This window comes from Paenibacillus sp. Lou8.1 (genome assembly GCF_024213565.1).
Lineage (GTDB): Bacteria > Bacillota > Bacilli > Paenibacillales > Paenibacillaceae > Paenibacillus > Paenibacillus polymyxa_B.
In genome coordinates this window covers 57,672-115,342 of sequence record NZ_JANAVN010000017.1, presented here as the reverse complement: position 1 = coordinate 115,342, position 57,671 = coordinate 57,672, and the positions used below count along the sequence as shown (strand labels likewise).

The window sequence follows — 57,671 nt, the reverse complement described above, 5'->3', positions numbered from 1 at the left end:
TTATTAATGTTTTTGGATTGTTAGAATTGCAGTGTTTTGGATATATATAACCAATCCACCTATTGCTATACTAGCATAGGGTTATTTGCTTGTACAACGATTGCGAATTATCACTTACTTATCAAACGAAAATTATAAAAACGGAAGTATCGCGGTAGGTTGTCATTTTCGTTAAATGAACTGGGCTGGTGTGGGGAGTTATTATTCCCAAAATAGATGAGAACAAAAACACGGAATACAGAGAACAAGGAGTGGGAAAATAATGAATCATTTTGTTAAAGAAAATCTTCGAAGCGTCAAAGAGCAAATGAGAGCTGCATGCCAAGCATCTGGCCGCAACATCGACGAAGTGAAATTATTATTGGCCACTAAAACGGTGCCGATTGAAAAGCTTGAATTAGCAATGCAAGCAGGAGAAATCTTGTTTGGTGAGAATAAAGCGCAAGAGTTGCGCGGGAAATTTCCGCTTATGGAACAATATAATCAAGTCGAATGGCATTTTATTGGACACCTCCAAACGAATAAAGTTAAGGACGTTGTTAAATATGTAACCATGATTCATTCTGTAGATCGTTTGAAGTTAGGACAGGCATTGCACAATCAACTTCTCAAAGAGAATAAAACCATGGATATATTGATGCAAGTCAATACTTCATATGAAGAAAGCAAATTTGGTGTCTCGCCTGAATCAGCACTAGAGTTAGTTGAGCAATTGTCTCATTTCGAAACATTAAATATAAAGGGTTTGATGACAATTGGGAAGTTAAGTGCTACAAACGATGAGACTCGCCACTGTTTTAAATTATTAAAGTCTATTCAGACACAAATCAAGGAAAAAAATATTCCACGTGTAGAGATGGACATTCTTTCAATGGGAATGTCTGGGGATTTTAAGGTAGCTATTGAAGAAGGTGCCACGATTATTCGCGTAGGGACCAGAGTGTTTGGACAGCGCTATTTACCTGATGAATATTACTGGAACGAGAAAGGGAATTATGATGAATAGATTGATATAGAAAGGAGTACATGGATCAGATAGAAATTCGCAAACAATTCCAATCTTAATCAATAAATAATGAGAATATACTTTTCTATTTGTAGACATCTAGGTTTATGGTCAGTCGCCCATTCGAGTTTCTATATCTTGATACAGATGACGATGTTGACCGCTTTCTAATTGTATTATTTAAAACCAATGAGTATTTTATGGAGTGATAAATTTGGACATAGAACAACATAGCGCCTTATTTCAAAATTATGCGAAATTCCCCATCACTTTAGTGAAAGGAGAGGGAAGCAGATTATGGGATAATGAAGGGAATGAATATTTAGACTTTATGTCTGGATTGGCTGTATGCAACTTGGGGCATGTACCCAATAAGGTAAAGCAACGTGTTCAGGAACAACTAGAGCGTTTATTGCATGTTTCTAATCTGTTTCATACTTCTAATCAAGGAAGAATTGGCACGTTTGCTTGTTGATCATAGCTTTGCTGATCTCGTTTTCTTTTGTAATAGTGGGGCCGAAGCAAATGAAGCGGCTATTAAATGCGTAAGACGTCATCATCAAAAGATTTTGAAAAATGGAAAATACGAAATCATCACATTCGAAAAATCATTTCATGGCCGTACATTGGCGACATTAACAGCGACATTAACAGCAACAGGTCAAGATAAAGTTAAGGATGGTTTTTTTCCATTACCAGAGGGCTTTTTATATGCTAATTATAATGACATTACGTCAGTAGAAGAAAAAATGACGGATCGAACAGCCGCCGTCATGCTGGAACTTGTACAAGGTGAAGGTGGGGGTTATCCAGCCGATCCTAAATTTGTTACTCAACTTGCTGATTTATGCAAAAAAAGAGGAATACTCTTAATTGTTGACGAGGTACAAACAGGAATGGGTCGAACCGGAAAATTATTTGCATACGAACATTACGGTATTGAACCTGATATCGTAACGCTAGCTAAAGGATTGGCTAGTGGCTTTCCTATTGGAGCAATGATTGGGAAAAGTTCACTCGGTAATGCTTTCTCTGCCGGAAGCCCTGCTTCGACATTTGGAGGATCACCATTAGCCACTTCGGCTGGCATTGCTACTTTAGAAGTATTAATGGAAGAAAGACTCTTTGAGCATGCCGAGAAGATGGGGAAATATCTCATAATTAAGCTGTCTGCTTTGCTTGAAAACGATCATAGGGTAAAGGCTATTCGTGGTATGGGATTGTTAATTGGTATTGAATTTAACGAATCAGTTTCAGAGATTATAGAGCAATTGCATCAGTACGGATTGCTTGTAGTGCCAGGTGGACTCAACGTTATTCGTATCATGCCAAATTTGTATGTGACCCAGGAAGAAATAGACCGGGCTTGTCATATCATCTCTTCAGTTCTTTTCGCAAGTATGTAACCATCAAGAGTGATGAATAAGGCTTTGGAAAAGGGGTGCTTAGGCATCCCTTCTGTATATGTAAGGATATTAATTGAATAGAGGGATGAAATGGAACGCAATGTGCTGAATTTTAACGCTGGTCCAGCTGCCTTGCCTAGCGATGTAATGTCTCAACTTCAAACCGAGTTACTAGATTTGCAAGGCAGCGGCTTATCCATTCTGGAAATTTCACATCGAAGTAAGCTATATGAAGATATAAATGAAGAATCCATGCAGTTGTTAAGAGATCTTTTAAATATCCCCTCCGAATATGAAGTATTGTTTTTGCAGGGAGGGGCAAGTACTCAATTTGCTATGGTACCAATAAACTTTCTTATCAAAGGTAGTGTGAGCAATTACATTTATAGTGGCACCTGGTCAGGAAAAGCCATTTCAGAAGCTCGTAAAGTAGGCAAAGTGGTTATAGCGGGAAGTTCGGAATCATGTAATTTCACTAAGATGCCTGATTTGGATAATGTACATTTATCTCCTAATTCTGCTTATATTCACTTGACTTCAAATGAGACTGTAGCTGGCACGCAATATAGTGGATTCCCTGACACGGGGCAAGTTCCACTAATTGCGGATATGTCTAGTGATATTCTTTCTCGGAAAATTGATATTTCTAAATTCTCTCTTATATATGCAGGAGCTCAGAAAAATATAGGTCCCTCTGGAGTTACGGTTGTTATTGTAAAGCGTGATATGCTCTCGCAAATCCCTGAACAAATACCGGATATTATGAATTATCGAGTACATGCAAACAGTGTATCTCTTTATCACACACCTCCCGTATTTGCTGTTTATATCGTAAGGCTTGTTCTTAAATGGATTAAGGATAACGGGGGTGTCGTCTCTATAGAAGAGCAGAATCGCATGAAGGCCGCACTTCTTTATGACACTATAGACCAGAGTGATGGATTTTATAATGGACTGGCCGATATTTATAGCAGATCCATGATGAATGTTACATTCGGAATAGGGAATAAGCAACTGGAAGGGCTATTCCTTGATGAGGCAAATAATAATGGATTTGTTGGCCTTAAAGGACACCGGGATGCCGGACATATGAGAGCATCGATCTACAACGCAGTATCCTATAAGCAATGTGAACACCTGGTGGAGTTCATGCGTTATTTCCAAGGACGATTTGGTTAGAACTTTAATTTAGAAAGGAACATATATTTTCATGAATCAGCATCAAACACCTTTGTTTACCGCACTGATTGAACATGCTCAACAAAATCCTATTCCTTTTCATATACCAGGTCATAAGGCAGGAGAAGGGATGGAACCCGAATTCAGAAATTTTCTGGGAGCAAACGTATTGTCCATTGACCTTATTAATATTGCTCCTTTGGATGATTTACATCAACCTACTGGTGTTATTGATAAGGCACAACGTCTCGCGGCCCAAGCATTTGGTGGGGACTATACCATGTTCTCCGTTCAAGGCACCAGTTGTGCGATTATGACCATGATTATGTCGGTTTGTGGACCAGGCGATAAAATCATTGTTCCTCGCAACCTACACAAGTCCATATTGTCGGCGATTATTTTTTCAGGTGCGAAACCTGTTTTTGTTGTTCCTGAAAGAGATATTAAATTGGGAATTGATCATGGTGTCTCCGTTGGTTCGGTCAGGAAAGCTTTAGAAAAACACAGGGATGCTAAAGCTGTACTTATAATCAATCCAACGTATTTTGGAGTCTGTACTGATTTGAGATCAATTGTAAATCTTGCCCACCAGCATAACATTCCAGTACTTGTAGATGAGGCACATGGAGCATTGTTGAATTTCCATGACAAACTTCCATTATCTGCTATGCAAGCGGGGGCCGATATGGCTGCTACCAGTATGCATAAGCTTGGCGGTTCTCTAACGCAAAGTTCACTTCTTCATATCAGAGAGGGACTTGTTGATCTCAAAAAAGTACAGGCCATGTTCAGTATGTTGACCACAACATCGACATCATATATATTACTTGCTTCATTGGATATTGCCCGAAAGTATGTTGCCACAAATGGCCACGAAATAGTGGGAAAAACAATACAGCTAGCAGACTATGCTAGGGAGCGTATTAATAAATTACAAGGCCTTTCTTCATTTGGAAGAGAGATCGTTGGAACAGATGCTCTTTTCGATTTTGATCCTACAAAATTGAGTATTCATGTAGGCGAACTTGGAATGACCGGTTATGCTGTGGAAAATTGGCTGCGTGATCATTACAAAATAGAGGTTGAACTAAGTGATATGTATAATATTTTGTGTCTGATAACCGTTGGTGATTCATTTGAAACGGTTGATTCTCTGATAGAAGCATTGGAAGAGCTTGCCTCAATTCGAAGTAGTGGCTCTCATATTCCGAATTAAATGTAGATATTCCTGATGTACCATTGCTTTCATTAAGCCCACGTGAAGCTTTCTATAGTGATACCGAACTTGTGCCATTCAGTGAATCTTGTGGACGAATTATTGCAGAATCGATTTATGTGTATCCCCCTGGAATTCCGATCTTATTACCGGGAGAAGTCATTGCAGAAAAGCATATTCATTATATCTTAGGTCATTTGGTAGTAGGTCTACCAGTTAAAGGGCCGACGGATTTATCTCTTTCTTATGTCAAAGTTGTTGATGAAGTTAAAGCTATTTCCTGAGACCATTCGAGCTTATCATGGAGTAGGTCCAGTTATTCAAGTTCATTAGAAGAGAGGTTGAATAAGTATGATATCGATGCAAGGCAGAAATGACCAGAAGTCAAAACAAATATATGAAGAGGCACTTACTCATATTCCAGGTGGAGTTAATAGCCCTGTACGAGCGTTCTCAAATGTTGGACTAACACCTGTCGTGCTGGAAAAAGGATATGGATCTCGTGTAATGGATCTCGATGGGAATGAGTTTATCGATTATATTGGATCGTGGGGGCCGTTGATTTTGGGCCATGCTCACACTACTGTCCTTGAAGCGATACACAGCGCAGCATTGCAAGGAACAAGTTTTGGTTTAACAACAGAGATTGAAGTTAAAATGGCCAAGATCATATGTGAGAATATCCCATCTATCGAAATGGTTCGTATGGTGAATTCAGGTACAGAAGCTACGATGAGTGCTTTACGACTAGCCAAAGGGTTTACCAAAAGAAATTTAATTGTAAAATTCGACGGAGGATATCATGGACATGCAGACGAATTGCTAGTTAATTCTGGTTCAGGCGTCCTTACGTTAGGAATACAGAATAATTCAAAAATTACTCAAAATGCAGAAAATCATACATTTTCTTTGTCATACAATAATTTAGATGATGTTTTTCGCATATTTGAAGAACATGGAGATGACATTGCGGCAATTATTGTCGAGCCCGTTGCAGGAAATATGGGAGTTGTCCCCTCTAGACCGGAATTCTTAAAAGGACTGCGTGAGGTAACACATAAATTTGGAAGCTTGCTTATTTTTGATGAGGTAATGACTGGCTTCCGGGTAGGATTACAGGGAGCTCAAGGTTTGTATGGAATAACACCGGATATTACCTGTCTAGGCAAAGTTATTGGCGGTGGACTTCCGGTTGGCGCTTATGGTGGCAGACGTGAAATCATGGAATATGTTGCACCTGTTGGACCTGTATATCAAGCAGGAACACTTTCCGGAAATCCCCTTGCTATGGCAGCAGGTTATACTACTTTGAAACTTTTAACACAGCCAGGTGTATATGAAGATCTGGAAAGAAAAGCATCTATGCTGGAGCAAGGTTTTTTGCAAAATGCTGAGAAAACCGGGATGCCACTGAAAGTGAACCGAGTAGGATCTATGATGTGCCCATATTTTTCTGACTGTGAAGTGTTAGATTTTGAAACCGTTAATTCATCAAATATTAAATTATTCAAATCCTATTATGCAGTTTTGCTGAATCATGGAATTCTAGTAGCTCCTAGTCCATATGAAGCTCTTTTTATTTCTACTGCACATTCTGATATAGATATTGAATATACAATCAACAGTCATTATAAAGCATTGAAACAAATCTGCGAAGAGATGTGAGAAGGTACAAAATGAATCGTTAATTAAAGTAATACCAATATTTATTGTTTCTTGTGGACTGTTATTATGGACATAAAGAGGAATAGAGAAACCAATATGGGCTGTATTAATTCTGAGCTCCGCTAATTCAAGTAATTAACTAACGATATATCTCTATATTTGTATTTCATTAAGATGATTCAGCGCTCAAAAGCGGAAGGAACAAAGAAGTCATAAAAGTAACTCATTTGTAAATCAAAAGGAGATAAGCAGGTTGGATATCACTTATAAAAATCATAAAGATGTGAGCGTTGAGGATGTGATTCGGGTATTCAGAACAAGTGGAATTGTTCGTCCGATTGATCAACCCGAAAGAATCCAGATGATGATAAGTAATGCAGATATTCTCCTCTCGGCATGGCATGGGAATAAGATGATCGGGATAGCTCGTGGATTAACAGATTGGAGTTTTTGCTGCTATCTGTCAGATTTAGCTGTTGATCAAACCTTTCAAAAATCTGGAGTGGGTCGAAATCTAGTTGCCAAGACTCAAGAAGAAATAGGAGAAAGTGTTGCTTTAATCTTATTAGCTGCACCGAGCGCAATGACATATTATCCTAAAATCGGCTTCGACCTAATTGATAATGGTTTTATGATCAAACGTAGGAAATAACAAATGCTGAATCGTTCTTATTACAATATTGATGATATAAATTGAGAGGAAGATGTTCATGAATAAGCTGGGTCGTCAAGATAAACTGGTAGCCGATGCTATCAATCAAGAGCTTTTTAGGCAGCAAAATAAAATAGAATTGATTGCTTCTGAAAATTTTGTTAGTCAAGCAGTTATGGAGGCGACGGGGACCGTCTTGACCAATAAGTACGCGGAAGGATACCCAGGGGCAAGATATTATGGTGGATGTGAATACGTCGATCTGGTTGAGAAACTTGCTATTCATCGCGCCAAGGAGCTTTTTGGTGCAGAGCATGTCAATGTGCAGCCTCATTCTGGTGCACAGGCGTCTATTTCGCTTCAGTGAAACCAGGTGACACAATTCTAGGCATGAATTTATCTCATGGTGGACATCTTACACATGGAAGTCCAGTAAATTTTTCTGGAGAAATCTATAATTTTGTTTCTTATGGTGTTGATCAAAAAACGGAACGTATCGACTTTGATCAAGTGCGAAAACTCGCACATAAGCATCGGCCACGTATGATTGTAGTAGGAGCAAGTGCCTATCCAAGAGTGATTGAATTTGAGATATTCGCTCAGATCGCCAATGAAGTTGGAGCTCTTGTTTTAGTAGATATGGCACATATCGCTGGAATTGTTGCAGCAGGCTTACATCCTAACCCAGTACCCAATGCCCACTTCGTAACAACAAACTACGCACAAAACCTTGAGAGGACCAAGAGGGGGGATGATTATGTGTAGGGAACCTTGGGCTCAGGTGATTGATAAAGCCATATTTCCTGGAACACAAGGTGGTCCATTTATGCATGTCATTGCAGCAAAAGCAGTTGCACTGGGAGAAGCTATGCAGCAGGATTTTGTAACTTATATAGAAAAGGTTCTTGACAATGCCAAAGTATTGGCAGATTCGTTAATTAACGAGGGGTTATCTGTTGTTACAGGAGGAACGGATAATCATATTGTATTAGTTGATTTGCGTACTATTGGAATGACAGGGCAAGAAGCACAAACCATACTTGATAATTTAGGAATCACTGCGAATAAAAACTCCATTCCTTATGATACTGTCAGCCCGCTAGTAACGAGCGGCATTCGTTTTGGAACTCCTGCTATGACATCTAGGGGACTAGGACGTATAGAAATGAAAGAAATTGCGCGGCTTATTGGGCTTGCTTTAAAAAATCCCAAGGACTCAACGATTAAAGGACAAATTGTAGGGCAAATTCGAGAAATCACTTCTCAATTTCCTTTATACAGTGGCCTTTAAAGTGTTGAAGCTTTGAAGGAAAGAACTGCCGTATCTGTATCGGCAGTTCTTTTTCAATTTGAAATAAATATAAAAAATATGCAACGGTTATGTCGAATTTATGGATTGAGCAGATTATTAGTTTTTGGATGTTTCACTTCCACCCATTAATAGATATATTATAAACATAGCAAGTGATCAAATATCATGAGAAGTGAGGGCAGTATCTTTAAATATTTTTATTGATGGCGCCATAGCCAAGTGGTAAGGCTGAGCTCTGCAAAGGCTTGATCCCTAGTTCGAATCTGGGTGGCGCCTCCATCATAATTTCTAGTTCAAACAAAATAGTTCTTTAGCTATAACTAACAACCTTAAATATATAATGGTTTTATGATTTAGCGTAAAAACAAACGGCTATGTTGATACTTTGAGCCGTTTGTTTTTATTTTTATACAATATTTAAAATGAATTTTCGAACTAAAATCAAGTTGTATCCCTTTACAACTAAAATAAATTCGAGCAATCTTGGTGATTTTTTTGGTTATTTATGGAGTGCTTGAATATATCGATTTTGGATATATCTATACAAACCATACCTTGCTAAACTATCGTTATGTTTCTTAACAAGTGGTTTACAAACTACAAGACCGCATTTATATCTTGCAGTTTTCGGATAGAGAGGGAGGCGAAGGTCATGTTTAAAGTTCTTGTATCAGATCCAATAAGCGATTTTGGATTGCAGCAGTTGAAGCATGCTGAAGACGTGGAGGTCGTCGAAATAACGGGGATGAGCGAAAAGGAGCTTATTTCTATCATTCATTCCTATGATGCACTGCTCGTTCGTTCTCAAACAAAAGTGACCAAGCGCATTATAGAGGCAGGCGTTCGTTTGAAAGTCATAGGTAGAGCTGGAGTTGGGGTGGATAACATTGATCTGGATGCCGCGACAAACCAAGGTATTGTCGTAGTCAATGCACCTGACGGTAATACAATCACGACGTGCGAGCATACTTTTGCGATGATGATGTCACTCGCGCGGCATATTCCGCAAGCCTATACCAAAACCGTTGCTGGACAATGGGACCGCAAATCATTTCTTGGTGTTGAATTGCGAAATAAGACACTTGGCGTGCTTGGACTTGGGCGCATCGGGATTGAAGTAGCTAAACGCGCTGCGGCGTTTGGCATGACAGTTATCGGCTACGATCCCTTTTTAACGGATGAAAGGGCGAGTAAACTGGGGATCGAGCCGGCGACTGTAGACGCAATTATCCGTATTGCCGATTTTATTACTGTGCATACGCCAATGACAAAAGAGACGCATCATATGATTGCATGGACACAGTTCGAAGTCATGAAGCGGGGAGTGCGAATCATCAACTGCGCGCGCGGGGGAATTATTGACGAGGCGGCTCTTGTTAAAGCAATCGATGAAGGGATTGTGGCAGGCGCTGCTTTCGATGTATTTGAACATGAACCTCCGGCACCGGATCACCCATTCTTAAGGCATCCCAAAATCATCGTTACTCCGCACTTGGGTGCGTCTACTTTGGAAGCGCAAGAAAACGTAGCTGTTGATGTCTCTGAACAAGTAATTCATATCCTGCGACAGGAACCCTATAAAAATGCAGTTAATATACCGACCGTTTCATCCGACCTGCTAAACCAATTACAGCCTTGGTTCAGATTGTGCGAACAACTGGGGAAATCGCTTGTTCAGATGACGGACGGAGCGATAAGAGAAGTCACGGTGGAATGTGCAGGCGAACTTGCGAATCTAGACACATCTCCGCTTATCCCTTATGTGCTCATGGGGATACTATCTCATCATCTCGGCGCGGAACAGGTCAATATCGTCAATGCTATTCATTTGGCGAAGCTTCGTGATATTCGCCTTACAGTAGGAAAATCGTTGTTCGTCCAGAACGCATCCTGTGAGATAACCATTCGACTTAAAACGACTATCGAGGAAAGATGGGTGACAGGAACATCACTGTCCGGTGTTGGGGAACGTCTTGTCCGAATTGGTCCGTATCCAGTTGAGCTTCTACCTGAAGGACATGTTTTATTGATTTCACAGCAAGATATGCCAGGAATCATTGGACAGGTGGGAACATTGCTTGGAGATAGCGGTATAAATATTGCCACAATGCAAGTGGGGAGAAATAAAGTTGGCGGTTCAGCAGTCATGATCTTAAAAATCGATAAAAAAGCATCAAAGAACGTGATAGAGTCTTTACTCGCGATACGGGAAATCAAGCGCGTAAGAGAAATCTCCTTTGACGAGCGTGGCGAGGAAGAAGAGGAGCGTACTGGAGTTGATAGAACAACAGCCCCAGTTTGAAACTTTAAACTTTAAATATAATTGGTTTAATGATGATTGACAATCTGAATGCGGCTAATGAGGAGACCCGACACTGCCATAAAATACGCAGTTCTTTAAGGCATATATACAGGTGTGCTGAAGTTTGGTAATTTACTGCCCCTACATTATACGAAATGAGTTTCGTTTTGGCACTTCATTACGACGGGGATATCAAAAGGACGATCAGAGCTCATTATCTTGTATTAACCAAAACCAGCTATAAAGGATGATGATTTTGGATACTTCTAGCATAAGAAAACTTTTTCCTATATTGAGTCAAACAGTTAATGGTTATCCGCTTGTCTACCTGGATAGCGCAGCATCAGCACAAAAACCGACTGAGGTGATAGAAACCTTAAAACGCTATTATGAACAAGATAATGCGAATGTTCATCGTGGTGTTCATACGTTAGGATCACGTGCAACAGAAGCTTATGAAGGAGCGCGAGCTAAAATAGCCCATTTTATCCATTCAGAACGGGTTGAAGAAATTATTTTCACACGTGGGACAACTTCATCCATTAACCTCGTCGCCAGCAGCTACATACGAGCGATATGCAAAGAAGGTGATGAGATAGTTGTCTCTGCTATGGAGCATCATAGCAATCTCCTTCCTTGGCAGCAAGCGGCAAAGGCAACAGGTGCAGAGTTGAAATATATCCCATTACAAGCTGATGGAACATTTTCAATAGAAGATCTAGAGAACGTGATTACGGATCGTACGAAAATGGTGTCTGTTTCACACATTTCTAATGTACTGGGTGTTACCAATCCAGTGAAGCAAATCGCAACAATCGCTCATAAGCACGGGGCAGTTGTCATGGTAGATGGAGCCCAGAGCATCTCGCATATCAAGGTGGATGTCCAAGAGTTGGATTGTGACTTTTATGCCTTCTCGGGACATAAAATGTGTGGGCCAACGGGCATAGGAGTGTTGTATGGTAAAAAGGCTTATCTTGATCAAATGGAGCCGATTGAATTTGGCGGAGAGATGATCGCGGATGTAGGTCTGTACGATTCGTCTTGGAAGGAACTCCCATGGAAATTTGAAGGGGGGACCCCTATTATCGCAAGCGCAATTGGCTTGGGTGCCGCCATTGATTTTCTTGAGCAAATCGGATTGGATGTCATCGAAGCACATGACAAACAACTGACCAGCTATGCGGTACAACGAATGAAGCAAATTGAAAATTTGAAGATCTATGGCCCTGAGGAAGGACGGCTTGGCTTGGTGACGTTTAACCTGGGCAAAATTCATCCGCATGATCTGGCTACGGTTCTAGACACGTATGGCGTAGCGATTCGTGCTGGGCATCATTGCTGCCAACCATTGATGAGACATTTTGGAGCTAGTGCTACAGCTCGTGCCAGCTTCTATTTATATAATACAGAAGCGGAGGTAGAGAAGTTTCTTTTTGCCTTGAACAAAACGAAAGACTACTTTAAGGAAATGGAATAAGACGAGAATTCGTTACTTACTATATATTCCGTTATTGGGTTGTGAATAAGGAATCCATATAAGGAGGATTGACTGGCATTCTGTAAAGATAACGGAAGAGTCCGAGTAATCTGTATTTTTCAAACATTATCATAAGTAACGTATACCTCCCTATATTGGTTACAAAGAGAGTTTCTTCCTTAAGTTGTCGTTTATAAACATTTTTACTAGATTGTAATAGAGGGGAGAGAAATCGCAATGGGTGAAAAAGTATTTGAGTCCGGGCATCTAGCCATGCCGGAGGATGATGGGAAGACAGCGCATCTTTGTGGCTTACAGATCCCCAATTTTACTTTGGCTGCAACTGATGGTCCGCAGTCCTGCGCATTTCGCGATCATTTCGCCGAACTGAAGGAAGTGGGTACTGAGAGGTTGTTTGGTCTTTCTACTCAAGCTACAGACTACCAAAAAGAGGTCGTTGAGCGGCTTCATTTGCCTTTTCCTCTACTATCAGACAGTTCGTTCTCCTTTTCACGAGCTCTTGTACTACCACTATTTGTAGTGGGAGGGATGATCTTAATCAAAAGACTGACTCTAATTATCAATAACGGGAAAATTGAACATGTGTTCTATCGAGTCCTTCAACCTGAACGAAATGCATCGGATGTAATAGCGTGGCTTTCATCGCGATATATCTAGAATCTGTTATTAAGCTTTGCAGTTCATGATTACTGTGCGTGCCTGTGAGAGTTCATGAAACATATTATAGCAATAATGTAGTAAAGCTCGCCCTACTTCGGTAAGAATTTTCAAACCGATTAAAGGAGACATACCGACCTCGTGTTCAAGTAAACGAATTTGCTGACTGTGTAGTTTCTCCAATTTCTCCAGCTATCAGTTCTATAGTATTCTCAACTTTACGTCAAGAATTGCATAAATAATGTTCGGATTTTGGTGCGAAAGAACTATCAAAATTAAGTAACAATTCTTTTTATTGGAGGTAGTTGTCTCTAAATATTTTGAGTTATAGAAAGTATAAAGGGACAACACTACAATATTTATGGATTGGATAAAAGTATCGTTTATGGATATTTAAATGAATCCAATTAATAGGTATCATATTTATTAAAATAATCATTATCTGTGTAACTAAAAAAGTTACCTTATTGATGGCGCTATAGCCAAGTGGTAAGGCCAAGCTCTGCAAAAGCTTGATCCCTAGTTCGAATCTAGGTAGCGCCTCTTAATCAAGTACCTTTATCTCGGAAGACGAAAAGCTATCTTACAAATTCAGTGGTTCACTTCATATATTGAAGTGCTTTTTTAATTCAACAGATAGACAGAAAGAAGACTTAAAAGCACCTTCTATCAATAGCCTCGATAATGATGATCTTTGTACAGAGAATATCGAATATTATAAAAATCTAGGTTGCTTCGTAAATATCCTGGAAACAGAAGGAGTGATATTTTGAATTCAATAATAAATGTATTGAAAATGGCCAAATTAGGGGAGAAACTCAAAACAGAGCTTCGTCATAGTTGGTTGTCGAATGGACGTAGAGAGAGTGTCGCAGAACACACTTGGCTAACTACCTTGATGGCTATGACAATTGAGCCTTACCTGCCTAAGAAGGTGAATGGAGAGAAACTTATAAAAATGTTAATTATTCATGACTTAGTGGAAATCTATGCAACGGACATTCCTGCATTTAAAACGATGAATAGCCCTGAAATGAGGTCAAATAAAAAACAAAATGAAATCCAAGCTATTGAAAAAATACGTGAGATCTTAAGTGATAAAAATGGACAGCAATTTTATGATTTATGGTTTGAATTTGAGGGGAAAGAGACGTACGAAGCAAAGGTTGCAAATGCTTTGGATAAACTGGAAGCTCAATTACAACATAATGCAGCACCTATTGAAACATGGCTGCCCATTGAGTATAAAATGACGTTTATGCTAGGAAGGCATATTGATTTTGATCCTGTTCTATCTCAACTGAAAGAATTTATTGAAGATGAAGGTGAAAGAAAAATGAAAGAAGCTGGTATAAATATAGATGATTCTTCTCTTCAAGTTCAATGCTGACTTCATGGACAATCTCCGTGACACACAGGTTCGAATATGGACGAGTGATTACTGGAGGGAGGGAGTTTAGCTTCAGTTTGAGGACCATATAGGTTATCAAACGGTACTATTAATTAATAAAATATGGATGTAAATATTATCATTAAAAGTATAGTAGGAGTGTTTGATTTTGGAAAAATACAAAGTTTTGACTATAGCAGGTTCGGATAGTAGTGGAGGTGCCGGTATTCAAGCCGATTTAAAAACATTTCAAGAGCTCGATGTATATGGAATGACTGCACTAACGACAATTGTTACGATGGATCCAAATGAACATTGGAAACATAATATACTCCCATTAGGAATCATGACTGTAAAAGAACAATTAAGAACAATTTTAGAAGGAATTGGTGTAGAGGCATTAAAAACCGGAATGCTTGGGTCAGTCCAATTAATTGAACTTGTTTCCGATGTAATAGAACAATATCAATTGGATAATGTTATTGTAGATCCTGTTCTAATTTGTAAAGGTGTAACTGAAGTGATATATCCTGAAACAATAGTTAGTTTACGTGAATCACTCATACCAAAAGCTACAATTGTTACACCCAATCTACTTGAAGCAGCACATTTAAGTATGATGGAACCGATTAAATCTATCGAGGGGATGAAAAAGGCCGCAAAGATTATTTACGATTTAGGCCCAAAATATGTTTTAGTTAAAGGTGGAAGCCGCTTAGAGCATGAGACAGCCTTAGACTTATTATATGATGGGGAAAATTTTGAATTTATACAGTCAGAAAGATTTCAAACCAGTCATATACATGGGGCAGGTTGTACTTACTCTGCAGCAATTACTGCAGAGCTGGCAAAAGGGAAGTCTGTTATAGAAGCGGTAAGGACCGCAAAGTTGTTTATAACTGAAGCAATACGTGGTTCATTCGCGCTTAATCAATTTGTAGGATCAACAAATCATAGTGCATACAAATATTCGTGAGGGTGAGAGTTCATTTAATGAAAAAATTAGGGAGATGAAGATTTACCAAGTTACTGAGGCGGTTAGTTATGAATTACATTATCACAAGCAAGATTGGAATTCGTCTAGCACAGACAATGAAGAGAAATGAACATTGTTTGAGAACGCCATGTCCAAATTGTTCAGTTGAAGTTCCTTGAGGCCTTATCAGGTATGATGGAACCTTCACTCTGTGATAACGGTATCAATATTTCTACGTTGTTTTAAAATGCTTAAAGATAAAATCCCCACCCATTCATTGAAACATAAAATAGATACAGTTTGCCTCGGTGAGAGGGATTCTCGCCAGTGCAGCTTGTTAGAGGTGTAATATGACAAAGATAGATTTTAATAACACTCAGATGCCTTCACCAAGTTGCATCGTTGACGAGAGACTGCTGAAGCGTAATTTGGAAGTACTGGATTCAGTACAAAAACGTACGGGAGCCAGTATCCTACTCGCTCTTAAAGGATTCTCAATGTGGTCCACATTCCCTCTCGTAGGAGAGTATCTTAAAGGGGTAACATCCAGTTCTCTGTTTGAGGCTCGTCTCGGCTTTGAGAAAATGGGAAAGGAAGTTCACGCATACCAACCAGCTTACAGCGATCATGAAATTGATGAGATGCTTAGTTATGTAGATCATATAGTCTTTAACTCCTTTGACCAATTGAAGAAGTTCAAAGACAAAGTGAAGAATGTGAAAGATAAAAACATCGAGATAGGTCTGCGGGTAAACCCTGAATATTCAGAGACAGAGACCGCTCTATATGATCCTTGTTATGCTCATTCCCGTCTTGGCATCACACTGGCTAACTTCAAGCCGGATGAACTGGATGGTGTAGACGGTATTCACTTTCACAGTATGTGTGAACAGAATTCTGATACATTGGAGCGTACAATCGAGGTCGTAGAAGATAAATTCGGCGAGTATATTCATAAGATGAAGTGGCTGAACCTAGGTGGCGGTCATCATATCACAAGACCGGATTATGATATTGAAGCTCTCATTCGTATTATTAACCATTTGAAGGAAACGTACAAGGTTGAAGTCTACCTGGAGCCAGGTGAAGCAATCGCCCTGAACACGGGTTACCTGGTAGCAACTGTTCTTGATATCGTCACCAATGGTATAGAAATCGCCATTTTGGATACTTCTGCGGAATGCCATATGCCGGATGTCCTTGCGATGCCTTATCGTCCGCAAATTATGGGCGCTGGACAGCCTGAAGAGAAGGCATACACTTACCGTTTGGGTGGTATGACTTGTCTGGCTGGTGACGTGATCGGCGATTATTCTTTTGAGAAACCGCTGCAAGTGGGTGATAGATTGGTCTTTTTGGATATGGCCCACTATACAATGGTTAAAAATCATATGTTTAATGGTATGAATCTTCCTTCGATTGTAACATATAATGAAGAGCAAGGTATCAATGTAATACGTCAATTCAAATATGAAGATTACAGCAATCGTTTGTCTTAATCCTTACCTCTTATATAGTAATGGAGAACCTCTGTCGTTGAAAGCAGAGTCAGAGTCCAGACAAACCCCTTTGTTTCGAATAAAACTTAGGAGTTTGTCTTGTTTTTTAGCAAGGACGAGCAAAAATATGCCTAATTTGTGTTTTGAACCACCTGACCCCCATAGCCAGGTGACCATTTTTTGAGATTCATACATGCATAAACGAGCATGGCATGCGATGGACACCTTTCTTAGCCCTCGTAAGGTCGTCCATCGCATGCCATGCTTTTCCTATAGAGCTGCAAATATGCGTTCAATCGTTTCCTTGCATTTGGCATAGATTTTTTTGTTCTGCTCGGTATGGCGAAGGTCTTCAGTGAATGGCAATCTGAAAGCGGCCTTCGTAACCGTTTTCACTCAGAATTTTTTACACCTCAATTCACAAGTTTTCTTTACCTATTCGACAAAAAAATTGTGCAACTATTTTATTTTAATTATGGACTGATCTAATTAGTAGCTTATGGATGTTTGAATCCCCTCCAATAATAGATAAACTATCATTGATTCCTAGTTTTAATCGGGGTGGCGCTTCTAAAATGAAGAAGTCTTAATTTAACTAAATAGGTATATATTTATTTTTTTGAAATCAGTTCGGAAAATTCCAATTTGGTATGGTTTTGGAATTTATGTCATTTGTTTATAAGTGTTATAATTTTTGCTTATAAAGGTTTGAGATATACTTTCACCTTTCAAATATTCTTTGGCGGTATTGTTCTCCTTATTATCGATTCTAGCTTTGAAAACTTTATTCATTATCCTGATAGAGTTAGTTTTTCTTTTTAAGTATGTTATTAGTTTCGTTTTTTTTAATGCTTTTTCGGGAAGGTATAGCAGTCGATTTAATCGGCTCTGATTTGTGACCATTGAAGAATGTGAAGGTTTTCTAGCCCGAAGAAGCATCAAACATAAAAATCACAAAATTAAGGAGGTTACTGGATTGGCTATTTTGTTAATGTTATTTGCAATATTGGCTGGGATGGCTCTTCCTACCCAATTTAGCGTTAATTCGCAATTACGAACTGTAGTGGGCTCGCCTATTATAGCTTCTGCCATTTCTTTCGTGGTTGGAGCCGTAGTTTTAATTATCGTGTCGTTATTTGGAAAGGGAATTTATATTAAAAAAGAATGGTTTGAAGCACCTTGGTGGATGTGGACGGGGGGATTGCTGGGGGCTTCTTATGTGTTGGCAACCACTATTCTTATGCCTAAAATAGGTGCCGCTTCCACAGTTGGCTATATTTTGGCAGGGCAGGTGATTGCCTCTATTTTAATTGATCACTTTGGCTTGATTGGTGCAAATACGCACACTCTTAGCTTTCCTCGATTAGTAGGATCACTTTTAGTGGTTGGAGGAGTCATTCTAATTCAAAAATTTTAATTATAAATTGGATAGGTCTAAAGTTCTTATTTGGAGCGTTTATAACTATCCATGAGCTGTTATACTCGTGCTCAATTCAAATTCTATAAATACCTATATTGTTACGGGTTTGATCTTTAATAAACTGTTGTGATAGGGATGGCTGGGAATAAAACCAAAAACTAATATTTTGCATTTGCCAGTAGTTGTTCAGTGAAATAAAGCATAAAAACTATGAGACAAATTTTCCCTCACTGAGCAAGATAAACAGGTCGAATGGCATTTTATTGGTCACTTACAAATGAACAAAGTAAAAGATGTTGTGAAAAATGTAATACTTATCCATTCTATAGTTCGCCTGAAGTTGGGACAAGCGTTGCATCATCAGCTCACTAAAGAGAAGAAAACCATGGATATTTTGGTTCAAATTAATTTTTCTCACTAGGAAAGTAAATTTGGAGCCCCTCCGGAAACGGCGCTGGAGTTGGTAAAGCAACTGTCCTAATTCGAAACGCTACACATAAAAGACCTAATGACAATTGGAAAGCTAAACGCTATAAACGAAGAAACAAGACATTGTTTTCGATTGTTAAAGAATATCTAAGCACAAATAAAGAGAAAAACTATCCCATGTGGTACGGACACTCTTTCAATGGGGATGTCTGGCGATTACAAAGTAGCTATTGAAAAAGGTGCTACGCTCGAGTAGGAACAAATGTTCGGGACAAAGCTATTTATCAGATGGGTATTATTAGAAAGAAAACATGCATGGGAATGATTAAGAGAGAGGTAGGAGAACACAAATGAACGAGAAATCCCATTCACTTCGTGGCCGAGATTTCATATCGCCCACCATAGCCGCTTTAATTTCAGTTATTGTCAACTACGGGGGTACTTTTATTCTGGTATTCCAGGCAGCGAAAGTTGCCGGTTTAAGCCCCGAAATGACGGCGTCGTGGATTTGGTCCATTTCTATAGGCGTTGGTGTAACCGGGATTTGGCTGAGTTATCGGTATCGAGAGCCCATCATTACAGCTTGGTCGACACCAGGTGTTGCATTTCTTGTTTCGGCGTTGGCGGTCACACCTTATCCTGAGGCTATCGGTGCTTACATGATTTCTGCAGCAGGTTTTATTGTTTTAGGGCTCTCTGGTATGTTTGAACGTTTTGTCCGGATTATTCCTCCAGGTATCGCTTCAGGTTTATTGGCAGGCATTCTATTGCAGTTTGGCATTTCAGCCTTTGAAGGAGCAAAAATAGATCCTCTGCTTGTTGTTACATTGTTTGTCGCCTACATCTTGTTAAGGCGCTTTACGTCCCGGTATGCAATTGTAGGTATTTTGGTCATCGGACTCATTTATTTAGTTAGTTTGGGAAAAGTAGATTTCAGCTCCGTTAGCTTAGCAGTTGCATCACCTGTTTTTGTCTTTCCGGAGTTTTCGCTACATGCAGTATTGGGTGTAGCACTGCCTTTGTTTATTATTACCTTGACTGGGCAATATATGCCCGGCATGCTTGTCTTGCGAAATGACGGATTTAAAACGAGCGCAAATCCCATTTTGACAGTAACGGGATTGGGTTCTCTCATAACAGCACCATTTGGTTCACATGCTTTCAATGTAGCAGCCATTACAGCAGCAATTTGTACAGGGAAAGATGCACATGAGGATTCTTCAAAGCGTTATATTGCAGGCATTGCCTGTGGTGTTTTTTACATTATTGTTGGTATTTTCGGGGTGACATTGGCAGCTTTGTTTTTGATTCTTCCCGCTAGCTTTATTGCAACGCTAGCCGGCTTGGCTCTAATCGGAACAATTGGCGGTAGCCTTGCTAATGCGTTGACCGATCCCAAGGGTCGTGAGACTGCCTTGATTACTTTTTTGGCAACAGCAGCAAATGTAACTTTACTTGGTGTAGGCGGAGCATTTTGGGGACTTATTGCAGGCTTGGTAGCTCATCTACTGATACATGGTAAATTAAAAAAAAGAAGTATCAACTGACTGAAGCGGAACAAGCTAAAATTGCGGAAGCTGCTGAGGCAACGGCTGGTATGGCGCTTAAACGCGCGTACTTTCTGATTTCGAGTCGCTGGTGGTGTAGCTCGAATGGCTGACCCAACAATTGTAGAAGAAGTGATGAGGGTATATCCATTCCGGTAATGGTCCAAATTTGTATCGGACATTACGTCGAGGCCAAAGTACTGGAATCATGGGGGGGGGGGGCGATTATATTGATGAAAGCGAAGTGTTAACCCCCGCAGATGAAGTTTATCATATCAGTATAGATGAGTTTACTGTGCCATTCGTTTGCGGTGCGAAAGACCTCGGCGTAGCTAACCTTAAAATAATAATTATACGGAAGGAACATAAATTATGGCAAGAGAATAGACTATTACAACATTGCGCCTGAAGCATTTAATATAATAATGAGATGGAAGCTTATATCAAGCAGACAGAAATCAGTGCAAAACTTATTGAGTTAATTAAAACCAGAGCATCGCAAATCAACGGCTGCGCATTCTGCTGAAATATGCATGCCGCCGACGCCAAAAAAATAGGTGAATCGGAACAGCGCATTTATTGTGTAGGTACTTGGGAGGAATGTATATTTTATTCTGAAGAAGAAAAAGTGGTATTAGAGCTTACGGAACATGTCACGCTTGTTTCACATAAACGTGTTCCGGATCAAGTTTACGATCGTGTGCGGCAACACTACGGGGAAAAAGGATATACGGACTTAATTTTCATCATTAATCAAATTAATGTTGGAATCGGCTTTCTATTGGCTATGAGGCCGAGTAAATTAGCTGACCCGTGTACAGCTCCTAATGGGAACCATTGATAGAACAAATGAAACGTGCCTCCAAAAAGCAGAATCCGTTCGATCATTAAGAAAAGGGGTGCTACTGCGTGAATGAGCCACGTTCTTTTTCTGGGATGTGGTTTTTAATATTTTTTTAGGAGAATCACATGATGAGAAATATTTTGGAGAAACTGACGGGTCAACAACTTGCCGAAGTAAAGCGACAACTGGATATTCGGGAATTAATGTGCAGTTGAGCGGTAACGTCGGCGCCGCGAAAGGGGGGAATCAAAGAAGTAAGTTACACAATTGGTTATTTCCACTTATGGAGCAGTTCAAACAGGTAGAATGGCATTTTATCGGGCATCTGCAAACGAATAAAATAAAGGATGTTGTCAAATATGTCACGTTCATTCATTCTGTGGACCGTTTGAAGTTGGGACAAGCGTTGCATAACTATCTCGTCAAAGAGAACAAGACCATGAATATACTGGTACAAATCAATACCTCCTACGAGGAAAGCAAATTTGGTGCTCCGCCTGAATTGGCATTGGAATTGGTGGAACAATTGTCTCAGTTCGAAACATTAAACATAAAAGGCTTAATGACGATTGGTAAACTAAATGCCACAAACGATGAAACCCGGCACTAATTTCCAATTATTAAAATCTATTCAAACACAAATAAAGGAGAAAAAGTTTCCGCGTGTAGAAATGGATATCCTTTCAATGGGAATGTCCGGAGATTTCAAAGTGTCTATTGAAGAAGGAGCTACTATTATCCGTGTAGGGACAAGTGTATTCGGTCCGCGTTATTTGCCGGACGAATATTATTGGAACGAGAATATGCGCCAGGAAGATTAGAAGAGAGATCATGGAAATAATTAATCACTATTGATGTGGATGTAACCCCTAGCAGATTGACTCTACTGTTAGTTCAGGGGAATCTCTTCAAAATCTTAAAGCGAGTCGAATACAAAAATTCAGAAAAATTTGGAGACAAAAAATGAAGACAGGTACAAAGCGGGTTAAAAGAGGGATGGCAGAAATGCAAAAAGGTGGTGTCTATGAAGGTTGTTTCCATTCCAGTTATGGCAAAGGCTCGCATAGGCCATTACCTTGAGGCGAAAATTCTTGAATCAATGGGCGTTGACTACAGTAATGATGAATCTATTCACGTAGAGGCATAAATCCGTAGACGTCACTATAAGCCCAGATAGATGATCAATCACCGTCTCTACGAGATTCGAAGAAACTATCTTCTCCAATTATTAAAAGAGAATATGGGTTAAAGGGATTATCCTATTCTTTCTTTTAGCACCAATTGCAGTTAATTGTCCCTAGCTTTTAGGGTGTAGAAATACTAATTTGCTATTCCGTTAACTAAAACCCAATGAGGAGAGGCTGTTTGAGTTGCCGACTCCCTTATCATATTGCTAACCTGATTCAAAATTCGTGTGCATGATAATCTCGACATCGTCATTCTAAAAGGGGATTTCCTAGACATATTTTCGATAATGAATTGAAGAAGCTTTATAACCGTTTTTTTGCGCTGCCATAACCGTTCATTTCGGGCGGTCGCACGTGCTATGTGACTTTAAATAAGGAGGAATTTTGGGTGGAATTTACTGAACTGGTTCATGAGTTGAGAGGCGAAGTAATTGAGAATGTACACTACGGAGCGATTTGTGTAGTGGATGAGAGAGGGAAAGTTGTCCATCGGGCGGGCGATCCTGAACATATGACCTTTCTCCGCTCGGCGGCCAAGCCTTTTCAAGCTATCCCTGTGTTGAAGCGGCGGATTCCGGAAATCTATGAACTGACCGGGGGAGAGACAGCTTTGTTTGCTGGGTCTCATCGTGGGGAGGAGTACCATATCGCTGCGCTCGAGTCAATGTACAAAGAATGGATGAATGAATACGAGTCACCTTGGTCAATATTTGAAAAAGTAAGTTTAGCCAATCATATAGACCGCACTGAAATTCTGAAAACGCTGGGTAATGCAGAAGTAAAAAAGATTAAAAAAATGTTTTGACTGATTCTAGAAGAGAACTAATTAAATTAAGTGGATTTGATTTTAACACATTGAAACAATATTTGGGAGTAGATTTATCCGTTCTCAACAAATCTGTAATATCAACTCTTCTAAAGCCAGTGGAGTATTATCAAGAACCTATTTCTACTTGGTTTCCTCAATCACTAAATTGGTGTCCAGAATGTATTAAAGGAGGATATCATAGTTGGTTACATCAATTCTCGTTGTTTCATAGTTGCCCGATTCATCAAATTAAACTATTGAGTTCGTGTCCAAAGTGCTTGAATCGGATTCCTTTCCTACTTAGCGATTTAGCACTAAACGAGCCATTTACCTGTAAGTGTGGATTTAAACTAGCCGATATCGGTAGCACCCCTTGGTCCCAATGGAAAATGAAGGTAGAGATAGCGGATGTTCCAGTTTCTAAATGGATAGCACAAGGGAAGAGAGATGATTCTAATCGATTGCTTTTTTCACCTCTAGTTAGTTCAATCCAACATTTTACTCTGGAACCTAAAATTCAATCTAAGTGTTTTTTTAATGTGAAAGTTACCTCAACTCAAGATTACTCATATAGAGATGAATTTAAAAATGATTTATATAAGCAAAATTGTAGATGTTTCAAAACTATAGATCATTATGTTAGAAAGAAATTCATCAAAAAACATCTTAAATGTATACTAATGCTTCAAGAACTTAGAAAAAATGAAAATGAAGAGTTTCCTCCCATTTGTCCATATGCCTATGCATATGTATTCTGGAAGCAAACTTTATTAGGGAGAGAGCATTTTTACAATAATCTAGTTATTTCTAGAAGAAGACCCGGTATAACTGTTGCAACTGAACTTATAGAGGACATCATAGATGACTACAAAAATAGGCTCTTTGCTCATACCAATCTGTCTATATATGATAACAGAGAAATGTTTCACTGGGTAATAAATCGTGTGACATCTGAACTATGTCTCAATTATTTTTACGAATGGCTTAAAATAGCGGTGGAAGGAGCCGAACAAATTAGTGTTCCGAATCGAGATAAATTAGATATTATGTTACAGAATAGTATTCCTAGAGCAATTCTTAAACACAACTCTGATGTGAGTCAGAAACAAAAGATCGAAATCATTCTTCCAAATATTGATAGAAGAATTAATTTAAATGAATTTAAATGCACGCTAAGTACTAAAACAATGAAGAAATTGTTATTCAAGATGAATTCTTTTAAGCCATTAAGTGTAGCCATGAGAATTTACGAGAATCCAAGTGATGAAAATAAACGAATTGAATCTTACGTTAAGCAATATGTAATGAAGTTAAGAATATAAAAAAACAAACAGATTTAATTCGCCTTTATTAGGCGATTTTTTATTTTTGCTGTAATAATAATCATGAGATATAATTAAAATTATGCATGGGAAATGAGATAAGATTCTTGTCATTTATGAGATAAAGTTCTTGTCATCCGACAAATCTTGAAAATCGCAATGCTCGTTATGAGTGAATGCGTCGCTAGACATTTAGTCAAAATACGGATTTTGTGAAGATGTTCAAGAGAAACCGCGTAGCGACACGGTTTCATCGGTCCATATTATTCACAGCATTACGCATCTCTTCATCTGTTAAGTGAGTATATATCATTGTTGTTTGAATGGAAGAATGCCCTAATTGATTCTTTAGTCTTGGGACATCGTTATTTTCAAGATGATATCGCGTTGCAAATGAATGCCTGAGCGAATGCACTGTTAGAGAAGGTTTCCCAAAGGCAGTTGCATATTTTTCAATCAGCTTTTCAATTGATCGTTGTGTCAGACGACGGCTTTTTCCTTTACGACCTACAGGAGCTGCAATGAATAAATAGTTTTCTTGTTTATCTGGTAAATATCTTGTTTCTCTGATCTGCAGATAACTTTCTAAATCCATTAAAGCCTGTTTGCTAAAGTAAACGTATTGTTCTTTATCACCTTTACGTACCACTCGAACTAAAGCTTTATTCATATCTAAGTCATCCATATTAATTCCTGCAACCTCAGACAATCTAAGCCCTGAACCTAATATCAGCGAAACGATTGCTGTATCACGCTCACGATTAAACTGATGAAACGTAAAAATACGCTTGTTTTCTTTATGTTTTTCACCAAAATCATAAGCTACAAATTGCCTGAATAATTCGAAATCATCATTTCTTAGAATTTTTCCTTCAATACGGTTTGCAATGGTTTCTTGGCTTTCTTTGATAGCATTCAAATCCATTTTGGCCATTACATTTCGTTGAATATAAGGCTTCAAGTCGCTTGTTTCAGCCTTATTCTGAAGGTAATCAAACAACGATTTTAGAGAGGACAATTTGCGATTTATCGTAAGTTTCTTGTTTCCAAGTTGATAATCCAGGAATGACAAGAAGTTTTCCACTTCACGTATTGTTAATAACTCCAATGTTTCTAAGGTTATTTCTTTCCGATTTGATGAAGTTAGATTCTCTGCAATAAGCCAATCGAAAAAAATAATGTAATCATGACAGTAATTAAGAAGTGTTGTTGGAGATAACTTGCGTTTTTTGCTATCTATAAATTCTGTTACATACCAAGGTAAATCGGACAATTTTTCATCAATACGTTGCATGTAGTGATTTTTCATTAGTTTATCCATTTATGTACAAACCTCCATGGATTCATCATAACCCATCATTATTTATTCGTCAAATTATTATTTTACGTAATTTTAATATTCATCTTACATTATGGCATGGTAATTCTGAATATCCCTATGAATAGGAGAATTTTGTTTTTTTTCAGCACACGTTCAACCCAAAGTCTTTTGGCTTCTGCTTTATCTTGAGCTAGCTTGGTTCCACAGTTAAGAAAACCCGCCTAAGCATGGGTTAAAAAGTTCTAAGGCTTAACATCTGTTTTATCATTCTCTGCGATACTGAGTATTAATCTAACTTTACCCATCTATAGAATATAGATAGCATTTCACCTAGATTTCCTGGGCCCCCTGCAGAAAATAAACTGCTCTCGATATTGCAGTGAATCCAGTCATCATCGCTTCTCTCTATTATAAGCGCATTAAATTTTTTGTTTCTAGTTCTGTTTCTTTTAAATTAATTTTAATATGCCATCCTGGGTTATCAAGCGTTGTTATTTTTATTCGTTCTTGATGCTCCCAATCTTCATCGCAGTGTAAATAATACCATTCTTGTAACCAAGTTAATATATCCAATCATTACACTCCTTATGGCTTACGTAAATTTTTCGTCACAGGCAAAAAGATTGAATTTTTGGATCATCATAATTACAAATTGCTAAAACTTTTATTTTATCAGTACTTCCATCCTCTAGTAAAACCTCACCATATTCACCTATTTCTGAATAACATATCAGTTTAGCACCTCAGTTTCATTAAGCATTTACTCACCTTGTTCTTTCTAAACTTTGATTTGTTGATTTTCACAGATTGATCTGTTCTAATAAAATTCCCTTGAGTATCCCACTCTTCTAAATGATAATTCTGCAATGAATGGATTTATTTCAGTTTAAGTTCCTTTCCCTAATAATTTTCTATATCGTCCATTACATCTATAACTTAACATTTCTATACTGTGTTTGCCTAAGTTGCTTCCAGTACTTTTCCTCGCGCTCTTCCTGAGAAAGCTTTTCACCATGTTATCCTGTCGTTCAAACAAATTTAATTATCGACCAAGCCCCTGTTCTGCCATAAAAAAACAACTCACCAGGAGTTGTTTTTAATATTCATGCTTCTTTGTAAGAACCCACGTACCTAATCTGTTTAAAATCTTTGGGTAATCCATGGATAAATGTATTTCTAATGATCTTTAATATTCATTAGATACTCAACTAAGGTCGCAAAACCAATGATTGAGGAGAAAATCCTTCTTGATGCGCCTTCTTCATGACTTCGCTTTCCGGCCGACGTGTCCGGTTTGAAATTCTTATTTTGCCTGTTATAGATGCGAAGGACATTAGCTCTTGCTTGGTTTGCACCTTATCCGTTTTGTTGCACAGGCCTCTGCCAAGATTTTTAAAGCACACGGATAAAGATTGAAGGCAAAAAAATTCAACTCAGGAGTTATATATATCTCTATTCAGGTTCACAATGTCTTGGTGCGAATATCCCCCAGTAGCTGCCGATAGCTTCTCTATCACTTTATCGCGGTGGAATGGAGCTTTTTCTTTATTTGCTTTTTTTAATGCTTCGGTTAGTTCCTCTTTGGTAAGTTCTGTGCAGTACGCAGGGGTTCCTGGCTGTTGTCGCCACGAATCACTTAAAGATCCGCTATCTACTGGGTCGAAGCCGAGCTCATTTACTACGTTCATGGTTATTTGTTTATGCGACTGGTTATCACCAGCAATCGCTATGGCAAGTCGTCCACTGGTACCTTCGGGAGCTCCTTTATATTCTAACGTATAGGCTAATAAATTGTTGAAAGCTTTAGTGATAGGTCTCCCTAACTGATTTGATACCCAAACACTTTCAACCAACCCATTCTCAATTTCTTCAATTTTATTGTCTCTATACGGATAATAATTTGAAGTGTCAACAACGACTACTTCCTCCCCAACTTTATCTACAATGCTGCGAATGCTTGGCAGTGCGTTGAAAGGGATCGATATGACTAGAACAGCAATGTTTGTTATTACTTCATCTACACTCACTGGTGTACCTGCAAGTTCTTTTCCCTCTAGCCGTTCAATCCCGCGAGCATCTGCAATTTTGACATCATGTCCATTCTCAATTAATTTTTTTGCGATATTCGACGCGATGGGTCCTGCACCTATAATTCCAAATCTCATTTTCATTTCTCCCTATTCTAAAAGTTATTTTACGTCGCTGATCGGGTAGTAAGAAATTATTATTATTTTTTATTTTAGACTTCCGTGTTGGTAGGGAACTCCCATATTCTCACGCAGTGTTTTACCCTCATATTCTCTGTAGAACAAACCGCGGTCCTGCAAAATTGGGACAACCAGTTCCACAAAATCAGCAACTCCATCATAGGCTATATCCAGAACAACCGAGAAGCCGTCACATGCCTCTGCCAAAAACCATTCTTCCAAGAAGTCAGCAACTTGTAAGGGGGTCCCTGCAACTACCGGATGATAGTTAATGACTCCATAGGCAAGTACGTCTCGTATCGATAGCCCTTGTTTAACAGTCTGATATTATCATAGACGGCTCTAATTGCTCTTTATCGAGTGGCTGATACTGGTTTTCAAATAATACCATGGATTAGAGGTAACCGCGGCTTAAGAGCAGGCTTATCTCCCGACGGAATACCGATACATAGCCCCACCCACGGAATCACATATTTAGGTAAATTCGTTTGATTAGCTGCCTTAAAGATGGCCTCCCGTTGTTCCGCCGTCAGGGTTTATTCGCATAAGAACGAACAGAGGTATGATTTTGAAGTAATTCAAGCATATTATTCAAAGGATGGGTCTCCGTTTTTACTTAATACCAGCTGCTAACTCATCAACCACTTCTTGTACATTTTGGATCTTTTTGATTGGTGTAATTCCAGTACCAACAGTGATAATACCACCTTCGCCGTTACCTTCAAGCATACCGATACGGATTACACTTGAACTACCCCCAACCTTAGCAATTTCTTCACGAGATGCGCCCTGGTTATCCATAGCCACCAATTTTTCAGCAAACGGTGTAGGCAACGAACGATAGTAAGCTGGTAAAGTACGGTACAACAACAAATCTGCTGCAGATGAATCCACTATCATTTGCTTTACTGATTGTGCTGCGGGGTTTTCAACAGTAGGAATAAAACGGCTTCCTAAAAAGACACCTTCTGCCCCCAATTCAAAGGCGCTGGCAACACCGCGAGCATCACCGATTCCACCAGCAGCGATAACTGGAATATCAAGCACATCAACGATCATAGGAGTTATTGTAAACGTACCAATGATACTTGTTGGCAATGTTCCACCCTCATCAAATCCAGTAACAACATAAACGTCAACACCCATAGCTTGAGCAGCCTTTGCATCTTCGATCGTTGGAGTCAAAGGACGATAAACAATCTTAATGCCCGCTTCCTTTAATGGGGTAATGATCTTTTCAGTCAATGTTCCTTCAACACCATTAAGAAGAATAACTTGAACACCTTCTTCAATGACAACTTCTAAAATTGGCCAAGTGAACTTCATATCTGCATCAGTAATCAAAGTTGTACCAAATGATTTATCCGTCAGTTCCTTTGTTTTACGTATCTCGCGGCGCATACGTTCTGCGGTTTCCTCTGGAGAGGTTGTAATTGTCGTTTGACCGGCATTCGGACCAAGAATCCCTAAACCACCCGCATTACTCACGGCAGCAACAAATTCAGCATTCGTAATCCAACTCATAGGTCCTTGTAAAATGGGCTTTTCAATACCAAGAATTTCTGTTACACGATTTTTCATAATTATTATCCTCTCTTTAGCACCATTATTGGCATAATACTGTAAAGCTTAATTGGTCTGCTCTCCGGGTTATGTTACAATAATCATTAGCTTGCTAATAATTTTTGTACTAGTTAGCAGCCTTGGCACTATCATAAGTCCATACGTTTCATTTGCAAAGAAGGCAATTTAAATGAACGTAGTACATATTTTTGTACTTTTAGACTGGGAGCGATATCATGAGGGTATGTAATGAAGGATTTGAAAAAGAGTTTATTGATGAAAAAAGAAATATGTACGCAATAGCCTTTACGCAAAATGTACTTTCGGGGCGATGGAAATATTTCATTATCTGGTATCTGGAAGGGGAAAGACGCCGGTTTACCGAGATAAAAAATTTCCTGAGAGGCTTGTCGCAAGGCTCGCTCACCAAGCAACTCAAGGAGCTGGAGGACGACGGAATTATTCAGCGCGATGTGTATCCAGAAGTTCCGCCACGGGTCGAATATTCGCTGACAGAGAAAGGAAACAAACTGCTGCCTGTCCTAAAGAAGATGGAGGAATTCGGTAAAGAATATGGGGAGAAGCCTGAATTAGATGAAGGATAAAGGCTACCCCCTAATCAGCCAGCACATAAAATCTCGCCATCTGGACCAAATGTATGTTCAGGATTGCTCCTTCAGCCAGCCATTCTAGTCCACCTCAAAAGGAATGGCCTTGCCACTACTTCTAATTGCATAACATATCGGGTAACAGTAAGTTAAGCCAACCTTTGGGGATAGGCCCAAAATATCGAACCTGGTCAAATCGGCAATAGTACCATGTTCTTGTCCATTTCGGCAAAGGGACCAAATTCTTGTCCTTTGCTTAGGACAAGAACTTGTACCGTTAAAAGACAAGAACTTGTACCTATTGGCGTTTTTTGTTCGCCCTCTTTACTTTATTTTAGCATAATAAAAAAAACCTTTGAAAGCGACAGACATGGTCTAGTGTGTCCTGCATTCTTTCTTTGTCCCCAACTCTTCTAATGAAGTTATTTAAAACCCCTAACAATTAATGTTAGGGGCTAACTTCAAGTGAAACCAGTATATCGCGCCCGTTGTGGCCAAAGAATACGTTCATTTTACTTTTAAAAAGTGTATAACTCAATTTATTACCAAGGTAAAAGCAAAGCTTATCAAGAACATCTGAAAAAATCCTATTTCAAAATTATTCTTTGCATATTGAAAGTCTAACAAGGCAATTAATTAAAATCTTGCATTAAGTCATCAATCACTGCTTTTACAGTTCTAATCTCTTTAATTGGAGTAATACCTGTGCCGACAGTAATATAGCCATCCACTTTGTTACCCTCTAGCATTCCGATACGCAGACCACTTGCTCCGCCCATTGCTTTTGCTCTTACTGATCACCCCTTGTTCCACCAATTGCGAACCGTGCTTGTTCTGCGGGCAACTGTTCCGCAATTTCTTCCTGCGGTGCATCTGGTTGAATTTTGACATGAACGAGAAAACGCATGTTTCACTCCTCCTAATATGTTAATATACTGTAAAATCCAAATCTCATTTATTATAGTTTCACACGATCAATACCAATACTTTCACTACAAGCATCGAGTAGGGTATTTTTATTGAAATAAATGTGGGTACAGGGAAGGAACTCCTCCGGCAAGACCCTGCTGTACCTCCCGACTTGTAGCATCAGTCAACAATCTCGTAGAGGTCGGCTTCAATCCCATCGATTGCGGTTCTAGAGATGTCCTTTGGAGATGATTTAGGCGCATGGATGCCAGCTGTCATGTCCGTGTCCATAAACGCTACATGCAATCCGGCACCCCTAACGTTCTTAGCAGCTAATTCTAAGCGTAATGCTTTTGTTACTCCCCATTGAGCAGATTTTGCAGCTGAATATGCCCCTCCTTCATCTATATTGATCCAAGATAATACGAATAGGATATTCAGAATCGAACCCCCTCCATTCTTCTCAATCACTGGTGCGAACGTGCGAATCATTGAAAGTGTACCAGAAACATGAGCGTCGAATTACAAATGAATATCATCCAGCTCACCTGTGAGCAGAGAAGCACCCGTTGCTGAACCAGCGTTGTTAATTAGAAGGGTAACATCCCCTGCGATCTCTGCTGCAGCTACCACAGATTTCGGAGCAGTAATATGAGTTGTAGTGGAATAGCACCAGGCAGATCGACTGATTCTGGGTTCCTCGCACCAGCGTATACTTTAGCTCCTCTTGCTAAAGTTCAAGAGCTAGATGTTTGCCTAAACCTCGATTTGAACCGCTGACAATAGCAACTTGTTTTGAAATATCCATTTTGCTACACCGAATCATTAAATTAAATACATTTTTATCTCCCATCCAAATAAAATTGGTTCAGCTTCGTTTTACAAGTACCTGCCGTTCTCCTTTGCCATTTCGAATGACAAGCTGCTCTGACTATTCGGTTTGCCTGGAGTGACTGCAGGACTCACGGGTGTTCTGTATTGACAAGGTCAGTTGTTGGTCTTCTTCTTTACCTGAACAGGTACGTTGAAATCATCGACGTTAATATGTCCAAACCCGCCTTTGGAGTGGTCAACCACTTTAATGTAAAGCTCCTCGCCGATATAATCCGACGCATCCCAAATCTTTCGTTGATATTCTTCATAATTGGTCGCTGTCTCTTTAAATAACTCTTTGCCGTCCGACGCCCGAACCAGCGCAACATACAGACGATCTATATCCCGGCCGCCGCTGATAAGGAAGTTGATCTTACCGTTCCCACCAAGGACGAAATTTTGAGATCTTAGCGCTCCGGTTAAGCTGTCGCCGCCGGCTTGCTCGTTGAAGCCCCACAAATGGTAGCCGCCCGGAATTTTATGCGACGGGTTGAAGTAAATGTTGTCCCAGAAGAACTGGGTATTGGTCACATGGACATTCTGGAAGGCGTCTCCTTCCGTCATCCATCCTGTTAAGTCGCCCGTAGCAAAATCATGGTTAGGCAACTCTGTAATATCCTTATACACAGAATTATCCCACTTATCGGGTACATAGACCGAAGCAGCCGGTTTACCCGTTAAGGCATTCATATCCCATACTTGCATGGATTTGATATTGATATCGCCATCGGCCCAGATCTGTAAGCCTAAGGAGTCGTATCTGCCTACATAGACACGAGTTGTCAGCTTCTTCTTGTAATTTGCAAAGGATTCAATGACCGAGCGATCGAGAAAGATATGGAGTTTCAAGTTCTCTCCTTCAAGATCTACATATCCTCCTTGAATGCCGTCCACACGCACATCCGGATCAATGCTGCTCTTGGTTCGATCCACATTAAACGTCCCGTTCTTCTTGTCGTAGTAAATGAGCGTCTCTTCTTGGCCTTTTTCCGAGCGGCGTACCTTGAGACCGAATTTCTGGGCCTCACGCGGATCAATCTCCATCACAATCTCTAGCATGTCGCCTTTGACATTTTGGATCAATTGATTGGCGCTCTCCAAATTTTTGTCCGAAAAATCAACCCATTTTTTCCCTCGAAGGCTCTGCAGTTCTTTAATCGGTTCGATATGCAATTTATCATGCTTATCGAGGCTTAGGGAAACCGGCAAAGATAAATTATGAGCCCATCCAGATTGATATTCGGCTTGCGGTGTTCTTACATTTTGCACCATGGAAAATACGACCGTTCTTCCGTCGGGTGTGACCAGACCGCTCTCTGCAGTTAAATAGCCGTCACCTACATCCATTTTGGAGGGTGCCTCCGAATCAGGAATAAATTTAAAGTTATCCCGGTCCCAGGTCCCGATCCAGTAAAAGACCTCAACATCTCTTTGCACATCGTTCGCTGGAGGAACATGCTCCGGCTTTTCATGGGGATTAATCATGAAAATATATTTTTTCTTGCCCGTACTATCTGTGCCTAACGGCAATAACACTGGTAGCTCCCATACCGTACCCAACTCCGGATAACGGCTTCTGTCACTAACGTATAACGGCCCCTTATATTCCCAATTGTACATATCATCGGATACATACACCAAAGCTGTGCCGCTGCTGAAGTCTGGAAGACCAGATGTCACTAACTGATACCACTTGTCCACCTCTTTGTCGTACCATACAAACGGATCGCGGAACTCGTTGTGGATGCCTTTTCCGTTCTGCTCCGTTACCGGTTTAGGATATTTCACCCATTTTTCCAAATAGGGATCGGACAAATCCGCCGGAGATGCCAACCCTGTTCTTTGGTTCGGCGACAAGGAGTCGTTGCCAGCGGTATAGAACAGAACAGGATTGCCGTTTCGATCATACGCTGCACTGCCTGACCACGTGCCGTCCGGATCTAGGGTGCCCGCTTCGGGCGCAAGAGCAGGTCTTACATTTTCCCAGTTCACCATATCGTCACTCACCCAATGCCCCCAGTGGATTTGATGCCAGAATGGACCTTGCGGGTTATGTTGATAAAATAAATGGTATTTGCCGTTATAGTAAATCGGTGCATGTGCTTCATTCATCCAGTTTTGCGGAGGCATCGCGTGGTACTGGGGACGGTGCTGATCTCCGTCAAACACACTTGGATCCTCATCAATGTCCGCATTCGGAATTTTCGGAATTGAACCTCCATGAAGCGCCTTCACGCTCTCATATCCAGCAAGTATCTCCTGGTTCGTAAGGGCTTTATTATGCAGCTTCACTTCATCTAAAAACCCGCTGAACATATTGAAGGAGAACACCCCTGCTAACTCTACAGGTTTATTATTTTTCCCGATGATCAGACTTTCGGTAGATGGTGTGATCGGAACGTTGACGGGGGTTGCTTGGGAAGCCACTTCCTCACCGTTTAGATATAACTTAATTTTTCCATCTTCTTTACTAAAAGTAGCGGCCACATAATTCCACTTGTATTTTTCCAACGGGTGATCCTTTACCCATACCTGAATCCACTGACCGCCGATGCCTACTTGCATCGACCATGTACCGTGCCGATACATACCAAGAGAAAAGCCTTCCGCTTTATCCTGATCGGATTGGTTTACGATCGCAGATAGCTTGTTTCCGTCTCCCCACTCATAGCTACGCGGTGCAACCCATGCTTCGATGGTTAACGCGTCGCTTACAGGCACAGTATCGTTTGCATTGACCTCAATATAATTCGAGTATCCATCGAACAATAAGGCGCCGCCTTTTATTCCGCGCGGAGTCCATCTCGGATCCTTCGATGCCATATACCTGGCGTTGTTAAATACATAGTTCACATCGTGCTTAAGATTGTGTACTTTCTCCAACGCCTTCTTTCCTGCGCCTTCATCAAGGTTTAAGTAGAAAATAGTCCCCCTACCACTTGCTTGGAAACGATCAACGGCAATGCTGGCTTCATTGGAATGATCGACAACCTTTACATAGAGCTTCTTGTTGTAGTGTTCTTGCACATTCCATGAGATTTTCTCGTTCGCGCTGACATTCCCGGTTTTCATAAGCAATGTGTTGCTGTTCGCATCGTAAAGTGCGACATATGCGTTTTCCGGTTTGAGGATATCCAAAATAGTGAAGTTAATTGTTCCGGTTCCCTGAAGCGTGAAAGTATTAGAGGTGATGGAGCCCTTACCTTGCACGGAGGATTTGGCATAGAAGTTCCCTTCTTTGCTCGCATGAGCTTCATCGGTCACTTCAAAAGCATCTCCCTCAACCGTCCAGCCATCGAGATTTCCAGTTTCAAAGCTTGGATTGTCGATTTCATAGCGTTTGAAATCTGGCTTGATATCCGTCGCAACCATTCCTTCAGCTGGCTCCGATTCATGGTACACGGAGAATGCGTCCGCAAAAATGATTCCCCAATCCGAGGTTGCATTATCGACGACCTCCACATACAGTTTCTTGCCCAATTGTGTGGAAAGATCCGCCTTGTATTGCACCATATTGGCAAGCCGCATGCCCTGCGCAGGATCCGGGAAGCCAACGTCGGCGAATGCGCTATTTCCGTATCGGGCAATAACTTGTCCCGTATCGACTTCCACAATATTTATAAATACCTTGTCTGGGTTCTTCGCACCGCCAAGCTTGAAGCTGATCCAGCCGCTTCCGCCCAGCTCGAAAGTGCTGGAACGAAGTATACCTGTCGCAGATTCGTCATACTTCCAGCCGTTTAAATGATAAGCTCCTTCCTGGTTATACGGTATTTTTTCCGCCCACCAAGTCGTTTCGTCGGTTACGCTATTCGGACCGAACGCATCGCCTTTGACAACGGTCCATCCCGTCAAATCTCCTGTTTCAAATCCAGGATTCCGGATTTGATAGACTGAATCCGGAACTGACAATCCCATGTCATTCTTAGGAATATTCTTGATTTGATAAATCGCATCCGTAACCGATGATTTCACATCATTCTTAGGAATGAGCGTTTCTCCAGCAACAGTTCTATTTTCGGATGCGACAGAGATTCCCGGAACAACTAGCTGGAGCACCATAGCCCATATAACCATTCCTAATATCCAACATTTTCCTATTTTGACTTTCCTCATTCTCGAGCCTCCTTCGAAACTTGTTATACTTACGAACATCGATACCTCATTTCGAAATGCTCTCCTTGTACAAAGATGAATAGTCATGAAGAAGGGAGAATATGAATGAAACGTTTCCAATCGGAGGAATGCAAAGTTTCTTGATTATTTTGTGCATGACCCCATTCGTATGGAGCGCCTAAGCAATCGTCTTACCAAATGGACTGCATATCCCATATATCCAAGGATTTAACAAACGGTTCTCCATCTCCCCAAATCTCGAGTCCCAAAGCATCCATACGGCTCGGATATACCCGGGTTGTCAGGCTTTTCAATCCGTTTGCATAGGCTTCGACCATGGAGCGGTCCAAATAAATGTGGAGCTTCAGATTCTCCCCAAGTAGCTCCAACTTCCCGCCTTGAACCCCTCCGCACTTTTCTCCCGGGTGCAGCGTCGTTTTCGACCGGTCGACCAAGAGCATCGTTTGATTCCAATCATAATACAGCAGAGTTTCTTCCTCTCCGTCCGGCGTACAACGGACCTTGATTCCAAATTGTTTGGCGCTGCCGGGCTCCAATTCCAATTGAATCTCAAGCATGTCACCATGAACATCCCTGAGCTGTACATTAGTTTCAGCCAATGACTGGTCCCGAAGCGATAGCCGCTTGGCGCCACGTAGCGATTGAAGCTCCTGAATCGGCTCTATTCCCAGACGTCCGTCATCCCTCAAATATACGCTTAACGGCAAGCCTGCGTTATGAGCCCAGCCCGACTTATATTCCATCTCGGACGTCCGGTCGCCTTGGGCTATCGTAAAGACGATATTTCTGCCGGTCTTCGGATCAACCATTCCGCTCGGTCCGGTAAAATGGAAATCCCCGACGTCAATCAATTGAGGCTCTTCTTGATCGGGGATGAACGAAAGATTTTGCTTGTCAAGTTGCCCGATCCAATAGAACACCTCGACATCCGCTCCCTTCCCCACAGGGCTGACAAGCAGGAGATGTTTGTTCCCCCCCTGCTTGTCACTGCCAAGGGGAAGAAGCACAGGGAGCTCCCAGATGGGTCCAAGGTAAGGAAACTTCTGAATATCTGCTTTAAAAAACGGCCCTTTATACGTCCAATTCAGCATATCCTGTGACGCAAATGCCAGTGCTGCTCCGCCTTCGATTCCGGACCCGACCAGAGCATACCAGCCGTCATCGTCCTTCCATACGAACGGATCCCGGAAATCCCCAAATGCGCCCATTCCCTTCTTTTGCACGATCAACGGCTCCGGATGTTTGACCCAGTGAACCAGATCCGGGTTTCCGTCAAGGGTATAGGTGCTTCGGGCAAGCGCCACGCTCTGATTCGGCGAAGCGCTGTCATTACCTGCCGTAAAGAACAGGACAGGCAGGCCGTCTGCATCATAGGTTGCGCTTCCCGACCAGATCCCGTCCGGTGCGAGCTGATCCTTTTCGGGCGCCAGGGCCACGGGTAGATCACGCCAATGCACCAAATCCTGACTTACCCAATGTCCCCAATGGATCTGATGAAAGAACGGCCCATGCGGGTTATGCTGATAGAACAAATGATATTGCCCGTCAAAATAGATCGGTGCATGGGGTTCGTTCATCCAATGGGCTGGCGGGCTAACATGATATTGCGGTCTGTGCCGATCAAGCAGCAGTGGCGTCCGGTCCAGCTTGATCTCGTCATAGTTTAATTGCGGCCGGATACCTTCGTGAAAGGTATTCAGCACATGCCGATAAGAAGCGGCCACTTCTTCCGCGCTCAGCGCCCGATTATAAATCTTGAGTTCATCAATGATACCGCTAAACATGTGCAGGCTGAACACTTCCGCCAGCAGGCTGCTATGGTTATTCTTGCCGATAAGAAGATCCAAGTCCGTCGCCTCAGCTAGGCGGGAACCACGAGGCAAGGCTGCCGAAGCAATTTCACTACCGTTCAAATACAGCTTGATTTCGCCTTGGTTCCCATCGAACACTGCATTCACGTATGACCATTCATTCTTGGGCAGTTCATGGCCGTCCGGCGACCAAAGTTCCTTCCAGTCCCCTCCTTCCAGCCCAACTTGGAAGGACCAGGAACCGTGACGGAACATACCGAGCAGATAACCCTGCTTACGATCCAGATTGTAGCGGTTCACAATAGCGGACAATTTGCCATCATCCCCCCATTCATAGGAGCGTGGGGCTAACCATACTCCAATGCTTAGCGCTGATCGATACTCTGGCTCGGTGTTCTGATTTCTCTCATCGAACGAATGCGCAATGTAAGTCGAATAACCATCGAACAGGAGCCCATTTCCAATTACTCCCTGTCTCCACCGTGGAGGGCAAGGTTTAGTAAACTCCGCTTGGTTAAATACGTACTGGATATTATCCTGGACTTGGGATACGCTCTCCAGAGCGCTTGTACCGGTTTCTTCATTGAATGCCCAATACATGATCAATCCCCGATTATCGGTTGCATGGCTCATACCTCAACACTCCTTGATGTCTGCTCCGTTGGACCATTGGGAATATGAATGGAGTTAAGAGCATGCATATGAAACGAGTTCAGTACAACTTCCCCTGATTTCGCACTTATCTCAATACGATCCATCGGAGCATCAGGGAATATTTGATCCGTCAGTGCAACCAAACCCTCATTCGCGTACACTTCAACCGCGTTGCGATCCAGCCAGATATGCAGCTTGATCTTCCCATTCTCCGAAACCATTCTAGCACCGTGCTTGCACGCAAACGATGAGTGGAAATCAGTCAGGCCCGATTTCGAACGGTCGATGAATAGCCATTGACGCCAAGGGTCATAACCGATAATAGTCTCACTTTGCCCAGAGGACTTCATTTTAATGTGAACCTCGTCCCCGGAACGAATGTCGATATCCGCTTCAATTTCAAGCAGAACATCATTTATTTTTTGCGTAAACGGCGCCTCTGGCGTAACCTTAACCTCATTCCAGCAGAGCGTTCCTTTCCGCAGCTGCTCTATTTCCCGAACAGGCATTTGGGTCAGAACTACGCCCTCGTCTCGGCTGGTCAATGACAAGACGCGAGGCAGAGTCATTGTGCCTCTCCAGGCCCCGGTAGGCGTTTGGTTAGCATATTTCCAGTTGCTCATCCATCCGATGATCACACGCCGTCCGTCCTGCTCAGCTATATCCGACCAGGTGACCCCCGCATAATTGTCCCGGCCATAATCCAGCCACAGGATATGATCGGCCGGATTGTAATTGATGAACGTATTTCCGTCGAACTCTCCGATAAAGTATTGCGTGCGTGAGCCTTCCGGACAGTTGGGATTATCTCCGATGCTTATGATAAGTACCCATTTGGAATGTCCGCTGTCATCAACCAGCAATTCAAAGAGATCAGGGCATTCCCAAACTCCGTCATGCGAGCCATCAATCTTTCCGAATTCGCCTGACAACGACCATTCACGCAAATTGTCCGAACGATAAAACCGAACGTGGTCTCCCGCGACAAGAGCCATAATCCAGGATTCACTTGGCGAATGCCAGAACACCTTGGGGTCCCGGAAGTCGACCAGATCATGCTCGTCGAGTATTGGGTTCCCCTCATATTTGTGCCAAGTTCGGCCTTTATCACTGCTGTAAGCCAGGCTTTGCCGCTGGCGAGGTTGTCCGGTCTCCGGACAGATGTCTGCATGAGTGAAGAGTGCGATCAATCCATGGGAACCATCGAACAGTCCGCTGCTATTATTCCAGTCAACCACACAGCAACCGGAGAAAATAGCGCCATGCTCATCCGGGAACAGAGCGATAGGCATATGCTCCCAATGAACCAGGTCTTGGCTTACAGCATGACCCCAGTGCATTGGTCCCCATTGGTTACTATAAGGATGGTGCTGATAAAACAGATGATAGACTCCCTCGTAATAGACTAATCCGTTGGGATCATTCAACCAATGGGAGTGAGGTGAAAAATGAAAACCCGGCCTAAATCTATCATCATCGTGCTGTTTATTTGTCTCGATTATCTGGGTAATTTCATCTGTCGTCGGCATAGATTGAAGAGCCCCTTTCCGTGTGGTTACTAATGCACCGCCGGCATTAGCAAAAGTTAGCATACCGATGATTTGCTGTTTGGTCAGCTGATTCAAAGAAACACCGGCTTTCAGTATCTTATATAACAAGCAGCCCAGAAAAGCGTCGCCGGCTCCTGTCGTATCAATGGCCTCTACTTGAAAACCCGGCACATATCCGTCATGACCCGCTAATCGGTAATAGCAGCCTTTTTCCGCTAAAGTTACGACGATCCAGGTGATGCCGAATTGTTGTTGCAGCTCTAACGAGCCTTTTTCCACATCAGTTGTACCCGTTATAAAGTGGAGCTCATCTTCCGATATTTTCAGGATGTCGGCATACTTCATGCCCCAAATGATATTCTGTTTCGCTTCCTCTTTACTCTCCCATAAAGCAAACCGGATATTCGGATCGAATGAAAGCAGGACTCCTGCCTCTTTAGCCTTCACAACTGCCGCTCTTGTTGCCGTACGGGCCGGCTCATGGGTCATCGACACAGAACCAAAGTGCAGTGCATGGCAGTTTTCAATCCTATCAAACGGGACATCCTGCGTGCGCAAGTATGTATCCGCTCCTGGCTTCCGGTAGAAGCTGAACGATCGGTCTCCGTTGTCATCCAGATGGACAAATGCCAGCGTTGTATTGGCTTCATCTGTAAACGAAAGCGCAGACACGTCGATGCCGCCGTTCATCAAGGTATCGTGCAGCAAGGAACCGAATCGATCATCCCCAACTTTGCTAATCAATGTCGCTCTAGCTCCTAAGCGGGATAGAGCAGCTGCTACGTTAGCCGGAGCCCCTCCAGGATTGCATTCAAACTGCTCGTTGCCTCTCGCTGTACGACCTGATGGCGTAAAGTCTATCAATACTTCCCCAATGGTTATTACATCAAGCACAGTTTCTCCCCACCTATCCTTTGATTATTTATTTTTTAAATTTGCATTATAACGGTCCAGCCCTTTTTGATAGATCTCCATCAATTCGTTCAGACCCATCTTCTCCAGTGTCTTCACATAGCGGTCCCACTGCTCATCCACGCCGCCATCGACGATGAACTTGCCTCTTTGGGTATTTACATATTTAATAAGTTCTGGCTCAATCCGATTGATTTTATCTAGTTCATCCGGCTCAAAGAAGATGCTCGGATAGTTTTCCTTTTTCATATATGGAGTGTAATATTTTTCCAAATACTCAGCACGCTTCTGAGCTCGGGGTTCCATATCAACAACTTTTCCGAAGTCATCGAAAGTAATGACGCCCGGATTTCCTGTGCCTGGAGCCACTTTTTGACGGAATTCACCTGCGGAGACTCCTTTGGGAAGCGGCAGGTTCACCAATTTTCCTTTTTCGTCCTTCTTGAATACGACATCCAACGGACCCCAGTGAATTTGAGCCGCCATGTAAGGGTCATACTGTTGATCGATCCAACGCATCGTCATTGCCGGATAACGGTTCTCCTTTGTAATCACGAAGCTACCTCGTCCCGGTCCTCCGCCGTTGTTGCGACCAATCATTTGATCTCCATTTGGGCCTTTAAGCGGGGGCAGCAGAGCATAATCCTTACTACGCTCCGGTCCGACAACTTCTTCGACTTCCCACCAAACGTAGGAGCCGAGCGTTTCATCTGGTGTTTTGCCTTTTGCTAAATACTGAGCGGCGTCCTGGGTGAACGATTCAGGGTCAATCAGCCCCTGTTTATACCAGTTATCATGAATATATTTTAATGCTTCCTTATATTGAGGTTGCGAAGCGGTAAAGATCACTTTACCTTCGCGGACAATCCGATGTTCCAAATTATCCGGAAGACCGAAAGCTCCGAATATGCCGGCAATGTCACTACACCACTGCATGTGCATAAAGCTTAATGGGATTTCATCAGCCTTGCCATTGCCGTTCGGGTCCTTCGTTTTAAAGGCAATCAAAGCCTGCGTGTATTCGTCCAGCGTTTGAGGTACTTTTAAGCCCAGTTTATCGAGCCAATTTTTATTGATGACGTGAAAGAAGGGGTTGGTATCGAGCTTATTCTCTTCCCACGACGGCAGCCCATAGATGTGACCGTCTGGTGCTGTGATGGCTAGTTTAATGTCAGGCCGACGATCTAGAAGCGCTTTCAAATTAGGCGCATATTTATCAATTAAATCCTCCAGCGGAATAATGGTTCCGTCTTTACCATAATTGATTAGATCGTAATCTGTGAATCCGGCTCCGTAAAATGCGTCTGGCAAATCTCCGCTGGCCAACAACAAATTTTTCTTCTCTGCAAAGTCAGCGTCTGGAATGTTTTCCCAGTCAATCTTTACGTTTGTTTGTTTTTCCAGCCGCTTAAAAATTTCCATTTTCGAGTAATCCGGCGCTAAAGCAGCTTTCGGGGATACCATCTTTAATGTCACCGCTTCTTTAACAATCGGAAGGCCGGTTTTATTAAAATTCGCATCCTGATCCGGGTTTACCGCCTGATTTTTTGACTCGCCGCCTCCCGAACATCCGCTAAGCGCAAACACTCCGGCCAGCACTAGAAGCCCAGCACTTTTGAATAACGATTTCATCGTACACAACCTCCTGTTAGATCATTCCACAAGCTGAAAATTTAATTTCGTTGCTCTTCTTATATAGTTGTCTGGATGATGGACTTATCGTTTCTGTTGCACATCACCCCTTTCAGGCACCATGACAATGTTAGCCTTTGATCGAGCCGATCATCACGCCTTTAACAAAGTATTTTTGCAGGAAAGGATACAAAATCAGCAACGGTAGACTGGATACCATGATGACACCATATTTGATAAGCTCTGTAACGCGCATCTTCGCTGCGTAAGATTCCACGTCTATCATCATGCCCGAGTTGGCCTGATTCTGGACAAGAATGTTGCGCAGAACCAGTTGCAACGGATACTTGTTTTCGTCGTTCAAGTAGATCAAAGCGTCAAAGAAACCATTCCAGAAGCCGACAACATGATATAGTACCATTACGGCTATAACGGACTTAGACAAAGGCAATACAATGCTCCAAAAAAATCTGGTATTGGAACAACCATCGATCGAAGCTGCCTCCCACATTTCATCTGGGATGGTCGACTGAAAAAAAGTTCTTACGATAATGACATTAAACACACCTCCCGCTCCAGGAATAACAAGTGCCCAGATCGTATTCAGCATGTGAAGATCTTTGATCAGCAAATAGGTTGGGATCAGCCCTCCACTAAAAAACATGGAGATCAGTAAAAACCACATAATCGCCGATTTTCCCGCCAGTCCTTTACGAGCTAACGGGTAAGCTGCACATACGGTCACGGCTACTCCGATTAATGTTCCTAGACCCGCATATAAAATCGAGTTGGCATAACCAATCCATATAGATGAATCACTGAATATCCGCCCGTATCCATCCAGCGTAAAACCCTTTGGAAAAAACCATACTTCTCCTGAGTAGATGAGATTGGGGTCACTAAGTGAAGCAATCAGCACAAAATACAACGGGAATAATACAAGCAGCATAACTATGGTCAACATGAAGTAGTTAACAATGTCAAACCACATGTCTCCCTTGCTTTTTCTCTTTAATAATTGATTCAAAATGAACTCCCCCTTACCACAGGCTGGTTTCAGTCAACTTTTTGGCGATCCGGTTGACGGTGATTATCAGGATAATATTTACAACAGAATTAAACAGACCAATTGCCGTAGAAAAGCTGTATTGTGCCTTTTGAATCCCGATTTCATAAACATAGGTCGGAATGATATTGGAAGTGGCATAATTCAAATCGTTCTGCATAAGGAAAGCCTTTTCAAAACCGATGCCCATAATGTTACCGAGTGCGAGAATCAATAAGATGACAATCGTCGGCAAAATGCTTGGAATATCCACATGCATTACGCGCTTCCATTTGCTTGCTCCATCCATAATCGCGGCTTCATGCAATTCTGGATTGACCCCTGCCAGTGCAGCAAGGTAAATGATGGTAGCAAAACCTGTCTCTTGCCAAACCCCTGATAAAATATACAAAGGACGGAACCAACCTTCGTCGGCCAAAAACATAATGGGGTCTCCTCCGAACAAGGTGATGATGTGATTCACGATTCCGCTGTTTGGAGACAGAAAAACATTAAGCATACCGACGAGCACTACGGTAGAAATAAAGTGTGGTGCGTAAATTACAGTTTGTACAATTTTCTTGTATCTTTTGGCCAACATCTGATTCAACATAATCGCTATAATAATCGGAGCAGGGAAGCTAAACACAAGCGATAGAACACTGAGTGTAAGTGTATTCGTCATAATCGTCCAGAAGTTATAGGAATCGAAAAAATCAATAAAGTGCTTAAAGCCTACCCACTCGCTTCCCCAGATCCCCCGACTTGGTGAAAAATCCTTAAAAGCAATTTGTATTCCATACATCGGATAGTACTTAAATACGAGATAAATAATAATGATTGGCAGCAAAAACAGATACAGTTCATAGTCACGTTTGACCTGGTTCCATATTTTGCGATTTGGCTTGATCGTGGAATGATCCAACTCACTAGTTCTTGAATTCACCATTACACTCCCTTTCTTGTAAAAGGATATTTTCATTTTTGAAACGTTTCCAATTTATTATAAGAAAAACGTCAGTCGGTGATCCATACCATAAATCCACCGAATGAGTTGAAGTTTTTCCAATGTAAAAAAACTTGCCTAAGATAACGGGAGATGATACATTTGCTGATTCAACTTATTCCTTCGATCTTTTAACAGAGTAGTCTGATTGTAAAATGAAACGTTTCCAATTTTCTAAAAGAAAAGTCAAGTTTGCATATCCAGACTGTGATCCGACTTTACGAGCTAATATCTTTACAATTAAAATCATGTAGTTTCGCCTTGTCTGAAGATAACGGGGAGACGATACACTTGCTGATCTAAAGTTATACCATCGATCTTTTGATACAGTAGTCTGATTGTCAAACGTGCCATCTCCTCCACTGGTTGCCTGATTGTAGACAATATCGGATGAAAATAACGATGATCCTGAATGCCGTCGTAACCGATGACCTTTACATCCTCTGGAATACGAATCCCCTGCCTACCTGCTCTTTCTATATATTTGGCGGCAAACATATCGGTAATAGCGAAAATGCCGTCCACATCCTGATGCTTAGATAGAAATTCGCCAAAATAGGCTTCGTCATCCACAATAGGATCTGGTTTCTCGTATACAACATAGTCTACACCTAATTTTTTCGCCTCATCAATGAAACCTTTTCTTCGATTCATGGTTTCACTAAAAACGGAAGTTACACTTCCCATAAAAGCCGGTTTCTGGGCCCCTGCTTTAACAAGTTCCCTCAAAGCTAGACGGCCTCCCTCATAATTATCGGAGGTTACACAAGTGATTTTTTTGTTGAAATGCCTATCAATACTTAGAATCGGAATGTCATTGCTTACGCTATTTTCTATATCATTGTAAGTAATGCCGACAATACCAGCCACTTTGTTTTGCCGTAGCATATCCAGGTAATACAGTTCCTTTTCTGGCTTGCCGCCGCTATTACATAACATGAGCTTAAAGCCTTCCCGATCCAACTCATCCTCAATGTAATAAGCTAGTTCAGAAAAAAAAGGATGCCAGATACTTGGAAGCAGCAAGGCTACCATCTTGGATTTCCTCATTTTAAAATTTCGAGCGACTTCATTAGGAAAATAATTGAGTTCTTGTATAGCTTTCTCCACTTTCCTTCGTGTATCTGGTTTTACAGAGCCCGAGTTATTAATAACGCGGGACACCGTTCCCACAGCAACACCAGCTATCTTAGCTACATCTCTAATACTTGGCATTTAACCCCCCCATCTCTCTTATGGGAATTATAATAGCACTAAGTTGGAAACGTTTCAATTATTTTTTGAAGCGCTTTTTTTCTGACTTTTTTCATTGCCTACCCCGCATATGAATTTCGTGCCACCTGATTCAATCACACCTATTCGCTTTTTATTCTATTTTTTTACAAACTTACACAATGTACTTTTCGAAGCGACACAAACATGTAGGCAACTCTATAAAATTAGAACTTAATTATTTCAGATTAAGGTTGATGCGAACTGTAGCTTTTATTGTATTAGAAACGGCGATCAAAATGACCGCCACCGCAGTGTAAAATAGATAATCACATCTATTATTTCTTCTTCAAAAAAAATAAAATCTCCTTTTAGAGACCGGTTCTTCTCTCGAGCTCTTCCGGTTTACATCAATGCAATATCCATTTACATATTTTCTGTGAAAAATGATATGAGTGTCTTGACAATCAACATGTCCTGGAAATTTTTCGACTTCCAGACTACTTCGTAATAACGCTTAAGTTCTTCCTCTGTTGGCACGTATGGTAGCTTCCGTCGATTACAGTGGATTGGTGACAACATCGATGCGCTTGATGGAGTAAACGTTGAAAAAGGTAGACTACATATTAATCGGCTTGAAAAAGATGTTCAAGAAGAGGCGAAACAATATAGCGCTGCTCTCTACGACATGTTGCCACGGGTAAAGCTACCAGACCTACTTTTAGAAGTAGCAAGTTGGACTGGGTTTGACGAGCAATTCATTCATGCTTCAACCAATCGTCAACCTAAATCCGAAGAAAAACCGATTGTTCTGGCATCGCTCATGGCTATGGGTACCAATATAGGCTTAACAAAAATGGCTGATGCAACGCCTAGTATCTTAGAATCATTACGTCCGCTGAACCAAGGATAGCATAAAAGCCGGTTACACCCTTAACGTGTGAAAACCGGCTATTTTTGTACTCAGAATTCCTTAGCGTTGTAAATCTGCGTTTTGCTGGTGGTACCCCTTCAAGATCGAAACATTCGCAGTATGTGTGTCCGCAACAGTAAGAATTGCCCTACCGAACTACGGATGGACGGAGCACTTAAGAATTAGCAAAAGAAACCCGAAGTCTCATAAAAGACGTGGGTTTCTCGTCAATCTGAGTAGCCTTTAGGACTACTTTTTATTTCCCAATATTAAACCAACCGGGCATTGCTTGAATTACATTCCAGAGTTTTTCTGGAATATTAAGCTGGTCGAGTTTTGAAACGTTCAACTTAGAATCTACCTCGGCTTCTCGTCCATTTGCGACCATTTCAACCCAAGTAGGATTCATAATTAACGCATGCCCAATGGCAACTAGCGGCAATCCTAATTCCACAGCTTTAAGAGCATCATCCGGTGTTATTATGGAACCAGCAGCCATCACAGGTACCTTACCGTTTGCTCTTTCAAGAATTAATTCAAGCCGTGTTTTTTCATCTTGACTATCTACTGGCTTTGAAGACACATTATCTAATGAAGCATGTATATAATCCAAATTCTGTTCAACAAGAATATCGATTAATTCATACGTGTCTTTCATACGTAATCCGTCCACTTTGGAGGATTCTTCAGGTGAAAATCGGTATCCTAAAATGAATGGTTTTGTAGCATGTTTTTCAATGACATTTTTGATTTCGTTAATAATCGCCAATGGAAAACGTAAGCGATTTTCAAGTGATCCTCCCCATTGGTCCGTCCGTTGATTCGTTGCTGGCGACCAGAAGTTTTGAATTAAAAATCCATGTGCCCCATGAATTTCGACGCCATCAAATCCGGCTTCTATCGCTCGTCTTGTTGTGTCTCCAAAAGCACGTACAATCGACAAAATCTCCTCATGTGATAGTTCTCTTGTTTCTGGAGTTGAACCTAAATTAGTAATTTCGGGTTGCAATGCACTCGCACTAACTGCATCCAATTCGGGCAAAGCTTTATTGCCAGCATGAAAAATCTGTAGGATCACAGGAGAGCCTCCACTTTTCGCTGCCTCAGCTAATTTTCGTAAACTTGGAGTAAATTCATCATTGTACCCGGCGAATTCATTCGTAAAACCCTGTCCATTCGGTGTAACATGAGTACACCCTGTAATGACGAGTCCTACTCCATTCACTCTTTGTTTGTAATACTTTACTTCGTCATCCGAAATGGTAAGATCGTCATTGCTTGACCAGGTTGTCATAGGTGCCATAACAATTCTATTCTTCATTGTTATTCCACTTCTGAATGTGAAGGATTCAAATAACCTACTATATTTTTGATTCATTTCTTTAACCTCGCTATCATATTTTATTTTCTGTTTCAGTGTAATTGGTTACCGTTACAGTAGGTCAAGGATTTATTTTTATATGATTACATATAGAATTGTTGTGCTTTCATTCTCTTTATGATATATATTTAGTTACAGTAACTGTAACTAAAGGTGGGACAAGTAGATGTTGTATTCAATGACATACGTAGTGGAGAATTTAAATGTATCTGCAAAAACACTTAGGTTTTATGAAGAGCAGGGGATATTACCAAATATATCTCGTGACGAAAAAGGCCGTAGAGTTTATAACCAACAACAAATAGATTGGATTTCTTTTATTCGTTGTCTCAAAGAGACAGGAATGCCTCTTTCAAAAATCAAGGATTACAAGGAACTTTATGAATTGGGAAATAGCACCTTTTTGCAAAGAGAGGAGATGTTGATACAGCATAAATTGGAACTTCAGAAGAAAATTGACGAAAGTTTTAAACACATGGAAGAAATAAACTATAAAATTGCCATGTATGAACTTCAGAAAGAAGAGGTTATGAAAAACCCTAACTATAACTTTAAGTGTCACGGTCACGGCCTGGAGATTAAGACGGTGAATTAATGTAATGTACTTGCGCTAACGGGGAACGATAGTTCAATCTCCAACTAAGACTAGGCTGCCGATCAATGTCGGCAGCCTAGCTCTGTCTTTGCACATTAACGTAAACAACCCAACAAGATAAATGTAGGTTTATTCCATACGTTTGAGACGCTGGTATTTCTCCAATCATAGCGAAATTCCCAGAACTTATATTTAACATATTTATCCATCTACTTTGCCCTTGTGACAGCGACGCTGGTACTACCCCTTCTTTGGATGATTACACATAGGGATGCAGCCAATAATAATGCACCCTTTCTCGTTGTGTTATTAAATCAGCAATGTTTAGCTTGCTAAATATATTAAAAAAGATGGAGAACTCATGATAGATTATTCTCCATTTGTTGCATTAATTGTCTTAATATCAGCCGATCTTCCGTAGAAATGGATTGAAGTAGTTTTTCCTGCTGTTGTCTCCATTTGATCTCAACCGGTGTCTCTAATTCTTTGCCTTTGTCCGTTAGGAAAATGCGCATTATCCTTGCATCTTGTTCATCACGTTTACGATATATAAATCCGTTCTGCTCCAATGATTTAACCATGTTCGTTACCGTAGGCGGTTCGCATTTTAAGTGTTCACATAGTTGCATTTGTGTTACCCCATCACCCAACCACAGACGATACAGCAAATTATCTTGCCCTACATAAAGGTTAAGTTCCCTGAGAGATTCACTATAATTTCGACGCATTTGGGAGGAGATTCGATCTAACGACTGACGAATATCACAATCCACTTGATCTGTCATTAATTCATCATCCCTCGACTCGAATGTTATTTAGCGGGCTAACTATATCACGACGAATTTGATGTGTCAAATTAATTTATGATGAACTTCCTTCTGGTCAAAAAAGTTTCTTCCCTGCTTCATTTTTTGGCATATCCCTGTTTGTGGAGATAGTCCATCATTTGTGGCTGAATACTTCTTTGCAGATGATCATGGATGTGGTCACTCCATCCTTTTACTTTTTTCGCTGAGAAAGGGGGCTTTTACAGGTCGATTTTCATAATACTTCAACATGGTCTTATCATAAGTTGCTAATTTCAGTTTATCGAGTGTTTGATACTGGTTTTCATGTAAAACCATGGATTTAGGCAACCTTGGCTTGAGTTCAGGTTTATTTCCAGATGGACTACCAATACATAGTCCCACCAAAGGAATCACATACTTCGGTAAATTCAAAATTTCAGATAATTCATTAATGTTACTTCTCACACCACCAATAAAAACGCCACCAAGTCCAATAGATTCTGCTGCGGTTAAAGCATTTTGCGCCATAAGCCCGGCATCAAATGAACCGATTAAAAGAAATTCTATATATTCAAGGTCAACTTCAGGTGCGATTTGATGATTCCGGTGGAAATCTGAACAAAAAATCCAGAACTCTGCGGCTTCTTCAATATAAGGTTGATTAACCGAAAGTTGCATCACCTTTCTTCGAAGATCTGGATCTGTAATTCTAATAATAGAAACGGCCTGCAAAAGACTGAATGATGATGTTTGATTAGCTGCCTTAAAGATTTCTTCTCGTTGTTCTTGTGTCAGTGGTTGATTTGTATAAGAACGAATGGACGTATGATTATGAAGTAATTTAAGGGTATTATTCATATGAATATCTCCTTCAATATTATTATCATAAATAAAAGTGTTAGCAAAAATAGCAATGAAGTCTTAGTTATAGGTGGCCTCATATACTAACTCAATTCAATATTACGTTACATCACAGACAATCCTCCATCAATTACATGATCAGCACCCGTTATATTAGAGGCTTCATCACTCGCAAGAAACAAAGCAAGGTTAGATACCTCTTGAGACTGCCCTAATCTTTTGATGGGAACTTCTTGTACCCGTTCTTCAATTTCTTTTTCACTTAGAGCTTTAGTCACAATGTTTGTTTGTATAGGTCCTGGTTGAATTAGATTTATCCGAATTTGATCAGTGGCAAACTGTAGGGAAAAAATTTTGAGATCTTCATCCGATGGTTTTAACAATTTCATCAATCACTTCTTGACACGTTAGAATTTGCTGAATACCACCGGCTGATTCGGATACACTTACGGTCCCATTAACCAGATCGCCATCTAACATTCCTATTTTGAACCCTTCTCCATAATATTTGTATGCTTCTGCAGGCTTTCCTTGATTAATGAGTTCTAACGCTTTTTTGCCCGCTTCTGTAGGAATGGTTCTCAAATGTCCTGTACCTGATTTAAATTCAATAAACTCTTCACTTTTCACCTTAATGATGGCTTTCTTTGTTTCCATACTAGCTGGATTTTCTTTGGTCACTATAAACCTTGTTCCCATATATACACCTTCTGCACCCATAGATAGTGCTGCTTTCGCTCCCCGACCATCTATAATTCCTCCAGCAGCAATAACAGGGATTTTTACAAGTGAAGTGATTTGTGGAACAAGGGAAAGCGTACTAATTTTATAATCACTGATATGACCACCAGCCTCATAACCTGTAACGATAAGGGCATCCACTCCTGATTTCTCGGCTTCTACAAGCTTCTCTACAGTCGGACTTAAGTCTCTGTAAACGACCTTAATGTCATGTTTTTTAAGTCGTTTCAGTTCACGATCGACCACATGTTGTCCAATGGCAATAACGTTTTTGACATTTTCTTTAACCAATACATCAAAAACTGCATTAGTAAAGGGGTCTTCTGTAGCCCCTCCCATCGGGAAAATGTAATTTACTGCAAAGGGTTTATTCGTTAAAGCTTTTACCTTGCGAATTTCTTGGGTTAACCGGTCTGCCATATCTTCTGCACTTGTTGCCTTTTCGGTTTGGCCGGCATTTGGCCCGAGTACGCCCATTCCACCTGCATTGGATACTGCTGCAACAAATTCCGCAGAGGTTATCCAGGTCATTGCAGCTGAAATAATAGGATATTCTATACCCAGTAGTTCTGTAATTCGGTTTTTCATGATTGATTTCTCCTCTTTTTAAAAAAAAATTTAATTATTACTTCGTATACCTGTTTTCAGGGTAAGGTAGACCCAAATTCCCTCGAAGTGTGTCGTCCTCATATTCCTTGCGGAAGATGCCTTTATCTTGCAAGATGGGAACTACCAATCGGATAAAATCTTCAAATCCGGCTGGATGATCCTGTCTTATGAGCAAGATATCCATAACGCCCTCTCGATACCAATGTTCTATTTTCTCGGCAACCTGCTCCGCAGATCCCATCCATTGAGGTTTCGGCACTCGATAACCTTTAGGTATCCATGATTCGATTTCCCTTAGCTTGTCTAAGGCTTCTTTTTCCGTTTCACCAACGATGGGATTATGAGAAGGCATCATCAGTAGGTCGTTTGGTGAACGCCCTTGATTTTGCACTTTACGTTTAAGTTCAGCAGTAAATGCCTTGAGATACCCAAAATCATCTCCAGGCGCCATGATGATCTCAGCATGCTGTGCAGCAATATCCATGAATTCCATGGAAGTTCCGGCTTGAAAGACGACCGGTCTGCCTTGCCGGGATCGACTGATATTTAATGGTCCCTCCACTGAAAAGTAATTCCCGGTATAATGCAGCGGATGCATCTTACCAGGGTCATAGAAGAATACTCCACTTTTCTTGTCACGTATAAAGGCATCGTCTTCGTACGAATCCCAGAGGCCTTCAACAATCTCTAAAAACTCCTTTTTCATGGGATAAAGATCTGCTTTCCTTAAATGGGACCGACTGTAAATGGCTAACCCTCCCGGATTAGAGGTGATCGCATTCCATCCTGCTCGGCCCTTGCTAATCTTGTCGAGTGAGGCTATTTGTCTAGCAACAGTAAATGGATCAGCATATGAAGTAGCTATTGTTGCGGTCAAGCCAATGGAATGAGTCACATACTCAATGCAGACAAAATAGATACGCACTCAAACATGCTTAGATAGTGTGGTATCATTCCAGGTCCAATATGACTTACGTCTGCTAAAAAGATGAGGTCGAACCTTCCCTGTTCAAGTTGCCTGGCTTTTTGAACGTAGTAATCAATATTTTCACTGGCATCTGCTGGAATAGCGGGGTGTCTCCATCCCGTGTAATTCCAACCAACGCCATCAATAATCCCTCTTATTTTTAACTTTCTTCCTTCCATTGTTGAATGATCTCTCTTTCATGAGGTTCTTTAAAGTTACAGTCAAAAAAGGAAAGCAGGTTATCTAATTGCTCTGGAAAATCATTTACCCCAATAATTCTCTGGACCTTAGCAATGCCCACATGGTCGAGCGATCAGCTGCAGAAGTCCTAATGTTTTGGAGACTTTTCTTAGCATCACTTCCGTTATAGACATGAACGAAGTCTAAAATCGAAAGCTGTAGTCTATTTCCTGTATTCACTTATCAGTAAATCCTTTCTGTGTTATATTTATTTAGCTTACTAAATATAAAAACGCAATCTTAGTTACCCTATTAAACTATAAAACGAAAACAAGAACATTATCCTTTCGCATTTTAGGTTAATTAAAACTAATTGTTTTGGTTTGTTGACACAATCATAAAGTCATTATGTTCATTTGCAAAGAGGGCAATATAAATGAACATAGTACAACTCTTTGTACCTTAAGATTAGGAGTGATATCAATGAGGGTCTGTAATGAAGGATTTGATAAAGAATTTATGGATGAAAAAAGGGATATGTACGCGATAGCATTTACCCAAAATGTTCTTTCAGGACGTTGGAAATATTTTATATTATGGTATTTAAAAGGAGAAACACGCCGTTATACGGATATAAAAAAATTTCTTGGAGGTTTATCACAAGGCTCTCTCACAAAGCAGCTTAAAGAGTTGGAGAACGATGGAGTTATTAAACGTAATGTTTATCCGGAAGTTCCTCCGCGAGTAGAGTATTCATTAACAGGCAAGGGAATCAAATTACTACCGATCCTTGAGAAGATGGAGGAATTCGGTAAGGAATACGGCGAAAAACCTTAATCTGATGAAGTTTCCAAACAAGCTTATTACCGAAATTTTGAATCCAAAGAAAACATTTTTATTTAAGTCTTTGTCCAAACTTCTTCTACGCAATCCGTGCGAATGAGTAAGGAAATCATACAACCGATTTCACAGTTAATATGGTTGCCTTTTACGCTCTATATGGTGAACGCAAAAAAACGCATGGAAGCTGTTTATGTTTATGCGTCACAAAGAAAAGCGCGGTAAAATCATAAAGGGTGCCTGCATTCAGCAAGCAAAAAATTATAATTTTTCTCAATGCTTCCTATACCGCTTTCTTATTCAAGGCCCTCATTCGTAGATATGTGGGTTTTGCAGTAAGTATTGGCATGTATGGTCAGTCATTTCTGCTGGCGCTCGAGGCATATGGGATAGCTGGTATTCTATAGATATCATTTGGCTTTTTCGTCAGCCGGTACGAGAAGTTCTTTTTGTATTTCTGAACTCAAATTACTATTTCAGGATTCCTTTTGCATTTGCAGATATAAAAGCAACAGTAAATAGCTTTCGGATGGGACGCGATCCAATTGAGAACAACGTGACCCTTCAATGTTAAACAACTGTCGACCCACTGAATGACATTAGTTCAATGATTTCAACGAATCATCCTAAAACATTTCTGCAATGAGTATGAATACCATCACGCTATTGTCTCTTCCTACAGTCTTCCTGGCTTGTTTGCTATTAGATGTTAATCAAATCGGTAATCGGAGCAAGTTCCCTTTTCGGAAAAGAAACCAAGTTCTTGTCCTCAACTCGGAAAAACTTGGTTCCTCAAAACAAAAAAGCTGCTAAGTTCCGCTCAGATAACCCTTTCCCAATGGGCTGTACCACGAAGCCAATGCTGAGTTTTTCTAACGTAGGCAGTAGTTCGTCTTCCGGACATCTTCACCACAACGAATCGCTCTCGATGGCCGTCGTAAGCGGCTTAATGGAATGCGCGCGTCGAATGGTTCCCACGCCCGCCTCCGACAGTCCCCAATGTTTATCTTTTTCCGCCTGAATTAAATCTCCTAGTGCCCAGGCTACTTTCCTCCGATTGAATAAAAATGATTAATGCGGTGAAGTTACCGCTGAAGCTTATCTTACAATCACTCGGCGGATAAAGAACGGGATCACCAGACCGATCACCGCTACGATCATTGCAAACCAAAACACATAAGCTTTTAATCTCGGTATCTCAAAAAATCTCATCCAATCTAGAGGGTTTCCTATAGCTTTAATAGGATGAAGCTAGAATAAAGCCTCTATATACCGCTGAAGGCTGTCGAGTAATATCGTCAGCCTTCCTTACATTAAATTATGAATTTTCACCCTAGAGATGAAGCCAATGCTGAAACCAAAACAAAAACCATCTATAATAGATGGCCAGGCTGTCGAGAAAGTCTCGACAGCCTTTTTTATGTTGATTTTGTTTAAGACGACACCGCGTTAATTTTGTATAATATAGGTAACTATTGCATAGAACGGACGGTGTTGATATGCTGCGATCTCATCGAGACAAACAACAATCCTTTGAATTGGTTTCTCTGGAAGAACTGGTACCACAAGATCATTTGCTTCGCAAAGTGGATAAATATATAGACTTCTCCTTTATTCATGAGAAGGTAAGCCCCTTGTATTGTACAGACAACGGGCGTCCTGCCATTGATCCTACCGTGTTATTTAAAATGATCTTTCTCGGTTATTTCTATGGCATTCGCTCAGAACGGCAACTCGAGCGAGAAATTCAGACGAACCTGGCTTATCGCTGGTTTCTGGGGCTGGGCTTAACCGATAAGGTTCCAGACCACACCACCATAAGCTGGAATCGTCGCACTCGCTTTAAAGATACCACGATCTTTCAAGATATCTTCGATGAAATTGTGCTGCAGGCGATCTCTCACCGAATGGTGGGCGGACGTGTTCTTGTCACCGATTCCACACACGTCAAAGCCAATGCCAACAAACATCAGTACACCAAAGAGCGAGTATTGCAGAATACCAAAGACTATATGGATGAGCTGAACGTAGCGGTGAAGGAAGACCGGAGAAACCATGGAAAAAAGCGTTAAAATCCCGAGAGGAAGTGAACGAAGAAAAAGAAGTGAAAGTGAGCAAAACAGACCCGGACAGCGGCTATATGATCCGTGATGGCAAGCCTGAAGGCTTCTTCTATCTGGACCACCGTACGGTGGATATGAAGTACAATCTGATTACCGATGTGCATGTGACGGCGGGGAATGTACATGATTCCGTCCCCTATTTGTCCCGTTTGGATCGCCAAAGAGAACGTTTTGGTTTTCAAGTCGAAGCCGTTGCACTAGACTCAGGTTATTTAACGACGCCAATTTGCCGAGGTTTGCAAAACCGAAAGATTTTTGCCGTGATTGCTCACCGAAGATTCCATCCTAGACAAGGACTGTTTCCGAAATGGAAGTTTGAATACGATGCCAAATGCAATGTGTATAGATGCCCAGCCCAACAGGAACTGCCTTACCGAACGACGGACCGTAAGGGATACCGGCAGTATGCGTCTGACCCAGTTCAGTGTCGGCATTGCCCACTGCTGGATCGATGCACCCAGTCTCGAAACCACCGTAAAGTGGTGACTCGGCATGTCTGGGAAGACAGCAAAGAGTGGGTACGGAGCAACCGGCTGAGCCCATCCGGGAAACAGCTGTACCGTAAACGAAAAGAGACCATTGAGCGAAGCTTCGCGGATGCCAAAGAGCTCCATGGGTTTCGCTATTGCCGTTTGCGCGGACTTCCGAACATCAAGGAACAAGCTCTCATGACGGCAGCCGTGCAGAACATGAAGAAGATAGCGATCCCACCTGGATCGCCTGGAGAAACAGGGGTAACACCCTGTTCTTCCAGATACCAGACTATTATGATGTAAAGAAAAAGAAACCCACGTCTCAAAAAGACGGGGTTTCTCGACAATCTGACCATCTATAATAGATGGTTTTTTTCACCGTGTGGATGGACGAGCACGAAATTCTGTTACTCTCAATTTTATTAGAAAAAATGCCCCACTCTACAGAATTTACAAATGCTGCTCGATGATTTACGTGAAACCTCTCTAAAAGATAAAATACACCGTTTGTTGGGTTCATATGACCAAGTGAATCAATCTAGTTGTATTGTTGCTCAATATAATCAACATGACGATTTAAAAGCTGAACATGTTCATCCTTTTCCATCAATCTTAATATACCATGGCATGAATGTAAGACTTGCGAAAAATGTTCACTTATTGCAATTATCGTTTTTTCAGCATTGTGTGTTTGACTATGTAGTCTCTTTATCGCAGAAAATACTGACGTTTTTCCTGCAGTAGATAACCCTTCGATGATTACTCCTCGAATCATATTCCACCTCTTCAAAATACTTCAGTACTCTTTCCGCCTGCCAAGGTAGCCAACCAATCACACTGGCAGCTACCTTCTTTCGTTTATTAAACTATTGTTTCCCGTTAGTTCAACAGGCTGCCAACCAAGGGCAGCCTGTATTATGTTACCTACCAATGAAATCAACAATTGTTTTTTTTATCTCATAATCCAAAATGCTCACGAACTAAATTAAACTGTTCTTCAACACTCAATTCGGGTGTTCTTTCCAGTGTTTTGATGCCATTTCGAATACAGGCACTTCTTACATCATGAGAAAATCTAATCATGTTTTTATTGCCATTTGCGATTGTTGCCGCTGGATTTGATGTAAGATTAATAACATCCAAAATCATCTTATGGTCTTCTCTAAAGAAATATAGCCTTTCTATTTCTTCGTCAGAAGTATAAAGGCAAATCATTCTTTCTTTTGGAATAAAGGGTAATATACGCTCGGGCATAATTCCTAAGTCTATAATGATTGGTTTATCAGTAGGCATTTTTAACAAATCCGTAACAAAAAATCCCATCATCTCTTCGACAATTTGAAAAAGCCAATGAACATGTTCATCATTGGGTTTATTGAACCATTTATCCCAATCTAAACCCGAATGAGGATACTGTAGGGCAGGGTATTCAACTGGATTGG

Annotated in this window: 39 protein-coding genes, 2 tRNA genes and 13 pseudogenes (1 of these 54 only partly in view); 29 read left to right on the top strand and 25 right to left on the bottom strand. The window is 41.0% G+C overall.

Annotated features, from left to right (window positions below):
- Positions 1–262: 262 nt before the first annotated feature.
- The 11 genes and pseudogenes from NLX78_RS22275 (at position 263) to NLX78_RS22225 (ending at position 12,896) form a co-directional block, all read left to right on the top strand.
- Entirely contained in the window at positions 263–1,006 is a 744-nt protein-coding gene (locus NLX78_RS22275; RefSeq protein ID WP_254351525.1) for a YggS family pyridoxal phosphate-dependent enzyme, read from the top strand.
- Between the two features lie 214 nt (positions 1,007–1,220).
- Positions 1,221–2,412 (top strand): annotated as a pseudogene (locus NLX78_RS22270) (acetylornithine transaminase).
- 90 nt (positions 2,413–2,502) lie between these two features.
- Positions 2,503–3,591 carry a 3-phosphoserine/phosphohydroxythreonine transaminase gene (gene serC / locus NLX78_RS22265; RefSeq protein WP_254351524.1) on the top strand — a complete coding sequence of 363 codons (1,089 nt, stop codon included), beginning with the start codon at positions 2,503–2,505 and terminating at the stop codon, positions 3,589–3,591.
- A gap of 31 nt (positions 3,592–3,622) precedes the next feature.
- Positions 3,623–5,091, top strand: a pseudogene (locus NLX78_RS22260) (aminotransferase class I/II-fold pyridoxal phosphate-dependent enzyme).
- Between the two features lie 67 nt (positions 5,092–5,158).
- Complete coding sequence (gene hemL / locus NLX78_RS22255) at positions 5,159–6,472, top strand: glutamate-1-semialdehyde 2,1-aminomutase (protein ID WP_254351523.1); 1,314 nt, start codon at positions 5,159–5,161, stop codon at positions 6,470–6,472.
- Positions 6,473–6,725: 253 nt separating this feature from the next.
- Positions 6,726–7,124 carry a GNAT family N-acetyltransferase gene (locus NLX78_RS22250; protein ID WP_254351522.1) on the top strand — a complete coding sequence of 133 codons (399 nt, stop codon included), beginning with the start codon at positions 6,726–6,728 and terminating at the stop codon, positions 7,122–7,124.
- Between the two features lie 58 nt (positions 7,125–7,182).
- Positions 7,183–8,415: pseudogene (locus tag NLX78_RS22245) on the top strand (serine hydroxymethyltransferase).
- Between the two features lie 226 nt (positions 8,416–8,641).
- Positions 8,642–8,715 (top strand) — tRNA-Cys (locus NLX78_RS22240).
- A 373-nt stretch (positions 8,716–9,088) separates the two neighbouring features.
- On the top strand, positions 9,089–10,738 hold the full coding sequence (serA, locus tag NLX78_RS22235) for a phosphoglycerate dehydrogenase (RefSeq protein WP_254351521.1): 1,650 nt from the start codon (positions 9,089–9,091) through the stop codon (positions 10,736–10,738).
- Between the two features lie 256 nt (positions 10,739–10,994).
- Entirely contained in the window at positions 10,995–12,218 is a 1,224-nt protein-coding gene (locus NLX78_RS22230; protein ID WP_254351520.1) for a cysteine desulfurase, read from the top strand.
- 237 nt (positions 12,219–12,455) lie between these two features.
- Positions 12,456–12,896: a redoxin family protein gene (locus NLX78_RS22225; RefSeq protein ID WP_254351519.1), complete on the top strand. Its 441-nt coding sequence runs from the start codon at positions 12,456–12,458 to the stop codon at positions 12,894–12,896.
- Between the two features lie 27 nt (positions 12,897–12,923).
- Here NLX78_RS22225 and NLX78_RS22220 read toward each other — a convergent pair.
- Positions 12,924–13,064 (bottom strand): annotated as a pseudogene (locus NLX78_RS22220) (LysR family transcriptional regulator); the annotation flags it as partial.
- 304 nt (positions 13,065–13,368) lie between these two features.
- On the opposite strand from NLX78_RS22220, the gene NLX78_RS22215 reads away from it, so the two are divergent.
- From NLX78_RS22215 to nspC, 4 genes are all read left to right on the top strand, one after another.
- Positions 13,369–13,439, top strand: a tRNA-Cys gene (locus NLX78_RS22215).
- Between the two features lie 253 nt (positions 13,440–13,692).
- A complete protein-coding gene (locus NLX78_RS22210) occupies positions 13,693–14,286 on the top strand; it encodes an HD domain-containing protein (protein WP_254351537.1) in 594 nt (197 codons plus the stop codon).
- A gap of 169 nt (positions 14,287–14,455) precedes the next feature.
- Complete coding sequence (gene pdxK / locus NLX78_RS22205) at positions 14,456–15,262, top strand: pyridoxine/pyridoxal/pyridoxamine kinase (protein WP_254330685.1); 807 nt, start codon at positions 14,456–14,458, stop codon at positions 15,260–15,262.
- 350 nt (positions 15,263–15,612) lie between these two features.
- Positions 15,613–16,761, top strand: coding sequence for a carboxynorspermidine decarboxylase (nspC, locus tag NLX78_RS22200; protein ID WP_254351518.1), 1,149 nt, complete (start codon positions 15,613–15,615; stop codon positions 16,759–16,761).
- A gap of 3 nt (positions 16,762–16,764) precedes the next feature.
- On the opposite strand, the pseudogene NLX78_RS26920 reads toward nspC, so the two are convergent.
- Positions 16,765–17,115 (bottom strand): annotated as a pseudogene (locus tag NLX78_RS26920) (transposase); the annotation flags it as partial.
- 622 nt (positions 17,116–17,737) lie between these two features.
- Between NLX78_RS26920 and NLX78_RS22195 the strand changes: the two are divergent.
- From NLX78_RS22195 to NLX78_RS22155, 9 genes and pseudogenes are all read left to right on the top strand, one after another.
- On the top strand, positions 17,738–18,178 hold the full coding sequence (locus NLX78_RS22195; RefSeq protein WP_254330681.1) for a DMT family transporter: 441 nt from the start codon (positions 17,738–17,740) through the stop codon (positions 18,176–18,178).
- 280 nt (positions 18,179–18,458) lie between these two features.
- Positions 18,459–18,602, top strand: coding sequence for a hypothetical protein (locus NLX78_RS26790; RefSeq protein WP_322197581.1), 144 nt, complete (start codon positions 18,459–18,461; stop codon positions 18,600–18,602).
- A 358-nt stretch (positions 18,603–18,960) separates the two neighbouring features.
- On the top strand, positions 18,961–20,157 hold the full coding sequence (locus tag NLX78_RS22185) for a benzoate/H(+) symporter BenE family transporter (RefSeq protein WP_254330679.1): 1,197 nt from the start codon (positions 18,961–18,963) through the stop codon (positions 20,155–20,157).
- Positions 20,133–20,503: pseudogene (locus tag NLX78_RS22180) on the top strand (beta/alpha barrel domain-containing protein); the annotation flags it as partial. The gene NLX78_RS22185 and the pseudogene NLX78_RS22180, both read left to right, overlap by 25 nt.
- Positions 20,504–20,582: 79 nt before the next feature.
- Positions 20,583–20,958 (top strand): annotated as a pseudogene (locus NLX78_RS22175) (carboxymuconolactone decarboxylase family protein).
- A gap of 314 nt (positions 20,959–21,272) precedes the next feature.
- Positions 21,273–21,822: pseudogene (locus NLX78_RS22170) on the top strand (YggS family pyridoxal phosphate-dependent enzyme); the annotation flags it as partial.
- Positions 21,823–21,964: 142 nt separating this feature from the next.
- Positions 21,965–22,133: pseudogene (locus NLX78_RS22165) on the top strand (pyridoxal 5'-phosphate synthase lyase subunit PdxS); the annotation flags it as partial.
- Positions 22,134–22,576: 443 nt separating this feature from the next.
- A pseudogene (locus NLX78_RS22160) lies at positions 22,577–22,864 on the top strand (asparaginase); the annotation flags it as partial.
- A 125-nt stretch (positions 22,865–22,989) separates the two neighbouring features.
- Complete coding sequence (locus tag NLX78_RS22155) at positions 22,990–24,318, top strand: TniQ family protein (RefSeq protein ID WP_254351517.1); 1,329 nt, start codon at positions 22,990–22,992, stop codon at positions 24,316–24,318.
- A 250-nt stretch (positions 24,319–24,568) separates the two neighbouring features.
- Here NLX78_RS22155 and xerS read toward each other — a convergent pair whose 3' ends face one another.
- The 5 genes and pseudogenes from xerS to NLX78_RS22125 form a co-directional block, all read right to left on the bottom strand.
- Entirely contained in the window at positions 24,569–25,639 is a 1,071-nt protein-coding gene (xerS, locus tag NLX78_RS22150) for a tyrosine recombinase XerS (protein ID WP_165176794.1), read from the bottom strand.
- A gap of 286 nt (positions 25,640–25,925) precedes the next feature.
- Positions 25,926–26,212 (bottom strand): annotated as a pseudogene (locus NLX78_RS22145) (immunity 53 family protein).
- Between the two features lie 860 nt (positions 26,213–27,072).
- Complete coding sequence (locus NLX78_RS22140; RefSeq protein ID WP_254351516.1) at positions 27,073–27,804, bottom strand: NADPH-dependent F420 reductase; 732 nt, start codon at positions 27,802–27,804, stop codon at positions 27,073–27,075.
- Between the two features lie 69 nt (positions 27,805–27,873).
- Complete coding sequence (locus tag NLX78_RS22135; RefSeq protein WP_254351515.1) at positions 27,874–28,068, bottom strand: hypothetical protein; 195 nt, start codon at positions 28,066–28,068, stop codon at positions 27,874–27,876.
- Between the two features lie 390 nt (positions 28,069–28,458).
- Entirely contained in the window at positions 28,459–29,427 is a 969-nt protein-coding gene (locus NLX78_RS22125; protein WP_254351514.1) for an NAD(P)H-dependent flavin oxidoreductase, read from the bottom strand.
- A 218-nt stretch (positions 29,428–29,645) separates the two neighbouring features.
- On the opposite strand from NLX78_RS22125, the gene NLX78_RS22120 reads away from it, so the two are divergent.
- Positions 29,646–30,014 (top strand): winged helix-turn-helix transcriptional regulator, encoded by a 369-nt coding sequence (locus NLX78_RS22120; protein ID WP_081112397.1) that lies wholly within the window; start codon positions 29,646–29,648, stop codon positions 30,012–30,014.
- A 635-nt stretch (positions 30,015–30,649) separates the two neighbouring features.
- Here NLX78_RS22120 and NLX78_RS22115 read toward each other — a convergent pair.
- The 9 genes from NLX78_RS22115 to NLX78_RS22075 all read right to left on the bottom strand — a co-directional run bounded on the left by NLX78_RS22115 (position 30,650) and on the right by NLX78_RS22075 (position 45,761).
- Positions 30,650–30,796 (bottom strand): hypothetical protein, encoded by a 147-nt coding sequence (locus tag NLX78_RS22115; RefSeq protein WP_231109365.1) that lies wholly within the window; start codon positions 30,794–30,796, stop codon positions 30,650–30,652.
- Positions 30,797–31,106: 310 nt separating this feature from the next.
- Positions 31,107–31,418 carry an SDR family NAD(P)-dependent oxidoreductase gene (locus NLX78_RS22110; protein WP_254351513.1) on the bottom strand — a complete coding sequence of 104 codons (312 nt, stop codon included), beginning with the start codon at positions 31,416–31,418 and terminating at the stop codon, positions 31,107–31,109.
- Positions 31,419–31,913: 495 nt separating this feature from the next.
- Entirely contained in the window at positions 31,914–35,915 is a 4,002-nt protein-coding gene (locus NLX78_RS22105) for a GH32 C-terminal domain-containing protein (RefSeq protein ID WP_254351512.1), read from the bottom strand.
- Positions 35,916–36,106: 191 nt separating this feature from the next.
- Positions 36,107–38,380 carry a GH32 C-terminal domain-containing protein gene (locus NLX78_RS22100; RefSeq protein ID WP_061828392.1) on the bottom strand — a complete coding sequence of 758 codons (2,274 nt, stop codon included), beginning with the start codon at positions 38,378–38,380 and terminating at the stop codon, positions 36,107–36,109.
- Positions 38,377–40,845, bottom strand: a complete 2,469-nt coding sequence (locus NLX78_RS22095) for a PfkB family carbohydrate kinase (RefSeq protein ID WP_254351511.1) — start codon at positions 40,843–40,845, stop codon at positions 38,377–38,379. Before NLX78_RS22095 ends, NLX78_RS22100 begins: the two co-directional genes overlap by 4 nt.
- A 24-nt stretch (positions 40,846–40,869) precedes the next feature.
- A complete protein-coding gene (locus tag NLX78_RS22090) occupies positions 40,870–42,495 on the bottom strand; it encodes an ABC transporter substrate-binding protein (protein WP_254351510.1) in 1,626 nt (541 codons plus the stop codon).
- 130 nt (positions 42,496–42,625) lie between these two features.
- On the bottom strand, positions 42,626–43,522 hold the full coding sequence (locus tag NLX78_RS22085) for a carbohydrate ABC transporter permease (protein ID WP_061828394.1): 897 nt from the start codon (positions 43,520–43,522) through the stop codon (positions 42,626–42,628).
- 13 nt (positions 43,523–43,535) lie between these two features.
- Positions 43,536–44,489 carry an ABC transporter permease gene (locus NLX78_RS22080; RefSeq protein WP_235309800.1) on the bottom strand — a complete coding sequence of 318 codons (954 nt, stop codon included), beginning with the start codon at positions 44,487–44,489 and terminating at the stop codon, positions 43,536–43,538.
- A 303-nt stretch (positions 44,490–44,792) separates the two neighbouring features.
- Positions 44,793–45,761, bottom strand: a complete 969-nt coding sequence (locus tag NLX78_RS22075) for a LacI family DNA-binding transcriptional regulator (protein ID WP_061828396.1) — start codon at positions 45,759–45,761, stop codon at positions 44,793–44,795.
- A 550-nt stretch (positions 45,762–46,311) separates the two neighbouring features.
- Between NLX78_RS22075 and NLX78_RS22070 the strand changes: the two are divergent.
- Positions 46,312–46,638 (top strand): annotated as a pseudogene (locus tag NLX78_RS22070) (Tn3 family transposase); the annotation flags it as partial.
- A 289-nt stretch (positions 46,639–46,927) separates the two neighbouring features.
- On the opposite strand, the gene NLX78_RS22065 reads toward NLX78_RS22070, so the two are convergent.
- On the bottom strand, positions 46,928–48,049 hold the full coding sequence (locus NLX78_RS22065) for an NADH-dependent flavin oxidoreductase (RefSeq protein ID WP_250268388.1): 1,122 nt from the start codon (positions 48,047–48,049) through the stop codon (positions 46,928–46,930).
- A 169-nt stretch (positions 48,050–48,218) separates the two neighbouring features.
- Here NLX78_RS22065 and NLX78_RS22060 point away from each other — a divergent pair, with 169 nt between their 5' ends.
- Positions 48,219–48,647: a MerR family transcriptional regulator gene (locus tag NLX78_RS22060; RefSeq protein ID WP_061828399.1), complete on the top strand. Its 429-nt coding sequence runs from the start codon at positions 48,219–48,221 to the stop codon at positions 48,645–48,647.
- 359 nt (positions 48,648–49,006) lie between these two features.
- On the opposite strand, the gene NLX78_RS22055 is transcribed toward NLX78_RS22060, so the two are convergent.
- From NLX78_RS22055 to NLX78_RS26615, 6 genes and pseudogenes are all read right to left on the bottom strand, one after another.
- Complete coding sequence (locus NLX78_RS22055) at positions 49,007–49,432, bottom strand: MarR family winged helix-turn-helix transcriptional regulator (RefSeq protein ID WP_160790819.1); 426 nt, start codon at positions 49,430–49,432, stop codon at positions 49,007–49,009.
- A gap of 119 nt (positions 49,433–49,551) precedes the next feature.
- Positions 49,552–50,293 (bottom strand): annotated as a pseudogene (gene nfsA, locus NLX78_RS22050) (oxygen-insensitive NADPH nitroreductase).
- A gap of 107 nt (positions 50,294–50,400) precedes the next feature.
- The gene (locus tag NLX78_RS22045; RefSeq protein WP_254351508.1) at positions 50,401–50,685 is read right to left on the bottom strand and encodes an SDR family NAD(P)-dependent oxidoreductase; all 285 of its coding nucleotides are present in this window, start codon (positions 50,683–50,685) and stop codon (positions 50,401–50,403) included.
- Positions 50,660–51,625, bottom strand: coding sequence for an NAD(P)H-dependent flavin oxidoreductase (locus tag NLX78_RS22040; RefSeq protein WP_254351507.1), 966 nt, complete (start codon positions 51,623–51,625; stop codon positions 50,660–50,662). Before NLX78_RS22040 ends, NLX78_RS22045 begins: the two co-directional genes overlap by 26 nt.
- Before the next feature lie 37 nt (positions 51,626–51,662).
- Entirely contained in the window at positions 51,663–52,571 is a 909-nt protein-coding gene (locus NLX78_RS22035) for an LLM class flavin-dependent oxidoreductase (protein WP_254351506.1), read from the bottom strand.
- Positions 52,572–52,626: 55 nt separating this feature from the next.
- Positions 52,627–52,755: a hypothetical protein gene (locus NLX78_RS26615; protein ID WP_302057471.1), complete on the bottom strand. Its 129-nt coding sequence runs from the start codon at positions 52,753–52,755 to the stop codon at positions 52,627–52,629.
- Between the two features lie 521 nt (positions 52,756–53,276).
- On the opposite strand from NLX78_RS26615, the gene NLX78_RS22030 reads away from it, so the two are divergent.
- Positions 53,277–53,630, top strand: coding sequence for a winged helix-turn-helix transcriptional regulator (locus NLX78_RS22030; protein WP_061828404.1), 354 nt, complete (start codon positions 53,277–53,279; stop codon positions 53,628–53,630).
- 1,502 nt (positions 53,631–55,132) lie between these two features.
- Positions 55,133–56,532 (top strand): IS1182 family transposase gene (locus NLX78_RS22025; protein ID WP_254351505.1). Its coding sequence is split into 2 segments (ribosomal slippage): positions 55,133–55,700 and positions 55,700–56,532, totalling 1,401 coding nucleotides; the frame shifts between segments, so codons are not numbered across the junction.
- 235 nt (positions 56,533–56,767) lie between these two features.
- Here the strand turns inward: NLX78_RS22025 and NLX78_RS22020 are convergent.
- Together NLX78_RS22020 and NLX78_RS22015 are read right to left on the bottom strand one after the other, a co-directional pair.
- A complete protein-coding gene (locus NLX78_RS22020; protein ID WP_254351504.1) occupies positions 56,768–57,004 on the bottom strand; it encodes a hypothetical protein in 237 nt (78 codons plus the stop codon).
- A 182-nt stretch (positions 57,005–57,186) separates the two neighbouring features.
- Positions 57,187–57,671 carry the 3' portion of a hypothetical protein gene (locus tag NLX78_RS22015; RefSeq protein WP_069291968.1) on the bottom strand. The gene runs 157 nt beyond the window's last position, so 485 of the gene's 642 nt are visible here — the last part of the coding sequence; its start codon lies beyond the right edge, outside the window — the gene reads right to left on this strand; it ends in the stop codon at positions 57,187–57,189.

Excerpts from the sequence above, each read along its gene's own strand:
- NLX78_RS22275 (WP_254351525.1), top strand. The coding sequence starts at position 263 with ATGAATCATTTTGTTAAAGAAAATCTTCGAAGCGTCAAAGAGCAAATG.
- serC (WP_254351524.1), top strand. The coding sequence starts at position 2,503 with ATGGAACGCAATGTGCTGAATTTTAACGCTGGTCCAGCTGCCTTGCCT.
- hemL (WP_254351523.1), top strand. The coding sequence starts at position 5,159 with ATGATATCGATGCAAGGCAGAAATGACCAGAAGTCAAAACAAATATAT.
- serA (WP_254351521.1), top strand. The coding sequence starts at position 9,089 with ATGTTTAAAGTTCTTGTATCAGATCCAATAAGCGATTTTGGATTGCAG.
- NLX78_RS22225 (WP_254351519.1), top strand. The coding sequence starts at position 12,456 with ATGGGTGAAAAAGTATTTGAGTCCGGGCATCTAGCCATGCCGGAGGAT.
- NLX78_RS22210 (WP_254351537.1), top strand. The coding sequence starts at position 13,693 with ATGGCCAAATTAGGGGAGAAACTCAAAACAGAGCTTCGTCATAGTTGG.
- nspC (WP_254351518.1), top strand. The coding sequence starts at position 15,613 with ATGACAAAGATAGATTTTAATAACACTCAGATGCCTTCACCAAGTTGC.
- NLX78_RS26790 (WP_322197581.1), top strand. The coding sequence starts at position 18,459 with ATGAACAAAGTAAAAGATGTTGTGAAAAATGTAATACTTATCCATTCT.
- NLX78_RS22185 (WP_254330679.1), top strand. The coding sequence starts at position 18,961 with ATGAACGAGAAATCCCATTCACTTCGTGGCCGAGATTTCATATCGCCC.
- xerS (WP_165176794.1), bottom strand. The coding sequence starts at position 25,639 with ATGGATAAACTAATGAAAAATCACTACATGCAACGTATTGATGAAAAA.
- NLX78_RS22140 (WP_254351516.1), bottom strand. The coding sequence starts at position 27,804 with ATGAGATTTGGAATTATAGGTGCAGGACCCATCGCGTCGAATATCGCA.
- NLX78_RS22125 (WP_254351514.1), bottom strand. The coding sequence starts at position 29,427 with ATGAAAAATCGTGTAACAGAAATTCTTGGTATTGAAAAGCCCATTTTA.
- NLX78_RS22120 (WP_081112397.1), top strand. The coding sequence starts at position 29,646 with ATGAGGGTATGTAATGAAGGATTTGAAAAAGAGTTTATTGATGAAAAA.
- NLX78_RS22115 (WP_231109365.1), bottom strand. The coding sequence starts at position 30,796 with ATGGGCGGAGCAAGTGGTCTGCGTATCGGAATGCTAGAGGGTAACAAA.
- NLX78_RS22110 (WP_254351513.1), bottom strand. The coding sequence starts at position 31,418 with ATGATTCGCACGTTCGCACCAGTGATTGAGAAGAATGGAGGGGGTTCG.
- NLX78_RS22105 (WP_254351512.1), bottom strand. The coding sequence starts at position 35,915 with ATGAGGAAAGTCAAAATAGGAAAATGTTGGATATTAGGAATGGTTATA.
- NLX78_RS22100 (WP_061828392.1), bottom strand. The coding sequence starts at position 38,380 with ATGAGCCATGCAACCGATAATCGGGGATTGATCATGTATTGGGCATTC.
- NLX78_RS22090 (WP_254351510.1), bottom strand. The coding sequence starts at position 42,495 with ATGAAATCGTTATTCAAAAGTGCTGGGCTTCTAGTGCTGGCCGGAGTG.
- NLX78_RS22080 (WP_235309800.1), bottom strand. The coding sequence starts at position 44,489 with ATGGTGAATTCAAGAACTAGTGAGTTGGATCATTCCACGATCAAGCCA.
- NLX78_RS22075 (WP_061828396.1), bottom strand. The coding sequence starts at position 45,761 with ATGCCAAGTATTAGAGATGTAGCTAAGATAGCTGGTGTTGCTGTGGGA.
- NLX78_RS22065 (WP_250268388.1), bottom strand. The coding sequence starts at position 48,049 with ATGAATCAAAAATATAGTAGGTTATTTGAATCCTTCACATTCAGAAGT.
- NLX78_RS22060 (WP_061828399.1), top strand. The coding sequence starts at position 48,219 with ATGTTGTATTCAATGACATACGTAGTGGAGAATTTAAATGTATCTGCA.
- NLX78_RS22055 (WP_160790819.1), bottom strand. The coding sequence starts at position 49,432 with ATGACAGATCAAGTGGATTGTGATATTCGTCAGTCGTTAGATCGAATC.
- NLX78_RS22045 (WP_254351508.1), bottom strand. The coding sequence starts at position 50,685 with ATGAAATTGTTAAAACCATCGGATGAAGATCTCAAAATTTTTTCCCTA.
- NLX78_RS22040 (WP_254351507.1), bottom strand. The coding sequence starts at position 51,625 with ATGAAAAACCGAATTACAGAACTACTGGGTATAGAATATCCTATTATT.
- NLX78_RS26615 (WP_302057471.1), bottom strand. The coding sequence starts at position 52,755 with ATGGCGTTGGTTGGAATTACACGGGATGGAGACACCCCGCTATTCCAG.
- NLX78_RS22030 (WP_061828404.1), top strand. The coding sequence starts at position 53,277 with ATGAGGGTCTGTAATGAAGGATTTGATAAAGAATTTATGGATGAAAAA.
- NLX78_RS22020 (WP_254351504.1), bottom strand. The coding sequence starts at position 57,004 with ATGATTCGAGGAGTAATCATCGAAGGGTTATCTACTGCAGGAAAAACG.